This is a genomic window from Nostoc sp. (genome assembly GCF_036916735.1).
Lineage (GTDB): Bacteria > Cyanobacteriota > Cyanobacteriia > Cyanobacteriales > Nostocaceae > Nostoc.
This window is the reverse complement of the sequence record NZ_JBALFV010000002.1, coordinates 173,015-214,971: the sequence shown is the minus strand read 5'-3', so window position 1 is coordinate 214,971 and position 41,957 is coordinate 173,015. Positions and strand designations below refer to the sequence as shown.

Annotated in this window: 37 protein-coding genes, 1 pseudogene and 1 riboswitch (1 of these 39 cut by a window edge); of the genes and pseudogenes, 20 read left to right on the top strand and 18 right to left on the bottom strand. The window is 41.2% G+C overall.

Annotated elements, in window-relative coordinates:
• From V7L20_RS01880 to V7L20_RS01865, 4 genes and pseudogenes are all read left to right on the top strand, one after another.
• Positions 1–123 (top strand): annotated as a pseudogene (locus tag V7L20_RS01880) (photosystem II D2 protein (photosystem q(a) protein)); the annotation flags it as partial.
• Entirely contained in the window at positions 107–1,498 is a 1,392-nt protein-coding gene (psbC, locus tag V7L20_RS01875; protein ID WP_334742423.1) for a photosystem II reaction center protein CP43, read from the top strand. The pseudogene V7L20_RS01880 and the gene psbC, both read left to right, overlap by 17 nt.
• Before the next feature lie 128 nt (positions 1,499–1,626).
• A complete protein-coding gene (locus V7L20_RS01870; protein WP_334742422.1) occupies positions 1,627–1,809 on the top strand; it encodes a PCP reductase family protein in 183 nt (60 codons plus the stop codon).
• Between the two features lie 24 nt (positions 1,810–1,833).
• Positions 1,834–2,490, top strand: a complete 657-nt coding sequence (locus tag V7L20_RS01865) for a Uma2 family endonuclease (RefSeq protein ID WP_334742421.1) — start codon at positions 1,834–1,836, stop codon at positions 2,488–2,490.
• Positions 2,491–2,510: 20 nt separating this feature from the next.
• Here V7L20_RS01865 and V7L20_RS01860 read toward each other — a convergent pair whose 3' ends face one another.
• Complete coding sequence (locus tag V7L20_RS01860; RefSeq protein ID WP_334742420.1) at positions 2,511–3,347, bottom strand: SWIM zinc finger family protein; 837 nt, start codon at positions 3,345–3,347, stop codon at positions 2,511–2,513.
• Positions 3,348–3,749: 402 nt separating this feature from the next.
• Here V7L20_RS01860 and V7L20_RS01855 point away from each other — a divergent pair, with 402 nt between their 5' ends.
• Positions 3,750–4,937, top strand: coding sequence for an FAD-dependent oxidoreductase (locus V7L20_RS01855; protein WP_334742433.1), 1,188 nt, complete (start codon positions 3,750–3,752; stop codon positions 4,935–4,937).
• Positions 4,938–5,189: 252 nt separating this feature from the next.
• Here V7L20_RS01855 and V7L20_RS01850 read toward each other — a convergent pair whose 3' ends face one another.
• On the bottom strand, positions 5,190–8,501 hold the full coding sequence (locus tag V7L20_RS01850; RefSeq protein ID WP_334742419.1) for a DEAD/DEAH box helicase: 3,312 nt from the start codon (positions 8,499–8,501) through the stop codon (positions 5,190–5,192).
• A 128-nt stretch (positions 8,502–8,629) separates the two neighbouring features.
• Between V7L20_RS01850 and V7L20_RS01845 the strand changes: the two genes are divergently transcribed.
• From V7L20_RS01845 to V7L20_RS01830, 4 genes are all read left to right on the top strand, one after another.
• Positions 8,630–9,175: a GNAT family N-acetyltransferase gene (locus V7L20_RS01845; protein WP_334742418.1), complete on the top strand. Its 546-nt coding sequence runs from the start codon at positions 8,630–8,632 to the stop codon at positions 9,173–9,175.
• A 101-nt stretch (positions 9,176–9,276) separates the two neighbouring features.
• Complete coding sequence (locus tag V7L20_RS01840) at positions 9,277–11,433, top strand: polyribonucleotide nucleotidyltransferase (RefSeq protein WP_334742417.1); 2,157 nt, start codon at positions 9,277–9,279, stop codon at positions 11,431–11,433.
• 515 nt (positions 11,434–11,948) lie between these two features.
• Positions 11,949–13,310 (top strand): 5-histidylcysteine sulfoxide synthase, encoded by a 1,362-nt coding sequence (gene ovoA / locus V7L20_RS01835; RefSeq protein WP_334742432.1) that lies wholly within the window; start codon positions 11,949–11,951, stop codon positions 13,308–13,310.
• A gap of 2 nt (positions 13,311–13,312) precedes the next feature.
• The gene (locus V7L20_RS01830) at positions 13,313–13,807 is read left to right on the top strand and encodes a DUF427 domain-containing protein (protein ID WP_334742416.1); all 495 of its coding nucleotides are present in this window, start codon (positions 13,313–13,315) and stop codon (positions 13,805–13,807) included.
• A gap of 299 nt (positions 13,808–14,106) precedes the next feature.
• Here V7L20_RS01830 and V7L20_RS01825 read toward each other — a convergent pair whose 3' ends face one another.
• Positions 14,107–15,276 (bottom strand): choice-of-anchor tandem repeat GloVer-containing protein, encoded by a 1,170-nt coding sequence (locus V7L20_RS01825; protein WP_334742415.1) that lies wholly within the window; start codon positions 15,274–15,276, stop codon positions 14,107–14,109.
• 1,375 nt (positions 15,277–16,651) lie between these two features.
• On the opposite strand from V7L20_RS01825, the gene V7L20_RS01820 reads away from it, so the two are divergent.
• Both V7L20_RS01820 and argC read left to right on the top strand, forming a co-directional pair.
• Entirely contained in the window at positions 16,652–17,128 is a 477-nt protein-coding gene (locus V7L20_RS01820; protein ID WP_334742414.1) for a hypothetical protein, read from the top strand.
• 317 nt (positions 17,129–17,445) lie between these two features.
• Entirely contained in the window at positions 17,446–18,438 is a 993-nt protein-coding gene (argC, locus tag V7L20_RS01815; RefSeq protein ID WP_334742431.1) for an N-acetyl-gamma-glutamyl-phosphate reductase, read from the top strand.
• Between the two features lie 99 nt (positions 18,439–18,537).
• Here argC and V7L20_RS01810 read toward each other — a convergent pair whose 3' ends face one another.
• On the bottom strand, positions 18,538–19,530 hold the full coding sequence (locus V7L20_RS01810) for a DUF1350 family protein (protein ID WP_334742413.1): 993 nt from the start codon (positions 19,528–19,530) through the stop codon (positions 18,538–18,540).
• A gap of 9 nt (positions 19,531–19,539) precedes the next feature.
• Between V7L20_RS01810 and V7L20_RS01805 the strand changes: the two genes are divergently transcribed.
• The gene (locus tag V7L20_RS01805) at positions 19,540–19,755 is read left to right on the top strand and encodes a hypothetical protein (protein WP_334742412.1); all 216 of its coding nucleotides are present in this window, start codon (positions 19,540–19,542) and stop codon (positions 19,753–19,755) included.
• Between the two features lie 128 nt (positions 19,756–19,883).
• Here the strand turns inward: V7L20_RS01805 and V7L20_RS01800 are convergent, their stop codons facing one another.
• The 3 genes from V7L20_RS01800 to V7L20_RS01790 all read right to left on the bottom strand — a co-directional run bounded on the left by V7L20_RS01800 (position 19,884) and on the right by V7L20_RS01790 (position 24,086).
• A complete protein-coding gene (locus V7L20_RS01800; protein WP_334742411.1) occupies positions 19,884–21,212 on the bottom strand; it encodes an ATP-binding protein in 1,329 nt (442 codons plus the stop codon).
• A 93-nt stretch (positions 21,213–21,305) separates the two neighbouring features.
• A complete protein-coding gene (locus V7L20_RS01795; RefSeq protein WP_334742410.1) occupies positions 21,306–22,643 on the bottom strand; it encodes a tellurite resistance TerB C-terminal domain-containing protein in 1,338 nt (445 codons plus the stop codon).
• A 69-nt stretch (positions 22,644–22,712) separates the two neighbouring features.
• Positions 22,713–24,086 carry an ATP-binding protein gene (locus tag V7L20_RS01790; protein ID WP_334742409.1) on the bottom strand — a complete coding sequence of 458 codons (1,374 nt, stop codon included), beginning with the start codon at positions 24,084–24,086 and terminating at the stop codon, positions 22,713–22,715.
• A gap of 87 nt (positions 24,087–24,173) precedes the next feature.
• Between V7L20_RS01790 and V7L20_RS01785 the strand changes: the two genes are divergently transcribed.
• Positions 24,174–24,494, top strand: coding sequence for a TMEM14 family protein (locus tag V7L20_RS01785; RefSeq protein ID WP_334742408.1), 321 nt, complete (start codon positions 24,174–24,176; stop codon positions 24,492–24,494).
• A gap of 55 nt (positions 24,495–24,549) precedes the next feature.
• Here V7L20_RS01785 and V7L20_RS01780 read toward each other — a convergent pair whose 3' ends face one another.
• Together V7L20_RS01780 and V7L20_RS01775 are read right to left on the bottom strand one after the other, a co-directional pair.
• Positions 24,550–25,410 (bottom strand): fructosamine kinase family protein, encoded by an 861-nt coding sequence (locus V7L20_RS01780; protein WP_334742407.1) that lies wholly within the window; start codon positions 25,408–25,410, stop codon positions 24,550–24,552.
• 121 nt (positions 25,411–25,531) lie between these two features.
• Positions 25,532–26,809, bottom strand: coding sequence for a M16 family metallopeptidase (locus tag V7L20_RS01775; protein WP_334742406.1), 1,278 nt, complete (start codon positions 26,807–26,809; stop codon positions 25,532–25,534).
• A gap of 156 nt (positions 26,810–26,965) precedes the next feature.
• Between V7L20_RS01775 and V7L20_RS01770 the strand changes: the two genes are divergently transcribed.
• Together V7L20_RS01770 and V7L20_RS01765 are read left to right on the top strand one after the other, a co-directional pair.
• Entirely contained in the window at positions 26,966–27,163 is a 198-nt protein-coding gene (locus tag V7L20_RS01770; protein WP_334742405.1) for a hypothetical protein, read from the top strand.
• 38 nt (positions 27,164–27,201) lie between these two features.
• Positions 27,202–27,441, top strand: coding sequence for a hypothetical protein (locus V7L20_RS01765; protein WP_334742404.1), 240 nt, complete (start codon positions 27,202–27,204; stop codon positions 27,439–27,441).
• 164 nt (positions 27,442–27,605) lie between these two features.
• On the opposite strand, the gene V7L20_RS01760 is transcribed toward V7L20_RS01765, so the two are convergent.
• Positions 27,606–28,475, bottom strand: a complete 870-nt coding sequence (locus V7L20_RS01760; RefSeq protein ID WP_334742403.1) for a zinc metalloprotease HtpX — start codon at positions 28,473–28,475, stop codon at positions 27,606–27,608.
• A gap of 297 nt (positions 28,476–28,772) precedes the next feature.
• Positions 28,773–28,858: riboswitch (Fluoride riboswitch) on the top strand.
• 95 nt (positions 28,859–28,953) lie between these two features.
• Here V7L20_RS01760 and V7L20_RS01755 point away from each other — a divergent pair.
• Together V7L20_RS01755 and V7L20_RS01750 are read left to right on the top strand one after the other, a co-directional pair.
• Complete coding sequence (locus V7L20_RS01755) at positions 28,954–30,294, top strand: voltage-gated chloride channel family protein (protein WP_334742402.1); 1,341 nt, start codon at positions 28,954–28,956, stop codon at positions 30,292–30,294.
• Positions 30,295–30,618: 324 nt separating this feature from the next.
• Positions 30,619–30,915 (top strand): hypothetical protein, encoded by a 297-nt coding sequence (locus V7L20_RS01750; RefSeq protein ID WP_334742401.1) that lies wholly within the window; start codon positions 30,619–30,621, stop codon positions 30,913–30,915.
• A 150-nt stretch (positions 30,916–31,065) separates the two neighbouring features.
• On the opposite strand, the gene V7L20_RS01745 is transcribed toward V7L20_RS01750, so the two are convergent.
• From V7L20_RS01745 to V7L20_RS01720, 6 genes are all read right to left on the bottom strand, one after another.
• The gene (locus tag V7L20_RS01745; RefSeq protein ID WP_334742400.1) at positions 31,066–31,383 is read right to left on the bottom strand and encodes a hypothetical protein; all 318 of its coding nucleotides are present in this window, start codon (positions 31,381–31,383) and stop codon (positions 31,066–31,068) included.
• Positions 31,384–31,582: 199 nt separating this feature from the next.
• On the bottom strand, positions 31,583–32,221 hold the full coding sequence (locus V7L20_RS01740) for a Uma2 family endonuclease (protein WP_334742399.1): 639 nt from the start codon (positions 32,219–32,221) through the stop codon (positions 31,583–31,585).
• Positions 32,222–32,333: 112 nt separating this feature from the next.
• Positions 32,334–33,569 carry an LL-diaminopimelate aminotransferase gene (locus V7L20_RS01735; protein ID WP_334742398.1) on the bottom strand — a complete coding sequence of 412 codons (1,236 nt, stop codon included), beginning with the start codon at positions 33,567–33,569 and terminating at the stop codon, positions 32,334–32,336.
• A gap of 218 nt (positions 33,570–33,787) precedes the next feature.
• Positions 33,788–35,146, bottom strand: a complete 1,359-nt coding sequence (locus tag V7L20_RS01730) for an NAD(P)/FAD-dependent oxidoreductase (RefSeq protein WP_334742397.1) — start codon at positions 35,144–35,146, stop codon at positions 33,788–33,790.
• A 235-nt stretch (positions 35,147–35,381) separates the two neighbouring features.
• Complete coding sequence (locus V7L20_RS01725) at positions 35,382–36,308, bottom strand: DUF4349 domain-containing protein (protein ID WP_334742396.1); 927 nt, start codon at positions 36,306–36,308, stop codon at positions 35,382–35,384.
• 111 nt (positions 36,309–36,419) lie between these two features.
• Positions 36,420–37,052, bottom strand: a complete 633-nt coding sequence (locus tag V7L20_RS01720) for a DUF1003 domain-containing protein (RefSeq protein WP_334742395.1) — start codon at positions 37,050–37,052, stop codon at positions 36,420–36,422.
• 803 nt (positions 37,053–37,855) lie between these two features.
• Between V7L20_RS01720 and ilvC the strand changes: the two genes are divergently transcribed.
• Complete coding sequence (gene ilvC, locus V7L20_RS01715; protein ID WP_334742394.1) at positions 37,856–38,851, top strand: ketol-acid reductoisomerase; 996 nt, start codon at positions 37,856–37,858, stop codon at positions 38,849–38,851.
• Between the two features lie 151 nt (positions 38,852–39,002).
• On the opposite strand, the gene glpK is transcribed toward ilvC, so the two are convergent.
• Together glpK and V7L20_RS01705 are read right to left on the bottom strand one after the other, a co-directional pair.
• The gene (gene glpK, locus V7L20_RS01710; protein ID WP_334742393.1) at positions 39,003–40,517 is read right to left on the bottom strand and encodes a glycerol kinase GlpK; all 1,515 of its coding nucleotides are present in this window, start codon (positions 40,515–40,517) and stop codon (positions 39,003–39,005) included.
• A 380-nt stretch (positions 40,518–40,897) separates the two neighbouring features.
• Positions 40,898–41,020: a hypothetical protein gene (locus V7L20_RS01705; protein WP_334742392.1), complete on the bottom strand. Its 123-nt coding sequence runs from the start codon at positions 41,018–41,020 to the stop codon at positions 40,898–40,900.
• Here V7L20_RS01705 and V7L20_RS01700 point away from each other — a divergent pair.
• Together V7L20_RS01700 and V7L20_RS01695 are read left to right on the top strand one after the other, a co-directional pair.
• Positions 41,019–41,237, top strand: coding sequence for a hypothetical protein (locus V7L20_RS01700; RefSeq protein WP_334742391.1), 219 nt, complete (start codon positions 41,019–41,021; stop codon positions 41,235–41,237). The two genes, V7L20_RS01705 and V7L20_RS01700, sit on opposite strands and share 2 nt — an antisense overlap.
• A gap of 672 nt (positions 41,238–41,909) precedes the next feature.
• A protein-coding gene (locus V7L20_RS01695; protein WP_334742390.1) for a beta strand repeat-containing protein crosses the window boundary here: on the top strand, positions 41,910–41,957 show its 5' end (the start). 2,985 nt of this gene lie beyond the right edge of the window; the window shows 48 of its 3,033 coding nt (coding positions 1–48); it begins with the start codon at positions 41,910–41,912; the stop codon falls past the right edge of the window.

The window sequence follows — 41,957 nt, the reverse complement described above, 5'->3', positions numbered from 1 at the left end:
ACCTTCTATACCAAAAACATTTTGCTCAATGAGGGTATCCGCGCTTGGATGGCTCCTCAAGATCAACCCCACGAACAATTTGTATTCCCTGAGGAGGTATTACCACGTGGTAACGCTCTCTAATAGACCAAATTTATTAGGCGGCACTGGACGCGACCAAGAATCCACTGGCTTTGCCTGGTGGTCTGGTAACGCACGTTTAATCAATCTATCTGGCAAACTACTGGGCGCTCACGTTGCCCATGCTGGTTTGATTGTATTCTGGGCTGGAGCGATGACTTTGTTTGAAGTCGCTCACTTCATTCCCGAAAAACCCATGTACGAGCAGGGCTTGATCCTGTTACCTCACCTTGCTACCCAAGGTTGGGGTGTTGGCCCTGGTGGTGAAGTAATCGATACCTTCCCCTACTTTGTTGTCGGTGTACTCCACCTAATTTCCTCAGCCGTCCTTGGCTTTGGTGGTATCTATCATGCCGTCCGTGGTCCAGAAACCTTAGAAGAATACTCTTCTTTCTTTGGTTACGACTGGAAAGACAAGAACAAGATGACCAACATTATCGGATTCCACCTGATTATTTTGGGATGCGGTGCGCTGCTGTTGGTGCTAAAGGCAATGTTCTTTGGTGGTTTGTATGACACCTGGGCACCAGGCGGTGGTGACGTTCGGATTATTACTAATCCGACACTGAACCCAGCAGTCATCTTCGGTTATGTAATCAAGTCTCCCTTCGGTGGCGAAGGGTGGATTGTCAGCGTAGATAACTTGGAAGATGTGGTCGGTGGTCACATCTGGATTGCCTTTATCTGTATTGCTGGTGGTATTTTCCACATTCTTACCAAGCCTTTTGCTTGGTCACGTCGTGCATCCATTTGGTCTGGTGAGGCTTACCTCTCTTACAGCTTGGGCGCTCTCTCACTGATGGGCTTTATTGCCTCGATCTTTGTTTGGTTTAACAACACCGTTTACCCCAGCGAATTCTTTGGCCCTACCGGCCCAGAAGCTTCTCAAGCTCAGGCTTTGACCTTCTTGATTCGTGACCAACGCTTGGGTGCTAACGTCGGTTCTGCCCAAGGCCCGACAGGATTGGGTAAATACCTGATGCGCTCTCCAACTGGTGAAATCATCTTCGGTGGTGAAACCATGCGCTTCTGGGATTTCCGTGGTCCTTGGCTGGAGCCTCTACGTGGTCCCAATGGTCTTGACTTGGAAAAAATCAAGAACGATATTCAGCCTTGGCAAGCTCGTCGCGCTGCTGAGTACATGACCCATGCTCCTCTGGGTTCTCTGAACTCTGTGGGTGGTGTAGCTACCGAAATTAACTCCTTCAACTACGTATCTCCTCGCGCTTGGTTGGCGACTTCTCACTTCGTACTAGGATTCTTCTTCTTAGTTGGTCACTTGTGGCACGCTGGTCGCGCACGAGCTGCGGCTGGTGGTTTTGAGAAAGGAATTAACCGTGATACTGAGCCAGTGATGTTTATGGACGACCTAGATTAGGTTGTAAAGTTTTTTTATCACTGACAATTAAATAGTTTAGAGGCTCTTGCATAAAAGCAGGGGCTTTTTTTATAGGAAAATTAATAGTCTATTGATTAACTGAGCAACTTACCAAAATAATTAATACTATGAGCGATTCCAATTTTATTGAAACTTTGCCATGGACATCTGAAGCTAAGGAAAAATTGCAAAATATTCCCTTTTTTGTCCGCGCTCAAGCTAGAGCCAGACTTGAACAACTGGCTCGTGAGGCAAACCAAGAGATTGTGACAGCCGATTTGGTAGAACAGGCTAGGCTTGAGTTTGGATAATAAAACATTCTGGAGGTCGTAACAATGACAGTAGCCAAGAATCGAGCAGACCGAGTAATGCTTTATGACATTAGCTGGCAACAGTTTGAAAATCTTCTAAAAGACTTGGGAGAGCATCGCGCAGCACGGTTAGCTTACGATCGCACTACTTTGGAAATTATCACACCTTTACCTGAACACGAACATTACAAAGAGGTAATTAGCGATTTGGTCAAAGAAATCGCTGATATATTGGATTTGGACTATGAAAGTTATGGTTCGACTACCTGGAAGCGAGAAAGCCGAATGGCAGGGGTAGAGTCAGATAACTGCTTCTATTTCCAGAATGAAGCTACGATTCGGGGTAGATTGGATTTGGACTTGAAACAAGACCCACCGCCTGATTTGGTACTGGAAATTGATATTACCAATAAATCTCTAAATCGTTTTCCCATTTATGCCCGTCTGGGAGTACCAGAACTCTGGTGTTACGACTCCGGTGAACTCAAGATTTATCACCTGCAAAATGGCGAGTATGTCGAGTCAGAGAAGAGTCTAGTGTTTCCTACTTTAGAAATTCGATATCTGCCGAAATTGATTGAACAAAACCGGGCAGATGGCAGACGAGCAATTCGTCGGGCGGTGCAGGAATGGGTGAGGAAAGGCGGAAACGGTAAACTACCCACTAAATCTAATTCATAATTACGAATTACGAATTATTATCAACTTCCTCCCACATTCATTGCTGCTAAAAAAGCTTTCTGGCTCACATCTCTGTAAACTGTATTTAAATACTTCATTACTACATCACTGGAAGTTGAATTTACTGCATTTTCCTCTTCCTTCGCAAGGGGGATTGCTCCTAATACATCTAAAACCATCTCATTAGTGGACGGCGCAATCACTACTAATGATGACTCTAGTGGCTCACTGTATTGCCAGAAGGAGTCAATTTTTACCGAAGATTTGTTATTAGGAATTGACTGTTGAATATCGGGCTTTTCTGTGGTGTTAGGTTGAATCTTGGCGCTACGTAATTGGCGTAAATCGCTGATAATTTGCTCTTTGGTGCGTCCGCGCAATTGAAATAGTACAAAGGGGTCTTCACTGAAGCGATCGCCTAACTGATAGTACAGAGCACCAATGTGTTTACAGGGATTTGCTTTATCAGGACAAGAGCATTTACTCTGGACATCAGCAAGGGTAAAAGGAAATATCGAAAGACCATTAGCCGTAAACACTTCTTCTATATTTTGTGGCATTTCTCCTGCTAGTAATTTTGCAGCAAAAATTGCCTTTTGGGACATGCTTTCAATTACATAACCCCACTGTTCATCACTAAAAGGTTCAAGGGAAAGGGAAACCTTATAAGGTTCTACTTCACTACCTTGCACTCTAGCCAATACTTTCGCACCTTTGAATTCGATGCTTAAAACATTTCCTTGACGAGCATAGTTTCTTGCACGTTCTAAACGCTTTTTAAAACGATAGGAATCTAGTAAATCTAGCCATTGTTGTGACCACCATTCTCGACTTGCTTGTAATGTGTAATTAGTCATAAGTCAATTTAAAATTATGGAATAGATGCGCGATTTATCATTTTATGACAGCTACTTAAGACTATAGCGCTTATAGTTGGGAGCATATCAGTTTTGTAAATATGCAAATATACTTACAGACTAGAAGTCTGGGACAAAATAGGGGCATAAAACCTTAATTACGAATGCAGTTTGTGTTCGGACCTCGTCTTATTTACAAGATGCGCTCGTATTGATCACGGTCTTTGGCGGGAAATGCAGTTTTAACTTTATCAACACTTTAGTTTTTCAGCAAAACTTTATTCAGATTAATCACTGCATTGCCCCATTCGTCCTGAGTCGGAACCCACTTTTTGGTATCGTAATGATGCTCCTCAGTTTAAATTAATCTCTAAAGTCATACTTTGGAACAAGGTGAACAGGATGATTAAAGTCAATTCGACCGATAATGTCTTAGATGTCGCGATCATTGGAGCTGGCCCAGGTGGACTCTGTGCCGCTCATGCTTTAGCACGACTTGGCTTCTCTATCGGGGTTTTTGAGCAAGCCCACCTGTTGCGACCAATTGGTGCTGCCCTGGGGATGGGTGATTCCGGCTATGCTGCTCTAGCGGAGATTGATACTGAACTGGCGCAGCAGGTGCGCCAGTTGGCGGTAAATCCCAAACAGCAGATGTTGATGCGGCCAAATGGCGAGGTTCTTTTTGCTGATGAATCCCCGCTTGCCGGGACAGGCTTCACCTGGCTATGCTGGTATAATCTACAGACCTGTCTTTATAAAGCATTGCCTACGACGGTATCACTTCATCTCAACCATACCCTTATCGGTTTCACTCGGACTTCAGTCCAGGGACAAGAGCAATTGCATTTGAAATTCCGTCAACAGGAAGATGTCTGTGCCCGACTTCTAATTGGTGCTGATGGTTATAACTCTGCGGTGAGAAGCATTACCGTTGCAGATGGTACCCCTCTTTATACAGGGACCATGACCTGGAGGGGGATTGTAAAGCGGAAAAACTTGCCTCCACTTGCCGCTCCCTTCATTGAATCTGCTGGATTTCAACTTGTGGTTGGAGAAAAAAAGAACTTCTGGATAATGGATGCAGGTACAGAATTACTTGCCTGGGGTGGCACAGCCCTACGTTTGAATCACTCGAAAAGTCCATCAGCGCTAGAGACGGCACTGCAAATATTTGAGCAATGGCCCTCTGTGGTTGAAAGTGTGATTAGAGCCACTGAGCCTGCGGCCATCATCGAAACTGGTGTCTTCGACAGGGAACCAGTGCCGCAGTGGGGGGACTTGAGACGTGTGACCCTCCTGGGTGATGCAGCTCACCCAATGCGGCCATCGTTGGGATTGGGGACAACTATGGCCATACAGGATGTGGTTGCCTTGGCTAAGGTTCTAGCATGTACTGATTTAGCTGATGGGGAACAACTTGGCCTTGCTCTACGCACTTACGAACAGGAGAGGATTGCCATTTCGGCCCCGTTACAGCGCCTTGCCCGACAGGAGGGTGCTAATTCCCATGCTGAAGATCAGGCAGAGCAGCTCAAAGAAAGATTTTTATCTGCGCTGGCAGAACGTAGGCAGGCATCCCAGAAGCACTAAAGTGGTGAGTGAAAATTCTTGCTACCGGGGTTAAATGAGCAGTGATTCTGAAAGTTATAGCAAGGGACTGGGGACTGGGTAAAAAGTCTTTTTGTGTCAAAGTTTTATCATCTGTTGATGTCCTAATCACTAAGGCTTTTGCTATATACACAAGGAACTGATGAGCTACTTTCAACACTGTGTAACTTGTCAGTTTATTGTTAACTAACCATCGGAATTAGTTCAAAAAGGATTAAAGTACTTACTACGAAATTATTCAGCATCATCGTCAATTACTGCACTGCGATCAAGTATTAATAAGTTGCGAAGTTGGTCTGTATCCAGTTCTGTCAACCATTCTTCACCAGCACCTACAACTTGTTCAGCTAGTTGTTTCTTACTTTCAATCATATCATGAATTTTTTCTTCTAAAGTGCCTGTGCAAACAAATTTATGTACTTGCACATTCCGGGTTTGACCAATGCGAAATACTCTGTCTGTGGCTTGATTTTCTACGGCTGGGTTCCACCATCTATCAAAGTGGAATACATGATTTGCTCGTGTTAAATTCAGTCCTACTCCACCTGCTTTTAGAGAAAGAATCATAATCGGTGGCCCTTGAGGATCGTGTTGGAAACGGTCGATCATTTCCTCTCGTTGTTTTTTACTGGTGCTGCCATATAAAAAGAATATTTCTCGCCCAAGCTGTTTTTCTAAATAGGGTTTAAGTAATTTCCCCCACTCAGCAAATTGTGTAAAAATTAAAGCTCTATCACCTTCATCTAAAACTTCTTCTAACATTTCTTTTAGCCGCAGAAGTTTGGCTGAATTATGTTGCTCTAATGTCGCTTGTTTCAAATATTGGGCTGGGTGATTGCAGATTTGTTTGAGTTTAATTAATAAAGCTAAAATCATCCCCCGACGTTGCAATCCTTCAGCAGATTCTATCTCGACTAAAGATTGTTCTACAACTTGTTGATAAAGTGCAGCTTGTTCACTAGTTAAACCGCAAAATACGGTCATTTCTTGCTTATCTGGTAAGTCTTGAATGATGTCGCGATCGCTTTTCAATCGCCGCAGTATAAATGGTTGCACTAATGAACGTAATTGAGTCAAAGAAGCTGTATCTCCATACTTTTCAATTGGCATGGCAAACCGACGCTGAAAAAATTGCTTATTGCCTAAATACCCTGGATTGAGAAAATCCAAAATAGACCAGAGTTCTTGTAGTCTATTTTCTACTGGTGTCCCTGTCAACGCAATCCGAAATGTGGCTTCTAATTCCCGCACTGCTTTTGACTGCTTCGCCTCTGGGTTTTTTACATTTTGGGCTTCGTCTAAAACTATTATTTGCCAAGAGACACTTTGCAATGACTTGATATCTCGGTGAAGAAGTGAGTAGCTGGTAACGATTAAATCGTGTTTTTTCACTGCCTCTAAAAATGCTTTCCCTTTGGGGCGTTTGTCACCGTGATATTGCAAAATTTTCAGGCTTGGAGCAAATTTATTGACTTCCCTTTCCCAGTTGCCTAAAACAGAAGTTGGACAAACTAATAGTGTTGGATTTTCTAGTGCATCCTGTTCTTTGAGATGCAGAATAAAAGCAATAAACTGCACGGTTTTACCGAGTCCCATATCGTCGGCCAGACACGCACCTAAGCCCCAACGTTCCAAGAATGATAACCAAGCAGCACCACGTTCTTGATAAGGTCGTAACTGTCCTTTAAAGCTTGTCGGTGTGGGTAAAGGTGCGATCGCTTGATTATTTGTTAACGCTCCAATCAACTCTTGCAATGCCCCAGATGCCTCAAAGCTGACCACTGGTAATTTTTCAATTACCTGGGTATCCCCTGTACTGAAACGCAAGGCATCTTCCAAGGAAAGCGCCATTTGGTCTTTGCGAGTGGTAAAAAAAGTTTGGGCTGTCTTAATATCTTGGGGGCGCAATTCCACCCACTCACCATTAATTTCTACTAACGGACTATTTAAAGCCACAAGTTTATCAAACTCAGCTTTAGAAATAGTTTGTCCACCAATTGCTAATTGCCATTGGAAATTCAGCAAACTTTGCAATCCTAAACGTCCCTGCTTTTTCTTTGGAGTTTCAGCAGTAATTTTCAAACCCAAACGGTTCGCCCATCCTTCACGGTTCGTTAAACTGGGAGGCAAAATTACTCCCAAACCACTGTCTTCTAACCTCCAAGCTACAGCTTTGATAAACTCATAAGCTTGAATGGGGGTGATACGAGAAAATTGGGGATATTCGGTTTCAAAACTGAGTGCGTAGGCGCTTTGCGCCTTGTCACCAGACATCGCTGGATATAATCGGGAAGCTACCCCCAAACCTCGCAAAAATGTTTCCTGTGGTTGCTCAATTGTTCGATTTTTATAAACCAATCGTTCAACTGGATTGTTCCAAATAGTTGCTGCATCTACCAAGAACTCAGGATCATCAGCCGCTTGCAGGAAATACGCCAATGTCCAATCTGTTTCGCCAGACTCTGGAGAACGCAGTTGAAAACAAGTACGAAATAGAGTTTTAAGAGTTAATTGGTATTGTAGCGGCATTGTCCAAGCCTTCAGTGCCGCTTCCAGTCGTTCCATTTCAATTGCATCTGCATTGACTATATGAGATGCACTTGTTAACGCTTGCAACCACTGTCGCACCCCACTTGGTAATGCCATCGCCTTAGCTTCCATTGGAGGCTGAGAACCCACCATCCCTCGCACTTGGGTATCTATCGTACTGTTAAGAAATCCCAAAAGTAATTCTTGAGGTTCGCCTGGAAAGTCTACATAAAGTAGGGATTGGGAAAACTCCTCCCCAGTCCCTAGTCCCTCCTGATAAGTACGACAAACCAACGGCATATTCGCAGAAAATTTTTCTAGACGGGTTCCATCTACTGCACTGTCTAGAAGTACTTGCCACTTAGCAGCGAATGTACCATCTGATTGTCGCTCAATTGTTGGTAAAAACTTACACCGCGAGATTAAATCTAAACTCCACCGGGCAACCTGCGACCAAAAACGTAAATCTCCTCCTAAAAAGGCATCTTCTCCTTTAGCGGCATTTAGGGGAATAGCAGCGAGAAATTTTACTGCTTCGCTGGGGTTAAGACAAAAACCTTCAACTCGCCACGGTTGCAAATATTGCGGCGATTCTGTATCTAACCCTAAGCTGGCAGAATGTACAGGGATCGCTGTTGTTCCTTCGCTAGTGCCTTCTGGGATATAAGTTGGTAGGGCAATGATTTGCGAATGCGTTGGTAAACTGATCTCAGTGACACTGGCGGCTTTGCGTGTTAGCGTAGCTCCTCCTTTGGAGGCTCGTCCAGTAGTAGCCATGCCTTTGCCACCGCCAGGGGCGAACGCAAGTTGAGGTTGCTGGATAAAGTTGGTAATTGCCATGTTCTGCAATTGCAACCACTCATTCAATTCAACTGATGTCATCGCCAATGGATGTAGTGGTATATCTCCAGCTCCATTAGGCTCGAAATTCACTCGTGGCGATCGCCAAGTTTCTCCCCAAATAAATAAACAACCTTTTTGACTTTTTAGTAAATAATTACAGTGTAAAATCGCCATTTGCTAACTACTTATATTTCCCAAAATTACACAATTAAAAACACAATTATTCTAATTTTTACATTTTATCAACAAGATTATTTAGCTCAAAATTACATATAATTTATTTAGCATCACAATTATTAATAATGATTTTTCCCCTAATTCAAGTTTTAAAAAGCGGGATAATAGTTGAACTAGATTATATGCATCCTCAAGAACAGGAGGTTGTTAGAGCATTACTCAATGTTTTCTTGATTGAAGGTAAAACTTATCCTCAAAAGGAACCTCTATCTCAGGCAGAATTTTCAGCTTACTGGTTGAGTAAGGATGCATTTGTTGTCAGGTCATCTGTTCAGGATGCTACACACAAACCAAAAGAAATATTAGGGGCGTTTTATTTAAAACCAAACTTCCCTGGTCGGTGTTGCCATATTTGCAACGCTGGTTTTATTGTACAACCTGAGTTACGTGGTCAGGGGATCGGGCGGTTCATGGGAGAGGCGATGCTCTTAATAGCAGCAAACCTGGGCTATGAAGCAGTAATGTTTAATTTGGTCTTTGAAACTAATATACCTTCAATTACACTTTGGCAGTCGTTAGGATTTGAGATCATTGGGCGCATTCCGCGTGCGGTGAAGCTAGGGGATCAACAAATGATAGACGCGCTAGTGATGTATCGTGCTTTAGGTTGAAGTACTTATCTATCTTTGTATGTACTAGAAGTCAGTCATAGTGCATAAATGTTAGGATTGCCACAGAAAGAGAATAGCGAAAGAGAAGGGAAAAAAACTGAATGGCAGAAGTTGATAAGTCAATATCCTTCGATGGAAGGGATATTCGACTGAAAGTAGGCCTACTAGCTCCCCAGGCTGGTGGGTCGGTTTTGATAGAATCAGGGGACACATCCGTTTTAGTGACGGCTACGCGATCGCAAGCCAGAGAAGGCATTGATTTTCTTCCCCTTACAGTAGATTATGAAGAAAGGCTATATGCCGCTGGTAGGATTCCCGGGGGAATCATGCGCCGCGAAGGTCGTCCACCAGAAAAAACAATTCTTACCAGCCGCCTTATAGACCGCCCCATGCGTCCCCTTTTCCCCTCATGGTTACGGGATGACCTGCAAATTATTGCCTTAACACTGTCGATGGACGAGTTAGTGCCACCCGATGTGCTAGCAGTTACAGGTGCTTCAATTGCTACCCTGATTGCCCAAATTCCTTTTAATGGACCAATGGCAGCAGTGCGGGTTGGTTTAATGGGAGATGATTTTATTATTAACCCCACTTATGCAGAAATTGAAGCTGGAGACTTGGATCTGGTAGTAGCAGGTTCACCAGATGGCGTGATCATGGTGGAAGCGGGAGCCAATCAATTGCCAGAGCGAGATATTATTGAGGCGATTGACTTTGGTTATGAAGCAGTGCGGGACTTAATCAAAGCGCAGCAAGATTTAGTAGCAGAACTGGGTTTAGTAATAGTGCAAGAAGCACCACCACAAGGAGACCAGACGCTAGAAAATTATATCCGCGATCGCGCTAGTGGTCAGATTAAGAAAATCCTGTCTCAATTTGAATTCACCAAACCCGAACGCGATGCCGCTTTAGATGTCGTTAAAGATGAAATTGCCACAACAATCACCGAACTGCCAGAAGAAGATCCAATTCGAGTTGCCGCAACTGCAAATAGCAAGGCACTTGGTAACACTTTTAAAGATATTACCAAATACTTCATGCGGCGACAAATCGTCGAAGATAACGTTCGCGTTGATGGTCGTAAACTTGATGAAGTGCGACCTGTTTCTTGTTTAGTTGATGTTTTGCCAAAACGAGTCCACGGCAGTGGTTTATTTAACCGAGGGCTAACTCAGGTATTATCCACTTGTACTCTGGGTACACCGGGGGATGCCCAAAACCTCAACGATGACATGCAGCTAGATCAGCACAAACGTTATTTGCATCATTACAACTTCCCGCCTTTCTCTGTTGGAGAAACCAAGCCAATGCGGGCCCCAGGAAGACGCGAAATTGGTCACGGCGCATTAGCAGAACGAGCGCTATTACCTGTAATACCGTCAAAAGAACAATTTCCCTATGTGATTCGCATTGTATCGGAAGTACTTTCCTCCAACGGTTCCACCTCAATGGGTTCAGTCTGCGGTTCCACCCTAGCCCTGATGGATGCTGGTGTACCAATTATCAAACCCGTCAGTGGCGCGGCAATGGGTCTGATTAAGGAAGGGGACGAAGTGCGAGTCCTCACCGATATTCAGGGCATTGAAGACTTTTTGGGCGACATGGACTTCAAGGTTGCCGGGACGGATACCGGAATTACCGCCTTACAAATGGATATGAAAATCTCCGGTTTGTCGTTGGAGGTTATTGCCCAAGCCGTTCACCAAGCTAAATCAGCCCGGTTGCACATTCTGGAGAAAATGCTAGCCTGCATTGATACGCCACGGATTGAAACCTCAGCTTATGCCCCACGTCTATTAACAATTAAGATTGATTCAGACATGATTGGTTTGGTGATTGGGCCTGGAGGCAAGACGATTAAGGGGATTACAGAAGAAACTGGTGCGAAAATTGACATCGAAGATGATGGCACTGTGACAATTTCTGCTGTGGATGAAAACAAGGCCAAGAGAGCCAGAAACATCATCCAAGGCATGACCCGCAAGTTGCACGAAGGGGATGTCTATGCAGGACGCATTACTCGGATTATACCAATAGGTGCATTTGTGGAATTTCTGCCTGGAAAAGAAGGGATGATCCACATCTCACAACTAGCTGACTACCGCGTTGGCAAAGTTGAGGATGAAGTAGCGGTGGGCGATGAAGTGATTATCAAAGTGCGCGAAATTGATAACAAAGGTCGGATTAATCTCACCCGCTTGGGTATCCACCCAGATCAAGCAGCAGCAGCACGGGAAGCTGCGGCGGTGAATCGGTAACTCGATTTGGGATTTTAGATTTTATCTAATCTAAAATCCGCGATGCCTACTGTGAAGGCATCGCCGTATGCTTCTCTAAATTAGTTGCAAAAATATTAAATTGATGGCAATAAGACAGTAATAAATTTTTTAATCGCGCTTATAGTTGTTCAACGACGTTTTTACATTATTTATATTATTTTGGCAAGTCGTAATTAAAGTAATTTAAACTACACTTTTTATCTATTTACAAATTGAGCAGATTGCCCGATTATAACTACACAAGACAAAATGTGATGAACAACACTTTGTTTTATAGAATCTATTTGGGATCTTTTCTAGACATATAAGGGTTGCGAGAAGGCCGTTTTAAACAACCTACTAACTGGAGGGTGGGAAATCATAAAGCAATTGCTGTAAAAGTATGAAATCAGGTTTTGTACAAGACTTGTAGACAGAAAAATAGATATCAAATGGGTTCTATAAGAAGTCGTAGTTTATATAATATGTCTAATGAATATTCTGTCAAAAATATCATGGCTTTAGTTCCAACGATAAATAAACTGACATCAACTCAAGTCCCTACACTCAATGATTGCAGTTCACAAAGCCTGCTCAACTACTTTGAGAATTCTTGGGAACTTGAAGAAACACTCATGAAAAGTTTGGTCGGGGAAGAAACTTTTTATCTTAACCCCGATCCTTTAAGAAACCGTCTAATTTTTTATCTCGGTCACTCAGCTGTTTTTTTCATCAATAAGTTAATTGGCGTTGGTTTAATTAGAGCTGGAATTAATTCACAATACGAAACCCTATTTGAAATCGGAGTTGATCCACAAACACCGACAGAACTCGATGCAGCTATGCAAGGGATTAGCTGGCCTGATGTAGAAAAAGTTTGGCAATATCGAGACAAAGCACGAGAAGCGATCGCAAAAGTTATTCAAAATACCTCCCTGGATCTCCCGATTCATCAACAACATCCCTTCTGGGCTTTGCTGATGGGAATCGAACATAGTCGTATTCACTTTGAAACCTCTTCGATGCTGGTGCGTCAATTGCCTACTGATCGCCTAAAACGTCCCCAAGGTTGGAATTACGCACCTAGTAATGCAAAGATTCTCAACAATGAAATGCGCCAGGTTCCAAGTGGTGTAGTGAAATTAGGAAAACCCAAGGATGATCTTACCTATGGTTGGGATAGCGAATACGGCGATCGCACTGTTGAAGTGAAACCATTTTTAGCTAGTCAATATCTAATCACTAACGGAGAATATCTGAAATTTGTTCAAGCTGGTGGTTACAAAAATCCAGATTACTGGGATAGTGAATCTTGGAATTGGAAGCAACTCTACAACGTCCAACATCCCAAATTCTGGATACCCTTCCAGGATGGTTATCGCTATCGAGCCACATTCGACGAAATAGACTTACCCTTAGACTGGCCTGTAGAAGTAAATTACTACGAAGCGATCGCATTTTGTCGTTCTCAAGGCTTAGAAATTCGCTTGATGACTGAAGCCGAATGGAATCAAGCCTTACTTACCTCTGAGGATAAGCACTTATTAAGTAATTATAATCTCAACTTACAATTCATTTCCCCCAGCCCAGTGGGAATGTTCAAACCAGCTAATAGTGCTTCTGGACTTTACGATCTTAGAGGAAACGTCTGGGAATGGTTAGGGGACACATTTAACGCCCTACCAGGATTTGAACCTCATCCGCTTTACAAAGATCAAGCAGCACCCTTTTTTGATGATAAACATCAGATGATGCTTGGCGGTTCTTGGGCTACTAATGGTTCAATGGCATTACCAACCTATCGTAACTGGTTTCGTCCCTACTTTTATCAACACGCTGGTTTTAGAATTGCTCAAGATTTCAAAGGAGATTATTGAAAATGCGACCAAATCCAATTCCACCAAAACCCGGTCAAGAATCAGTTTGGGATTATCCCCGTCCGGCTCGTTTAGAAGATAGTAACAAATCAATTCGGATAATTTGTAATGGTATTGTTTTAGCAGAAACAACTCAAGCTAAAAGAGTTTTAGAAACTAGCCATCCTCCGGTTTATTACCTTCCTTCTGAAAACATTAAACTAGAATATCTGATTGAAACACCTAAAAAAACTTGGTGTGAATGGAAAGGTAAGTGTCAATATTATGATGTAAGCATCGGTGATAAGTATATAAATAACGCTGCTTGGCGATATATTGAACCTACACCTGATTTTGTCACGATTCAAAAATACTATGCTTTCTACCCTAGTTTAATGGACGCTTGCTATGTAAATGATGAGCTAGTTATGTCTCAACCTGGCGATTTTTATGGTGGATGGATTACTGCTGATATTGTCGGACCATTTAAAGGTAGTCCAGGAACAATGGGGTGGTAATTCATGAGCTAACAATTCATGAACTACAGTGCGTATTGTCAATCTATCCCTTATTTTTTCAGTGGCTATACAACGACTTGTGAACTGCTTTTTTAAGGGGGTAAAAGAGGCTTAGAAGCCCCACTTTTTAAGGGGGGTTGGGGGGATCTTCAAAATAAGAAAACGTTAACCGAACCGTATTGGGAGTAGCCCTAGTTGTGAATATCTTTTTCACTTTCAGATAGTCAGTAAGCGTAACTATCTGAAAGTGGAAAAATCTACGTTCTACTATTTATCTGCCAGGTAGATTGTATTTGAAGCTATGGTGTAAATTTAAACACGGTTCCTTGTCCAGAAGCACCACCAGTAGAGGTGGTACCGTAAAATGCACCACTAGCAAGTTGAATTAAGGTAGACTCTGGCGTTGCCCCATTCGTGCCATTAAAACTAAATAACAAAGTGAGGGTTCCTTCAGGTGTCAACCGATAGATGGCTCCTTTATTATTTGCACCACCTGTAGAAGTCGTACCGTAGAAGTTACCGTCGCTTCCTTTTGTGAGTGCAGCTGTGGGGTTAGCCCCATTGGTGCCATTAAAACTGGCAACTAAAACCGGTGTACCACCACCAAGCGCAACCTTGAATATAGCTCCTTTATTACTGGCTCCACCCAGATAAGTTGTGCCATAGAGAAATCCACCAGATTCAGTTAATCCAGACCGGGGACTTTGCCCATTAGCACCACTAAAGCTATATGAAGTTATTGCTCCTGCGGGAGTTAATTTGTATGCCACACCCTTATTACTTGCTCCACCTGCTGAGGCGGTGCCATAGTAGTTTTTGTCACTAGCTAATTGCAACCTTGCTAATGGAGTTGCTCCATTAGTACCGTTGAAGTTAACTACCGTAGTGGGGACACCACCAGTCAGAGGAATCTTGAATACAGTTCCTTTATTGTTGACCCCACCGGCAGAAGTTGTCCCCACCAAATTCTTGCCATCGCTATCTGAAATCAATCGACCTGCTGGGTTGGCTCCATTAGTGCCATTGAAATTTAAAAGAGTTGTCAGGGTTGTAAAAGTTGTTTTTCCCAACTTAAACACCGTACCGAGGTTATTTGTACTACCTGTAAAGTTTACACCATATAGATTGTCATCACTTGCCTGGAATAATCTAGCAATTGGGTTAGTTCCATTGGTTCCAGTGAAGTTAACTAGTGTGGTCAGAGTACTTAAAGTAGAACCAGTTAATTTGAATGCTGTTCCTTTATCTTGCGAACCACCTGCGGAAGTGGTTCCATAAAGATTGCCATCCTTGCCTGCAAACACACCTGCTCTTGGGTTCGCTCCATTAGTACCGTTGAAATTTACAACAGTCGTTAATGTTTGTGCAGAGGCTTGTTGCAAGGGCAATACTAATGGAGACGCCAACACAGCCAGAGAAGTTAAAATCAATACGCTATTTTTGCTTTGACGTTGTTTGCAAAGTTTCATCTTGTTCACTTAACTCCTACAAAAATTTGCTCAGACACGAACCCAAAATAAATCTTCAGCCTACTCTTCAAGAACTGCTCTGCCGAACATAATTTCAGTGTAGGCGTAGTCGATTATTCTTTTTAATCAGGCTGGAGATTTATTTTTATGGATCTCTTTCAGACTGGGTATAGCGATTCTTGTATGGATGCAATCCAGTATGGAGCGCAAAATTTTGCACACCTCAACAGATATCTATTCCATACAATTGAAAAAAGCTTGAATGACTTGGAATAACAAATTTTGTAGTACTTTATTTCATAAATTAGTTGTGAAATCAAGTACTAGAAATTCGTTATTCATAACTAGCTTTTAGTGAGAAACTACCAGGAATTTGGGTATAGTCTTGGGCAGGAAAAATTTTGAAATCCTCTAGCTGGCTATACCGCAATGGCTGTATTCACACTTAAGTTAATTGCTGAAAATGAGATAATTAATGATGTCGTTAAGTAACATAACATACTCATTATTTTTTAGATGTCGTGAGCAACACAAAAAATTTAACTTTTACCTCTGCTATAGCAATTCGATTTTATTTTGAAAAAACTAAGGCAGAATGCCAGGGGAAACGTACGTATTTTGTAAAACCTTTGCGGCATAAAGATATTAATGAAAAATATCTCAATTATCAAACGCTAAAACCCTTGCCATTAAACCAATTTGCAATGGGCTACGTCCCGCTACGTTCGCAAAGTGTCTCGTAGAGAAGAGAACAATTACGTTTTATAACGGAGATTTTAATTAGGTGTCAAGATATGCTGCCAGGTAAGCACATTTAAATTACTCTTGGCAAAAACCTTGATTAATGTATTAACGGAATCAGATTATCGCTTGGTTTAGTTAAGCTGTCGCGCCTAAAAGTTGCACTATTTTCATTGTCAAAAAAAGCTGCAAACCCTCTCTCTTGCTCCCAGCAAGAACTGCCCCCCTGTTCCCCTCCGGCCTCAATCTACAAATTAAACGCTTAACAGCTTATTAGGGGTCAAGCCGATGTCTACGATGGGCTACGCCTACGCCTACGCTTAAAATATTCTCAATAAATAAGTATTAATGCGATGATTTTAAGATTTATTGATATAGAGGTTTTATTCTTGACAAGATGCGCTTAATCTGCTATTTCATTTGTTATTGCTACTCCAATTCACATAAGCAGTAAAACACAATCTCTAATCATTTCATATTAATTTGACGCACTTATGACAAAGTTATAACAAAAGTATGACCAGAGTTTTTAATAAACAGCCTGTTAAAATCAAGAAATGAAAGAAACTTATCTAGATGAATATTGGTCATAAAATTTTGACAATCAAGACTCATAAATGAGGATATTTGTAATATGAATCTGGTTTTTTCTAAGAGCTTACTGGGGCTAGCAGGTATATCATTTTTACTTTGTTCGTCTCAATTAGCTATGGCGCTTGTACCCAATGACGTTGCCATTATCGTTAATAGTGGCTCTACAAATACGATTGGGTATCGCATTTACGTATCACCATCTGGAGAAGTTAATTATGTTGATGGCAAAGGTTCTAATCAAGGTAAATTGACCGAAAAATTAACGAAAAAGTTTTTCCATGACCTGAAAGTTGCTGAACCTTTATCTAACTTGCCAAAACAAGGTTGCGTCAAATCTGTTTCTTTTGGTACAACTACTACCATTAGATTAGCTGGTGAAGAGTCGCCAGACATTAGCTGTCCTGGCAATGTTAAAGCTCAACGATTGGATAATGATGTTATTGCAATTGCCAAAGCTTTAAATGTAGTTAATATTCCTAAGAGCCAAGGACAACCACTCCCACCTCAGAACTTTTAGTTGATTCACAGATTTGACTGTTGTTAGTTGGGGTTAGAGAGCCTGTACAAGATAAAACTGCTCTGGATTTACACCAGAGCAGTTTTATCTTAATCTATACTTCTTTTTCCAATCCAATGTAGTAAGCGGCTCCAGCCATCATTTGAGGATTAAAGTCTTCTTTACAAGACACTACGCGTAGTAATATCCCCAAAGGGGTACACCACAAACCTTGAATTATTTATGCTGCTCTACTTATATAATTCATTTACCAGAAGTAAAGTAAGTATTAATCGGTCAAAATAATATTGCTCACAGGTCAGGATGCTGGACAGATGATTACTAAACCTAAAATTTTTATTGATGGGGAATCGGGAACCACAGGCTTACATATTTACTCACGCCTTACTCAACGGGATGATATCGAGTTAGTGAGCATTGAGGCATCTAAACGTAAGGATGCAACTGAGCGAGCTAAATTAATTAATGCTGTCGATGTTGTCATTCTCTGCCTACCTGATGATGCAGCCCGCGAAGCTGTTAGCTTAGTAAGTAATACTACGGTTAAGATTCTTGATGCTAGTAGTGCCCATCGCACAGCTAATAACTGGGTATATGGTTTTCCTGAACTCAATCTAGGACAGCGAGAGAAAATCGCCAGCGCCCAGTTTGTTAGCAATCCAGGATGTTATCCCACAGGATTTTTAGCCTGTATCCGTCCGTTGATTGCCAAGGGACTACTGAAGAGTAATTTTCCTATCACCGTCAATGCAGTGTCAGGTTACTCTGGTGGCGGAAAGAATCTGATTAAACAATATCATACCTTCCATGAACAGGAGGCTGGAGGAGAGTCGCTTTATCCTTATGGTATCTACGGTTTGCAGTTTGGACATAAGCATGTCAAGGAAATGCATCATTACTCAGAGTTAGCATCGCCGCCGCTATTTGTACCAGCAGTAGGAGATTTTGAGCAAGGGATGCTGGTTCAGGTGCCTTTGCCGTTAGGAACTTTGGATAATCCACCATCAGGTGAGGTTATTCATCAAACGATCGCTAACTACTACCAAAGTGAAAAATTTGTGCAGGTTGCTCCATACCAAGATTCTACTCTGCTGCGAGACGGAATATTTCTGGATGCGATGTCTACGACGGGCTACGCCTACGCAATGAACGACACCAATATTGTTCAAGTATTTGTATTTGCCAATGACACTACCAAAGAAGCATTGCTAGTTGCTCGTCTTGATAACTTGGGCAAAGGCGCATCGGGAGCCGCAATCCAAAACTTAAACATCATGCTAGGCTTTCCAGAAGAGTTAGGATTGCTATGAAAGAGCGTTAGGCAATAGAGAAAAAGCAGGAATTTACTTTATGCTCAATGACTAATGGTTTGTACATAATGATTTAGGAACTTTCAGTACTTTTTATATTTATTCTTTTTTTAGTTCCTCAAGTAATTGAATTAGATGAGATTCAAAGTCTCTATTTCGCTCTTGCACTGATTCAATCAAAGGTCGATCAAAAAGATTAATCACAAACTTGCCTAGTTGAATACCTAAAGGTTTTAAATGTCCACCCTTTACAGGTTGTATAAATTTTTTGGGTGGTTTTTTAAAAATATTAGTAAACCACTCACAGGTTAATTTAGCAATATTATCAGATTGAAAACAAACTAAACCCATTATATTAAATAAACCACTATCCTTGATTAAGTTATGGGTTTCTTCAACGGTTGGTTTCACACCCCAACCCAGATTATCAATGATATTCGCTAAAAACTGAGGACGAATTGCGCTCCCTGTGTCAGCAATAGCAGGTGCTAATAGAACAGAAGCCTGCCCTTTAATGAAGACACTGTTAATTTTGATTTCCCGATTTACGTAACTGTAAATTAGTTTCCGATCTTCTACAATTTTTCGTTTAAGTTCCTCAAAGAGAATGTTAATCTCTGCAATAACACTTTTTATCTGTGACTCATCCGAAGTATAAGATAGCAGATTCCGAATAAACTTTTCTCTATCTTGACGCTCTGGAGGTAAACCAGTAAATCCTTCTAGCAGGGAGATATATTTACAGCCAAGGCTATGTCCAATCCAAGAAAAGTTTTTATCATCTAGATAGGCTTCGTAATCATATCCTTCAAAACTTGCCATCCTCACAAGCTCTGGTAGAATCTCATACTGCTCTCTCATGATAAAACCAGCTTCTACATAATGGTTAAAAGTGAAATTAAACGGCAAAAGAATAATTGTATATCCCTGTTCATATAGGCATTGAAGTAGATATCGATAAAAAATCATGGGGCCAAATGTACCAAAGAAAGCCCCTGCAATAAATTGAATTACTCCTTTAGGTTGTGGATGCAGAGCAACCCAACTGTGACAAACAGGTTTAAATCTCAGTTTTAAATTTGCATTTACCATGACTTAGCAATGAGTCTATCTCATTTTGGTAGGTGTATACTTAACCTCCAAACTGAAGTTGCTGCTTTTCGGATTCTTTTAGAACTTACGCAAAATATCTCTCAAACTCTGAAAACTCCGTGTCGCGCCAGTTGCTTCTCCCAAGGGGAGACGCTGCGCGAACAAGTCGGAGAACCGCAAGGGCGCACTGGCTTCTCTGCGCCTCTACGGTTCATTATTCCATAACTCGTACGTAAGTCCTATTTTAAAAGATTTTTTTGCAAAACTGAGATGCTTGCGGGGAGTTGATTCTTTGCTTTACTAAAATGCGAGGTGGGGTTGTTTATTTTTGATTTATCCAAGAGGTCTATTAATCACAAACTAAATTCGGCTGCGCCATCCTCATCTACATCTGCATCTTTACCCATAGCAGTAGGTTTAAATTTAGAGCCATGAATTAATTCAGCAAATGCAATTCCTGGATTTTGATGAAGAATATTCAGTACACTCATAAAATCTCGCACAATTTCCCCTGGTGTCAGTAATGCTTCTGCACCCAAGCGATTAATAATTTCTTGGACAAACTCCTTCAATTCACGATTTGTCAAAGTCTGTTCATACCCAAAATTGAGTGCATGAATCTCAGCTAAACGTTGCAAAAGCATCAGTATTTCTGCTTCACTCAAAGGATTTAGCCGAATCACTGGCCCTAAATGTTCCTGAACATTAACTTGTGCAACAAAACGACTTTCTTTTGTGCGTCTTTGCCAAGCTTGGTCTGCAAAAAGTCCTCGTTTGGGGTCTTCTAAAAATTTAGTTGTTCCACCAACGACAATGCCAAGATGTTCTGCTTTGCACTGCATGGTGTCATTAAACATTGCTAAGAGCCGATTATAATTCTTTTCCCGCGTGACTGTAGTAGATATTTGATACAAGTGTACGGCTTCATCAACTAAAATTAACAGTCCTTTATAACCAATTTCAGCCACAAATTTTGCAAACAGTTTTATATAGTCATACCAACTATCATCATCAATAATAACGCGCACTCCTAAAGCTGCTTTGGCCTCAACTTTAGTAGTAAATTCGCCGCGCAACCAGCGCATTGCCGAATTTTTTAAATTATCATCATCCAATCGGTAGCCACGCCAATAAGCAATAATCACGCTACCAAAATCGAAGCCGTGAACTAAGTCTTCAATATACTGAACTACTTCCCTAATTTTCGATTCAACTTGGTCATCAAAACCATCGTCATTTGGACGCATTCCAGTTTCTTTAACCACTTCTTGTTGAATTTTATTAATCCATCCTTCTAAAATCGAGACTAAAGCACCACCATCAGGACGAGTTTTTGTAGCTAGGTGACTCATTAATTCTCGATAGGTGGCTACACCTTCATTGTTGCTTCCAGCTAATCGACGTTCAGGGGATAAATCAGCATCAGCTACTACAAAACCTTGCTCCATAGCACGGTTGCGAATTAGTTGCAATAAAAAACTTTTCCCAGAACCGTAGTTACCAATTATGAAGCGAAATGCTGCTACACCTTCTGCAATATCATCGAGATTTTGTAATAGGCTTTTTAGTTCTTTTTCTCGCCCTACTGCTATATATTCAACTCCTACTCTTGGTACTACCCCCGCACCAAGGGAATTAATTAAAGCAGTGGAGATTTTTTTTGAGATTTTGAGCTTTGCCATGTATTACACTTTATTTTATTCTAAACGCAGAAGCACGCAGTAAGTTAGGTAGGATATTCACCTTATTATTAATCTTACGATGGCAATAATAATTTAATTTGAAGAAGCATGTTTAGTCATGAGGTCTTCATACATTGCAATCATTTTTTTGATATGCGTCATATATTCTTGATAAAATTTTGGTATTTCTGAATTTGAATCAATTATTAATTCACCAATAATATCATTTGCTCGTTCATTTATAGAATCTATTAATAGATTTGGCATAGTAATGTTTGCTTCAGCAATTTTTTTAATCGCAGCATTAGGATTATCTTGTTCTACTATAGCTTTTAATACTTGTAGTTCGTATACTGGAAGATTTTCTAAAAAATTAGTCCATTCTTCAGGTAAATTATCTGATGTATCAGCTTCCGAAGTGTTTATAATGGCTGTAGTTTCTATTATCTCAGAAAAAGGAAACAATTCATTATCATCTTCTTTGTAATTTTCAGATAATTGTTCTGAATTGAATGTTTCTATTTGTTGGAGTAATTCCCATACTTGATTTTGTAATGAATCTCGTTCCTCTTGCAGTAGTGAAACTTGCTCTTGCAACTGCTGTAATTCGGCTTTGTGTTCTGCGAGTTGGGTTTGGGAAGAATTTAGGATAGCTTGGATATTTTCTGTTTCGGCTTTTGTCGCTACTAATAATTGATTTTTTTGGGTTGTTTCAACTTCTAGTTCTTGAATTGTAATTCGCAGTTCGTATAACTTTTCTTCTAATTGGGGTTTGAGTCTGCCTAAAAGAGTTAAATTGCTTTCAATTTCTTGTTTCTCCTGCTGGAGTTCAGAAATTTGATTTTGCAAGTGGGTGATTTCACTACGAGATACATTACAATTCGACTCTAGACGGCGCTTCTCTGCTGTCAAGACTGAAAAAGCATTGTTCAATTCTGTTAAATTTTTCTGCAAGTTATTAATTTCAGTTTGCAGATTATTGATTTCAGCTTCTAACTGCTTTTTATGTCCGGCAAATGTTCTTAATTCTCGATGTAAACTATCTCTTTGGTTACGGCTTTCTATTACTTGATTTTGCAGCTTTTGTGATTCTGTATATAATAAATTATGGTGTTCTTCAATTTGATTTATTTCTTTGACGACACGAGCCTTTAACCCCTCCATCTCTTTAATTCGCTTGTGGATAGAACCTAAAATAAACATTTCGTAATTTCTGCGTCGCTTATCTACGAATAATGCTGCTGCGTAAATAGTAACGGCAGTAATTAAACCTGTGAGAAAGGCTTTATTAAAATCCCAGTTTGGGACAAGGCTAAGACCAAAACTCACACTAAAGGCAACTATCCCTAGTATAAATCGATTGCTGATCATTACTGATTGCATATTGCTGGTTTTTAGCGTAGTTAAATTATCAAAAAAAGTAGCTCTCATACTAATTCGTAGTTTGTAATTCGTAATTGTTAATTCGTAATTAAAATACACATATAAAACTGCTTAATGCTAGGTGTTGGATGTATTGTTATTTGTAGCAAAAAGTCTTAAGTCTGCTTTTAAAAAATCAACAAATTGCCGTGCTGTGCGTCCAGAACGACCGTTGTGGCGAGTTGCCCATTGTAATGCTTGAAATTCTAAATCTTCTTGGGTAATATTAATTTCAGCTTGTGCCGCTAGATGCTGTACAATTTTTAAATAAGTTTTTTGATCGGCTGGTTCAAACGTCAAGGTTAAACCAAAGCGATCGCTAAACGAAAGCTTTTCCTGCATCGTATCCCAAGCATGGATTTCCTCGTTATCCTTGGGAGCAGGTCTATCCACAAAAAACTCCCGAATTAGGTGGCGGCGATTGGAAGTAGCATACACAACTACATTTTGCGGCCGCGCTGTTAGATTACCTTCTAAAACTACCTTGAGTGCTTTAAAGGCATCATCATCTTCTTCAAAGGAAAGATCATCGACAAAGATGATAAATTTTTGTGACACTCCTCGTAAATGTTCCACAATTTTTGGTAAGTCTTTTAAATCAGATTTTGCCACTTCCAACAAGCGGAGGCTGCCTTGGGCTTTGCCCTTGCTGGAAACATCGCTATATTCATTTAACAAAGATTTTACTAAAGAAGATTTGCCAGAACCCCGACTACCATAAAGTAATACATGGAGTGCCATCTCTCCTGATAATAAAAACTCTGTATTTTTTAGCAAAGCTTCTTTTTGAGACTCATAACTTACAAGCGTACTCAGCTTAATAGGATCGGAATACCGAATACCGACAAACTGCCCAGCTTGCCAACGTAAAGCGCGGTATTCTGCAAATAAACCAGAGCCACATTGCTGATAATAAGCCGCTAATTCTTCTACAGCATCACCCCAATTATCTAACTCTTGTAGATATGTAGGGAACTTTGTCTCTCCTCCTACGAATTCTTGCTCTTTATACCACACTACTGGCGAAATGGGCATGTGAGCTACGCTTTGTATCCACTCACTTAAAGAAGCGCTACTACATTGATAAAGACTTTGCAATACTTGTAAATCATGCCGAACTGCTGCTACTAAAGCTGGGGGAAAATCCTCAAATTCTCGCACTTGAGCAAGCTTTGTAAAAGGATTCTCACAGAATAGAAGTTGAGTAATTAAATAGTCTTCCCAATTTTGATTTTTAGCAGCCAAAGCGTGGAAGTAACTACCATAGGCTTGCAGACAACCCCGGCCATCGGCATCAGTGTAACGTATAGCTTGCAACAGTTCCAGAAATGCTATCCCCACTTCGCCTTGCAGAACAGACTGGTACAGTAAAAGTGAGGCTGCTTGGCGCTGGAGATATTGAACCTTTGTATATAAGGAAGTATTTGCCATTGGCATCGCTTGATTATCCATCTATTAACTGTGTGGAATAGCTAAATAGCTATGGTAAATTGTCTGCTGACACTGGCAGTAAAGTCAAAGTCTACATAGGTTTTAACAATGAATTTAAGTATAATTGCTGCTTTTGCCTACGGCATATTAGCGATCGCTGGTGGCATTATTGGCTACATTCAGGCTAGAAGTAAGATTTCACTTTTAAGTGGTAGCATTAGCGGTTTATTACTACTACTTGCAGCTTACTTTCAACTTCAAGGGCAAACTTGGGGTTCGATTTTAGCAGTGATAGTTACTACTGTTTTGGTAATCGTCTTTGCAGTTCGACTGGTTAAAACACGCAAGTTTATGCCGGCGGGATTAATGACGATTTTGGGTATATTGGTCTTGGCGGTGATGGTGAGTCAAATGGTGGCTTTAAGGTAGCATCAGCCTCTAAGCAATAACCACCCTTCCGCTATGAATTAATGAAATGCTCTACTTAGCGTAAAATTTGGTCAATCATTCGGTTCGCTTGGGAAGCATAACTGCCCCCAAATAAATTGAAGTGATTCAAAATGTGATACAGGTTATAGAGCGTTTTTCTCTGCTCATAGCCTGCATCTAAAGGAAAGACTTCGTTATAACCTTTGTAAAACGCTGCAGGGAATCCACCAAATAATTCTGTCATGGCAATATCAACTTCGCGATCGCCAAAATAAGTTGCCGGATCAAATATTACGGGTTCTCCTAAGTTAGTACACCCAGCATTTCCACCCCATAAATCGCCATGTACTAAAGAAGGTTGCACCTGATGCGCCAACAGTTCAGGAATTGCTGCTAGTAATTTTTCTGAAGAGGGGAAATTTCCTCCCTTTCGCTTTGCCAACTGAAATTGATAACCCAAGCGATATTTAATATAAAATTTTGTCCACTCTGCTGTCCAAGTATTGATTTGGGGTGTCGAACCAATCGTATTGTTAATTTTCCAACCAAAACCTTCGCTACTGCTAGCTTTATGCATCGCTGCTAACTTGCGCCCCATCTCTTCCCACGAATTGCTGTTACCGCTACCAAGTTCTAACCATTCCAGCACGATGTAGCTAGAATTATCAGCTACACCCCAGCAAATAGGTTTGGGGATACGAATACTAGCTGTGGCTAACATTTCCTTTAAACCCATTGCCTCAGCTTCAAACATCGCAACTTGAGATGGTTGGTTAAGTTTGACGAAGTAGGTTATCTCACCATTAGAGATAGCATAACCTTGGTTAATGCATCTGCCACCAACTGATCGCCGTTGCTGACTCTGAAATTTTTCGCCAGTCACCTGGCTAATTTGAGCATCGATTTGAGTCCACATTATGCAATTTTGGATTTGAGATTTGAGATTTTGGATTTTGGATTAGTAACTGGGCATTGGGTATTGGTTATTCTTCTCTTCCCCATGCCCAATGCCCAATGCCCAATGCCCAATTTATAATTTACGGCTTGACGACAACTACACCATAAGCATCTGGGGAAAGATACTCTTTGGCTGCTTGCATCAAGTCGGTTGCATCTTGGCTTTGAATATAATCTAGGTAGTTAAAGGCGGGTTCTAAATCTCCCACCAAGGAATGATAATAACCATACAACCCTGTGCGATCACTTGGTGTTTCATTGGCAAAAATAAATTTGTTCGCTACTCGCCGTCGCACACGGGCAATTTCTGATTCTGTGACTAATTCGGCTTGGACTGTGCGAATATGTTGAGCGATCGCATTCTCTACTTCAGCTAAATTTTCTACTGCACATTTAGCTGAAATATAAAATGTCCCTTGTAGCTGATTGCTCATGTTGCTCACAGAAATTGAAGAAACTAATCCCCGTTCTTCTCGTAAATCCCTCACCAGCCTTGATGTCCGTCCATGTCCCAAAATTCCTGCTAAAACATCCAGTCCATAAGTACGATCTAACTGAACCATTCCTGGAACCCGCCAAACCATCACTAGCCTTGCTTGCTGGAGACTTTCATCTACAAATTCTCGACGAACAATTTCTGTAAATGGTGGCTCAGTGGGGAATGGAGAGGGGGGAGAGACGCGATTAATCGCGTCTGTACTGAGTTTTGTAAATCCTTCAGCAATGATTGCAATTAATTCTTCCACAGGCAAATTGCCCACAGCTACAGCAGTAATTGACTGGGGTTGATACCAATTAGCATGAAAATCTCGCATTTGTTGGGGTTTAAGTTCGGCAATTACTGATTCTGGCCCCAATACTGGACGGCGATAGGGTAGTTGATAAAAAGCTGTTTCCATCGCCCGCCGAAATGTCCGCCGTTGGGGATTATCTTCTGAACGCCTAATTTCTTCTAAAACTACTAATCGCTCCCGTTCAAAAGCATCATCAGGAATACTCGCATTTGATACTACATCTATCTGTAGTGGAGCAAGCTCGGCAAAATCTTTGGGAGCAGTGGTTATATAGTAATGAGTATAGTCTTGGCTAGTAGCGGCATTTGTAACAGCACCTCGTTCTTCAATTCGACGTTCAAACTCGCCGCTAGCCAGTCGTTCTGTTCCCTTAAAAATCATGTGCTCTAAAAAGTGAGCCATGCCATTAATGCTATCAGATTCTACTGCTGAACCAACTTTAATCCATAAGTTGAGGTTTACAGCTTCAACTGGCATCTGCTCCGCTATGATTGTCAAACCATTGGGCAACTGATGCAGGGTTGGGGTATTAAGACGAGGAAGTTTCCGCAAGGTTGAAGTCATTGCTACTTGTGTGAGGAGCTACGTTACCTCTTTATCTTATCCGTGACTGAAGAGAGAGGGGAGCAGGCTTGCCGTGAGCGTAGCCGAACGGGGGCAGGGAGAAAGATACGTAGAATACAAGATGCAAAAAGAGTTTCAGAGCAAATAAATTTATTTATGCCCAAAAGCAAAAATATTTATTTCGAGTGGAGAGTGCCACAATCAAAAATAATGCGTCTAAAAGGTAATCTGTCGCTCTCCCAATCAGGTGCAATCCAATACGGTTCGGTTAAGGCAAGAGACGCGATAAATCGCCGTCTCTACAAAGGACTGATTATTGTAAAGACGGCGATTTATCGCGTCTTTGGGATCTAGGGCGTGTTATCAAAAAACCTTATCCGAACCGTATTGAGGTGCAATCAACAAATGCGAACCCCGAATCAACAAATGCGAACTCCGAATCAACAAATGCCAACGCCGAATTAACAAATGCCAACGCCGAATCAACAAATGCGAACTCCGAATCAACAAATGCGATCGCCGAATTAACAAATGCGAACTCCGAATCAACAAATGCGAACTCCGAATCAACAAATGCGAACCCCCAATCAACAAATGCCAACGCCGAATCAACATTAGAAAGGGGAAACTAAAACATCTAATTCCCTCCCCTTTACAAGGGGAGGACTAGGGAGGGGTAATTAATAACCTGCCTCTACACCGTAGCCGACTCAGAGAAGGACAGACTTGAAAATAGCAAACCTTAACCCAAGTGTATTGGGACAAACTTCAACTTTAATCTAAGACAGGGAGATAATTAATAAGCTGTTGTTGGCAGTTGTTGTTCTAGTTTCAGTAATGCTGCAACTCGCTCCTCTGTAGCAGGGTGACTAGAGAATAAGTTACCCATAAACTGTCCAGAGATAGAATTGATAATTAATAACGGCTCATAAGCTGGATTGGCATTTAAAGGCATCTGTTTTGACGAAGCTTCTAAACGTTGCAGTGCCCTAGCTAAGGCGCGGGGGTTACCAGTTAATCTAGCTGAACCTGCATCAGCAGAGAATTCTCGTGTGCGCGAAATTGCTAGCTGAATAATTGTCGCAGCCAATGGCGCAAGTATTACTGTTAATAAGACACCCAAAGGATTTGCACCTCTGTTGTCATCTCGTGAGCCACCGCCAAACCATAAGCTATAACTAACCATTTGCGCTAGGAATGAGATAGCACCAGCAACGGTAGCAGCAACAGCTTGTGTGAGAGTGTCACGATTAATAATGTGGGTGAGTTCGTGGGCAATAACGCCTTCGAGTTCATCCTCTGGCAATATATTCAAAATGCCTTCGGTGACAGCAACAGCAGCGTGTTCTGGATCGCGCCCTGTAGCAAAGGCGTTTGCACCTTGACTTGGGACAATGTAAACTCTGGGCATGGGAATGTTAGCGCGATCGCTCAATCTCTGCACCATCCGATAAAGCCCTGGTGCTTCCCTTTCACTCACAGGCTGGGCTTGATATACTGCCAGCGCAATCTTATCTGATTGATACCAGGAAAACAGGTTTGTTACTGCTGCTAAACCTATCCCTATTATCAAGCCACTACTACCGCCAATTACCCAGTAACTAATTGCGATCAAAAGACCACTTAGCGCAGCTAGCAAAACAGCCGTTTTCAATTGATTTGTCATATTTTCGCTCTCCTGTTAATGCTGTGTAAATTTTCTAGAAAACAGCATTAATTAAGCTACACTTTGATTGTATGCAGGTAAACTTAGCTATATGGTACAGAAAACCTATCAGATAAGTACGGTTTTCCCACTTAACTTTTATAAATACTAATTATAGTTGTTTTGGATACTTGCTTTATTGTTACGAACATTCGTGTTTATAGTTATCAGAAACACATCTATCTATAGGCATAAATTGTTTAGTTAATCGAAAAAGCAATACAAAAGTAAAAAGTGGTATTGTTGAATTAATTAAATAGTATTTATGGCGATGGAGCTCGCCAAAACCGCCTTTGCAGTACAGATTAAGTTATCACTGGAAGGCTGATGGCTCCTACTTTCTTCGCTGACTGCGGGAGAGTAGGGCTTGGCTAAATGCATTACCTGACTCCCCTGTAGAAAGTGTAAGTCTACAGATTGCACCTCAAGGAGTCATGGTATGAAACAACTACGTCAATTTGAACCGTTTATTGCATTACCCCACTTAATTAAATGGTTGCCTATTTCCATTGTAGTTGGCATTCTTGCTGGAACGGCTTCTGCGGCTCTTTTGGCATCATTAGAATGGGCAACTGATTGGCGAGAATCGCATCGGTGGATCATCACCTTGCTGCCTTTTGGTGGCTTCTTGAGCGGTTGGATTTATCATCAGTTTGGGCGAACTGTAGAAGCCGGAAATAACCTTTTACTTGAAGAAATCCATAAGCCGAAAAGTGTTATTCCCTTTCGCATGGCTCCTCTTGTTTTGCTAGGAACAGACCTTACCCATTTATTTGGAGGTTCAGCCGGTCGTGAAGGTACAGCATTACAAATGGGTGCTTCTTTAGCAGACCAGCTAACTAAAATATTACATTTTCAAGGGGTCAATCGGCGAATTTTATTAACCGCAGGTATTAGTGGGGGATTTGCTTCAGTTTTCGGTACTCCCTTAGCGGGAACCGTATTTGGTCTAGAAGTTTTAGCGATTGGTAAAATTCATTACGATGCTCTTTTCGCTTCTTTAATCGCTGCGATCGTTGGGAATCAAGTAACCTTACTATTGGGTTTGCATCATACTGCATACCGACACGCTCCCTTGATACCAAAGCTTACAATTTTGGGGCTGATTTCTGCAATTATTGCAGGTGTAATATTTGGAATTGTCGCGAGGTTTTTTGCTAAAGTAACTCACCAAATTAGTCACTTCTTTAAAGCAAAGATATCTTATCCTCCAATACGTCCTTTAATAGGCGGTGCAATAATAGCAGCAATTGTTGGGTTAAGTGGTACAACTAAGTATATTGGGCTTGGTATCCCTACTATTGTTGATTCTTTCTATACTCAGCTACCTCCTTGGGATTTTGCAGCAAAATTTGGTTTGACTGCTTTAACTTTAGGAGCAGGTTTTAAGGGAGGAGAAGTAACACCTTTGTTTTTTATTGGTGCAACTTTAGGTAATGCTTTGTCGTTGTTTTTAGCATTACCTGCACCACTGTTAGCAGGAATGGGATTTGTAGGTGTGTTTGCAGGTGCAGCAAATACACCTTTAGCATCCACATTAATGGGAATCGAACTATTTGGTCTAGAATCAGGGGTATTTGTTGCTATTGCCTGTGTTGTAAGCTACTTATTTTCGGGTCATTCTGGAATTTATACTTCACAACGTATTGGGTTGAGCAAATACTCTGCTGTATATCTGGAAGAAGGAGTAACTTTGGGTACTTATGGACAAAAAAAAGTTAGGCCAAAAATTGATTTAGGTGATGATAGTAAAGAAGAAGGAAATAATTCTCAGGAATAATTTTTTGATACAATTTATGGATAAATAAGAAGTACAATCGCATAGTTAAAGTAGTGATATATGCGCGATCGCTATTGTATCAAGTCAAGTAGCCACTCAATCAAAAAGAGAGGGGAAAATCGTACATAAATTTGCTGGGCAAAAGGTGTTTGAAATCCTAAAGTACAAGAAGGGTAGTATAAAACAGGCTCCACTCCCGGAAGAATCGCCCAGTTGGGATGAGTTTTGTAAAATATTATGGGAGGAGATTGAAGCGGGAGCAGAAGTAAATCAACCGGGTTTTAAAGTTGTTCGCAAGTTATTAAGCGATAAGAGGTTCGACAAATGAATAATCATGGATTTGGCAAACTAGTTACCTTTCTAAATCAATTAGAACAAGATAAAATTAGTTATACTTTAGCTCATCATCGGGATGAAACGATTATGGTGAATGTGGCTATGCCTGGTGAACGATGGGAAGTGGAATTTTTTGAGGATGGTTCTGTTGAGGTAGAACGATTTGTTAGTAGTGGAGAGATTAATGGGGAGGAGATTTTTAGTGAGTTATTTGCTATGTATTCAGAGCCAGAAAGTCATTCTGCTAAAATTGCCCAAAATGCTAAGTTGACAACCACGATGTGAAGGCGATCGCGCTTTATCTCCCCTAGAAAATTCCAAAATTGCTAAGTGTCTTCTTATTGAAATTTTTGAATGCGTTGCCTTCTATCTTATTTGTCTGTGTTTCTGAATTTTTTTCGTTTTGGATGTTGAAGTTATCTTCAGCCGATTCAATCAGTTCGACTGCATCATTAATAATCTGCATTGCCTGAGTGAGTTTTTTAAAGCTTCGGCATATTCTGGATAAATCCGGATCAGTTGCGCCGCAGGGATGGATAACCTGGTGATAGTTCTACCAAGAGGGTTCTGAATTTTGCTGAGGTTCGATACGCATAAACTAGCTAATTGTTGCATGTTGTCAAATCTATCTGTATCGCAGAAGAAATTCTCGATTGCTTCCAACTCATCAAGGAATAGCTGGTTTTCATCGTTTATACGTTGATAGCGTTGGAATAATTCAAATGACGTTTCGTCTTTGGGGTAGTCACTCATCTTTTATGGTAGCTCCTAGACATTTTTCTTAGTTTATCAAATTAAGGTAACTATCAGGCTTAAATTGCTTAAACTATCTTCAGACATTGCAGTATATAACAATCCTAGATAATTTTTAAAAAACATTTTTTTTAAAGAAACCGCTTATTTATAACTTAATTATAATTAGGCAGATTATCAGTGGCTATTTAATTATTTATTAAATTATCGCTTCCAATTCTTCCAAAGCTTGAAAACTTCCTACTTGCCAACTACGTTCTACGGCAGCAGGAATAATTTGAGTAATAGCTATATCCTCAAAATTAGGGCTGGTGTTAGATTTTATATATTTCCCATCTCTGAGCAAATAAATAGAAAGGTTTCCACTGTCGTAAACCCATAATTCTGGGACGCCAATGGCTTCATAAGCATCGAGAGTAGTTTTTGATGTTACATCAGTTTCAATTGCTAAATCTGGCGGCGGATCATCAGGTTGTAAGCGGCGATGACCAATCATTTGCTGATAATTCTGAATATAAAAGCAAGCATCAGGTTCAATTCCTGCTACACCTTGCTTTTTAAAGGTGGTGGAACCAAAAGGTTGGTATTTGATATCTTTAGCCTTCAGCAATATTTTGACAATATCAGAAATTAAATCTTTAGGTATTTCATGTTCTGGTAAAGGAGCCATAATTTCTAAATTACCCTGGCTGTAGGCAATTCGTGTAGTTCTTTTTTCTCCCAATTCTTGTAAAATAGATTCAAATTCTTCCCAGCTAACATCTGGAATAGTCACCGTGCTACCAGGTGCTAACTGCATTTGGCTAACAGGTTTAAAAACGGGGATAGCAGCAGTCATAACCAAAATATCAATAAGCTGAATCTCAATAATTATTTATCAGGTTGCGGTGGATAATACAGCCCACCGTAACCTTTAGACTAATAGAATGAGTTTAACAAAAGCGATCGCTCTACACTTTAAACTTCTCAGTAATCCGTTTCATCGCCTCTTCGACATTCTCTCGGCTGTTAAACGCCGAAATGCGGAAGTAACCTTCACCCGCAGCACCAAACCCAGAACCAGGTGTGCCTACAACGTTGACAGTTTGTAGTAACTTATCAAAGAATTCCCAACTGGATAAACCATTAGGAGTTTTCACCCAAACGTAAGGTGCATTCACGCCACCATAAACTGATAATCCGGCGGCTGTAAGTTTTTCGCGGATAATTTTGGCGTTTTCTAGATAGAAACTTACCAATCCCTTGATTTGTGCTTGTCCTTCTTCAGAGTAAACCGCTTCGGCTCCCCGTTGGACAATGTAAGAAACACCGTTGAATTTGGTAGACTGGCGGCGATTCCAGAGTTTCCACAGTTCTACATCGGAACCATCGGCGGCTTTTGCTGTGAGTGTCTTCGGTACTACAGTTAACGCGCAACGGGTTCCTGTAAAACCTGCGTTTTTGGAAAAAGACCGAAATTCGATCGCAACTTCTCTTGCACCTTCAATTTCATAAATTGAGTGAGGAAGCAACGGATCGGTAATATAAGCTTCGTAGGCTGCATCAAAGAAAATAATCGAGTTATTAGCTTTGGCATAGTCCACCCATGTCTTGAGATATTCTTTGGTAGCAGTTGCGCCTGTGGGGTTATTGGGAAAGCAGAGATAAATTAAATCGACTTTCTTTGAGGGAATCTCGGCGGTGAAGTTGTTATCAGCCGTAATCGGTAGATAAACTAATCCTTCAAACTCGCCTTTATCGTTGGCATCTCCCGTATTTCCCACCATAACGTTAGTGTCTACATATACGGGATAAACGGGGTCAGTAACGGCGATGATGTTATTATGACCAAAGATTTCTAAAATATTGCCCGTATCGCACTTGGAACCATCGGAGATAAATATTTCGGAAGCATCTATCTCAGCTCCCCGTGCTTGGAAATCTTGAGTGGCAATTTTTTCCCGCAACCAAGCGTAGCCTTGCTCTGGCCCGTAGCCTTTGAAAGTATTGCGATCGCCCATTTCTTCCACAGCTTTAATCATCGCTGTGCGGCAAGCTTCCGGCAGAGGTTCAGTAACATCACCAATGCCCAACCGGATGATTTTAGCATCACTGTTCGCTTCTGCAAAGGCATTCACCCGCCGAGCAATTTCTGGAAACAGATAACCCGCTTTCAGTTTCAAGTAGTTGTCGTTAATAGTTGCCATTATGTAGATTATGAAAAAACGCCCTCAAACAGCTTACTGCTAATTTATGAGGGCGGGGAGAAATCAATTCAAAATTCAAAATTCAAAACTGTTCGCGTGGTCACTGAGCTTTGCCGAAGTGCAGCGTCTCGTAGAGAAGAAAAAGATTGGAGTAGATGTAGCTTCAGCTTCCGCCAAGGAAATAAATAACTCCTAACTCTTAACTTAACAAAGCCCAACTAGACATTTACTGGTTGTTTATTATCGGCTGATGTGTAAATGTTGCGATCGCTAATTCCAAACTGCGTGATTGATTCTTGTCCTGTAATCAATCTTGCTCCACGATTACGGGTGAAATAGTTCCATGCCCACTGAATCATTACTACTAATTTGTTGTTAAATTCAATTAAGAAGTAGATGTGAATCAATAGCCAAAACAGCCATGCAACGAAACCTTTCAGCTTGATAAAGCCGAAATCGACCACAGCAGAACTGTGTCCAATCATTGCCAAACTACCATAATCGGTATAAGCAAAGGGTGGCAAATTGTTACCTACAAGCCGCTTTTGGACTAATTCTGCTACATATTCACCTTCTTGCTTCGCTACAGGTGCAACACCAGGTAGCGGTTTACCATTTTGATGAGAAAAATTTGCTAAATCGCCAATTACAAAAATATTCGGATGTCCTTTAATACTCAAGTCAGGTTCAACGATAATTCGTCCAGCGCGATCACATTCTGCACCTGTGCGTTCTGCTAGGACTTTTCCCATTGCGGAAGCTTTCACACCTGCTGCCCATAATACCGTTTTTGAGGCAATTTCTTTAATTTCATCGCCTTGTTTGAGGGTAACAATATTATTTTCTATATTTGTTACCAATGTTTTCGTCTGCACAACCACACCCAAGCGCCTTAAAGATGCTTCCGCTTCTTGTGATAACTCTGGTGCAAAAGGTGGCAAAATCCGCTCCAAACCTTCTAATAGCAAAATCTTGGCTTCTGAGGTGTCGATATTGCGGAAATCTTCTTTGAGAGTTTGATTTGCCAATTCTGCGATCGCACCAGCTAATTCTACACCAGTAGGGCCACCACCCACAATTACAAAGGTTAACCAAGCACGGCGTTTTTCGGGATCGGTTTCTTTTTCTGCGGCTTCAAACGCCGAAAAAATCCGCCTACGCATTTCTATAGCATCTTCTACAGTTTTCAAGCCGGGAGCAAATTCTTCCCAGTTGTCTTTACCAAAATAGGAATGCTTCGCACCTGTGGCAACAATTAACGTATCGTAAACTATTGCTTCGTTGCCCACAATCACTTGTTTTGCTTCTGGATCAATATTATTCACCTCACCCAGCAGCACTTTCGTATTCTTGCTCTTGCTGAGGACAGAACGCAATGGTGAGGAAATATCCGCAGGAGATAGCGCACCTGTGGCAACTTGATATAAAAGGGGTTGAAATAGATGAAAGTTACGTTTATCAATTAGAGTAACGTTTACTGCTGCCTTAGCGAGTGTTTTTGCTGCATAAAGTCCACCAAAGCCACCGCCTACAATAACTACTTGATGGGGCGGATTATTGTCAAGTGAATTGACCATAAGAAATATTACCGTATTTGCCGACTATTGTAACTATTCTTAACAGATTTGTATCAAAATTGTCATCAGATATTTTGTATCGCTCTTTACATTTGAAAAAGTTTTAAAGTAATTAAAACTACAGGATAAACAGAACTTTTCAAGACGAAGGCGCAGACAATAAGAGTTGGCAATATTTGGATCACTCTTTGCCTGTGTAGATTTATTAACGGTAGATGTAGGATTTATGGCAAGCTCACTCAGAACTAGTTGATTCTGGTGCTTGTGTTAAACGTGGTGAATGAGTTCGTCGCCAACGGTTGAAGCCATAGACAAGGGCAGCAAAAATTAACAAATAGGGACTGTAAACAATTAACCAAATACCCAGCTTGAGTAAGCCAACGGAAAATGAACTAAGGGAGTGAGTAGATTTATTCCAAGTCTCCTGAACTTGCAAGCCAAAGGCAGGTTGTGAACTGGTGCTAGAAACTGCTGCTTCTAGATTCAGCGTAATAGTGGAATAAGCTACTTGATTTTGTAGACTTTTGAGTTGGGCATTAATTTGTTCTATAGTTTCTCGGACATTACTCAGTTCTTGGGCAACACTAAGCACATCTCTGACAGAAGCTGCCCGATCCATAATTTTTTGCAAATTGGCTTCAGTTTTCTGCAAATTGGTTAATCTAGCTTGGAAATCTACCAAGCGATCGCTCACATCTTCGGCAGTGATATTACGACTTTCAACAGTGCCCAATTTAGCAAGTTGTTCCAGGGTAGGTTCCAGCAGGTTCTCTGGTATCCGCAATTGTATAGTTGCTGTGTAGCGCGGGTTGTCATTATTGGGTTGTTGTTGTTTCAACCCGATTAAATCCCCTTGCTGTTGATTGATGATTTGTGAAACAGCATCAATAGTCCCGTCTACAGAGTTGACAGTCAAAGACATTGCTGCTTTTTTAATAAGTTGGGGACGAGAACGGGCTATTGGTGTAGCTTCCATCTTTTGGGAAATACTGTTTTCACGAGCAGGTGCAGATGCTGGATTTCCCGCACTATCGGCTCCCATTGGAGGTAAAGCCTTATTTGCTGACTGATGGGAAGAGGCGCAACTAGTGAAAATCACCCCTCCCAATAACACACTTATAAATAAAGCAGATGTGCGCGGTAATTTACTCGAAGCGTACATAATCTACCCCCAGACGGATGAAGTTAACCCCAGTATTACTGAAGTAAAACTCAAAGCCTGGATTGTTGCGATTTATGTAACAGGAATAAAGTTTTGTCCAAAGTCTAATTATTATTCTTCAATTGATGTTTTTTGCTGAGAAAAACTTGCTAACTCTGATGCTAAAGTCTCTTCTAATACATCTATAATTGCGTGCGGGTCAGTAGGGGACTTCATCATTTCAGCCTCCGGATCAGAGCGATTTTTGACATTAGGAATATCCTGGCGTAATTCCTCAAGCAAATCGATGAGTTTAGCGATTTTCTGCTCAGAGAGTAGGTTAAGTTGAAGACTAAGCTGCGCCCGTTGCTCTGCTAACTTTTCTTGTCGCTCTTGTTTAATCAATACACCTGCTGTCACCAATAATGAACCCGCAGTCAGTGAAAATTGTAACCAAGGAAATGGAAGAGGATCAAATCTTGGTATGCCCAAACGTCGTGGTAAGACATTAGGTGTTACCCACAGAATAATCCCAAGCAGGATGCTATACAGGAATGCAGGACGACCAAAAAAGTTAGTTACCGTTTCTAAAACCCGCTGGTGTTGTGGTACGTCTTTTTCAGAACGTCTGTGCAATGCGATGATAGTCTCGATATTTTTACTAATAGATTCCGGTAATGGGGCAGTGGGCAGAAGGTTTTGACGACGTGTTTCGCACGATCCTTGCGGTGAATCTTTTGGATTTGATTTATCTTGGGAGAGCATTGGTAGTCTGACTTGATTAATGATTACTTCAATTTACTAACTCAATTTAAACCGCAATTCAACTGTTATATGCTTGATTAATCAATCGAGTTTGAACTCAAATTGGAAGTAATAACGTTATAGTGTCTACTGGAACCGTTACCGCAGTTAAGTTTCAAGGTGACATGGCAACCAGGCTCGTACTCTCGCTAGGCCCAACATCTTAGAATGCCTTTCGTCTCAAAGAATCACTAGTGTTACTAACCCTATATCAGTGACATTATACTAGGTAAAACTTCCGAATACTAGTCCTTAATAACGAAGCTTCCTTGATGAGAAACACTATTATGACAGTGGCGGACAGTGCTGATGATTTGGGGTAACTTAAGTAAATTCTTTATGCTATATGTAAAATTAACTACTAAATTACCGCGTTGCCGTATACGTCCAGTTTTTTGAATATTATATTCCCGATTTGAGAATTAGCGATCGCATTAGGGATTTCCAATAAATAAATTATTCAATCTTGTGGGGTGGGCAACATGAGCGCCCATAGCCAAAGGCCAGTGTCCACCTCACAAGAAGTAGTTGAGTATTTTTTTATTTGTCAGTTCCTTATTCAGAACCTTTACCCAGAGAATTTTTTGGACATTTATGACGGCTAAAAATTTTAATGCAGTGTGAAACTTATGAATCTGGGTTTTATAAGGCTTTGAGCAATATTGTGAGAAATCCGGGTAACAGTTCATCTGTGGTTACTCAATTTAAGGTACAATCTTAAGCCTGCAAATAAATGACGATGCTTGCTGACAGGAGATGCTTCTATGGCCCGGATGTACTATGACGAAGATGCCAATTTAGACCTTTTGGCTGGAAAAACTATTGCTATCATCGGCTACGGTTCTCAAGGTCATGCCCACGCTCTCAATCTCAAAGATAGTGGTTTGAATGTGATTGTGGGGCTATATCCGGGTAGTAAGTCAGTCGCAAAAGCCCAAGCTGCTGGGTTAACTGTGAAAGATGTTGCAGATGCTGCCAATGCTGCTGATTTCATCATGATTTTGTTACCTGATGAAGTCCAAAAAACGATTTACAAAAACGAGATTGAACCCAATTTAGAAGAAGGGAATGTGTTAGCCTTTGCCCACGGCTTCAATATTCACTTTGGGCAAGTTGTACCACCAGCTAACGTAGATGTGGTGATGATAGCACCCAAAGGGCCGGGGCATATAGTACGGCGGACTTATGAAAATGGGGAAGGTGTACCAGCGCTGTTTGCAGTTTATCAAGATGCCAGTGGTCAGGCACGCGATCGCGCCATGTCTTATGCTAAAGGTATTGGTGGTAGTCGCGCTGGTATTCTCGAAACGACTTTCCGTGAAGAAACAGAAACCGATTTATTTGGTGAACAAGCAGTATTGTGCGGTGGTTTGAGTGCTTTAATCAAAGCTGGATTTGAAACTTTGGTAGAAGCTGGTTATCAACCAGAATTGGCTTATTTTGAATGTCTGCATGAAGTCAAGCTGATTGTTGACTTGGTTGTAGAAGGTGGTTTAGCTAAAATGCGGGATAGCATTTCTAACACAGCCGAATATGGTGATTATACCCGTGGCCCGCGGATTGTGACTGAACAAACCAAAGCTGAAATGCAGAAGATTCTCAGCGAAATTCAATCTGGACAATTTGCACGGGAATTTGTTCTAGAAAACCAATCTGGTAAACCAGGATTTACCGCCTTGCGTCGTAAAGAAGCTGAACACAAAATTGAGGAAGTCGGCAAAGATTTACGCGCTATGTTTAGCTGGTTGAAAAAAGCTTAAGCAAAAGAAGCAGCTAAAGGATTAATATACTTTCACACTCACTGCAAGCGGTGAGTGTAGGCTTCTCAAGATAATGTCTATTTGATGTTCCAATACGGTTCGGATAAGATCCCCCCGCCTGCGGCGACCCCCTTAAAAACCGTATTGGGGGCTACTCCTCCCAAGCGAGAGTGCGTTTCACTGCCTTTTGCCAAGTAGGAAAATTTAACAATGGGGCATCGCTCCCCGGCTCAAACACACTTTCAATTTGTTGTTGTTCCACCAGTGCTTTATAGCTGTGCCAAAATCCTACAGCTAAACCTGCTGCCAATGCTGCACCTTGAACTGTTGTATCGCGCATTACCTTTCGTTCAACTGGAATACCTAATACATCAGCTTGGAACTGCATCAGAAAATTATTTTCGCAAGCACCGCCATCTACGGTTAATCGCCCAACTGGAGTACTGCTAGATGCATTAATTGCTTGCACTACTTCCAGAACTTGGTAAGCGATCGCTTCTAGGACGGCGCGAACTAAATGCTCTGGTTGTACACTAGCGGTAATACCGAAAAAGGCTCCCCTCGCGCTCATATCCCAGTAAGGTGCGCCTAGCCCACTAAATGCAGGCACAAAGTAGACTCCGCCATTATCTGTTACCTGATTTGCCATCGCTTCACTTTCAGCAGCAGTTTTAATCAGCTTCAGGCGATCGCGTAACCATTGAATACAAGCTCCACTAGTAAACATACTACCTTCTAAGGCATAGTTTACATCTAAACTTCCCCTCGGATTTGCCTGTGTCCATGCCACCGTGGAAATAAGTTGGTGGTGCGAGCGCACAATCTTATCACCTGTATGAGCTATCAAAAAGCTACCAGTTCCGTAAGTACATTTAATTAAACCGGGGCGATCACAGCCATGACCAAATAGAGCAGCTTGTTGATCCCCCAAAATGGCAGTAATGGGAATTTCAGCGCCCAACAAAGTAGCATCAGTGACTCCAAATACTCCTAAACTAGGCTGAATCTGGGGCAAAATATGCACCGGAATCTGAAATAGTTCAAGTAAATTTTCATCCCACTTAAAGGTTTTGAGATTCATCAACATTGTCCGGCTGGCGTTGCTATGGTCAGTAGCATGGACTTTGCCACCTGTGAGGTTCCACAGCACCCAGGTATCAATAGTGCCTGCTAAGATATTGTTCAGGTCAATATCCGTGAACTTATCTAATAGCCACCTGAACTTAGTCGCAGAAAAGTAGGCATCGATAATTAATCCGGTGCGATCATAAATTTCTTGAGCGTAGCCTTGCTGTTGTAATTGGTGGCAAAGGGGAGCAGTGCGGCGATCTTGCCAGACAATCGCTTTATGTAGTGGTCTACCAGTAGTTTTGTCCCAAATCAAACAGGTTTCGCGCTGTACAGTCAGTCCCAAGGCTGCGATCGCAGATGGAGCAATCTGAGCATTGCTAATTGCGGTTTGCATCACCCAACACGTATCATGCCAGATTTGTTGAGGGTCATGTTCTAACCATCCGGGCTGAGGATAATACTGTGTTAGTTCTTTGTATGCCTGACCAACAATCTTGCCGTTTGTGTTAAAAACAAAGGCGCGGTTGCCTGTTGTACCTAAGTCCAGTGCTAAGATGTAGCCCAATGATTGAGTTGTGTTGCCAAGTGTGTGCATAACTGCTAGGACATGCTGCGTAGGCGATTTTAACAATGCACGTCAAATTAGATATACATTATTTTGGATACATTTTGAGTTCCCTATAGGGATAGCATTGCGCTTACTTTGCTGTGTGCACCTCAAATCCCAGATCATTCACAACGTTGCAAGACGCTGTGCATTATAATTAAGTGTAACTAGACGACATAAAAAATCATTATATAAATGCTGTGAACGAGCGAATATAGCTGTTCCCGTATAAGTAAGTACAGAAAAAATAATTAACCACAGATACTCGTAGAGACACGGCAATGCTGTGTCCCTCATTCAAATGAAAATCACTATACTACACACAACTTCATACTAGATGTGGAAAATTGATGTGTTTCATCAAAGGTTTATGTTTGACTTTTCAAGAGATACTTTATCAGCAAAGGCTCAATATATGCTTCTAGAGTATCTTTAACTTTAGAAGGTTGACGAATTGGAGCGATCGCGTTGTCGCAATTCGTAATTGACATGGGTTCTACCCAGACAAAAATGGCAATGGCGATCGCAATTACGCCTGTTAACTTCACTAACTCCCGCCATTTTACCTCCCGGCGAATTCAGTTCCCACCAGAGGAAGCCTTGAAGGCGCTTGTCAAAGAAGCGATTACCTACGAAGTTGCTTATCCGCACAGAGGGATGCTTTGGTTTCAAGAAGTAAACCAAAATCAAAGAAAGTATTTCAAGTAAGGAAATTGGCAAGAAAATTTTGGGTATCTAATCAAGATTTTAGAGACTTCCAGAGAATAAATTACTTAATTTGTTCAGATGATATTTTTATTTTCCCCCTGCTCCCCTGCCTACACAGCGATTGATTATTTATTTTAATTGGAAGTCCCTTAGAGCGAGGGATGGCAGAAGGTTGTTTGCGTCAACTTGATCCATTTCTCACTACCCTTGATATTATTGGAGTTTGTAATTTATACTTCAACGCTTACAAAAACATCAAGCATACTAGAAGACCCGAATGGCACTAAGTTAAGCCGTATAGTAGGCGGCGTAAAGGTTGCAGAGGACAGGTATTTTTGGGCTTTCTGCATAGATTCGCCTAATTATAACTAGACTAATGAACTGGACTTAATATTATATCAAAAAAGAGCAACGCCAACAGCAGCGTCTAGCAAAAATTTAGGTAGTCGGTCAAATTAACTCACTCCAGCGACTATCAAGCGATGCCTACGGCGGGCTACGCCTACGCATCAGCGTAATCCATTTGGAACACCAAACTTCCAAAAGAGAGCATTAAACTTCGAGTTTTAAACACCAAACTTTGAGTTCCAAACACCGAACTTCAAGCTCAGAACACCAAACTTCGAGTTCCAAACATCAAAATTTGAGTTTTCAAAACAAAAGGACGAATTCATGGCAAATTCAGCTTTCAACTTATCTAACCTCAACGGCACAAATGGC

Bases quoted from the DNA above. Each gene is read 5' to 3' on its own strand.
- V7L20_RS01870 (WP_334742422.1), top strand. From the start codon at position 1,627: ATGAGCGATTCCAATTTTATTGAAACTTTGCCATGGACATCTGAAGCT.
- V7L20_RS01865 (WP_334742421.1), top strand. From the start codon at position 1,834: ATGACAGTAGCCAAGAATCGAGCAGACCGAGTAATGCTTTATGACATT.
- V7L20_RS01860 (WP_334742420.1), bottom strand. From the start codon at position 3,347: ATGACTAATTACACATTACAAGCAAGTCGAGAATGGTGGTCACAACAA.
- V7L20_RS01855 (WP_334742433.1), top strand. From the start codon at position 3,750: ATGATTAAAGTCAATTCGACCGATAATGTCTTAGATGTCGCGATCATT.
- V7L20_RS01850 (WP_334742419.1), bottom strand. From the start codon at position 8,501: ATGGCGATTTTACACTGTAATTATTTACTAAAAAGTCAAAAAGGTTGT.
- V7L20_RS01845 (WP_334742418.1), top strand. From the start codon at position 8,630: ATGATTTTTCCCCTAATTCAAGTTTTAAAAAGCGGGATAATAGTTGAA.
- V7L20_RS01840 (WP_334742417.1), top strand. From the start codon at position 9,277: ATGGCAGAAGTTGATAAGTCAATATCCTTCGATGGAAGGGATATTCGA.
- ovoA (WP_334742432.1), top strand. From the start codon at position 11,949: ATGGCTTTAGTTCCAACGATAAATAAACTGACATCAACTCAAGTCCCT.
- V7L20_RS01830 (WP_334742416.1), top strand. From the start codon at position 13,313: ATGCGACCAAATCCAATTCCACCAAAACCCGGTCAAGAATCAGTTTGG.
- V7L20_RS01825 (WP_334742415.1), bottom strand. From the start codon at position 15,276: ATGAAACTTTGCAAACAACGTCAAAGCAAAAATAGCGTATTGATTTTA.
- V7L20_RS01820 (WP_334742414.1), top strand. From the start codon at position 16,652: ATGAATCTGGTTTTTTCTAAGAGCTTACTGGGGCTAGCAGGTATATCA.
- V7L20_RS01810 (WP_334742413.1), bottom strand. From the start codon at position 19,530: ATGGTAAATGCAAATTTAAAACTGAGATTTAAACCTGTTTGTCACAGT.
- V7L20_RS01805 (WP_334742412.1), top strand. From the start codon at position 19,540: ATGAGTCTATCTCATTTTGGTAGGTGTATACTTAACCTCCAAACTGAA.
- V7L20_RS01800 (WP_334742411.1), bottom strand. From the start codon at position 21,212: ATGGCAAAGCTCAAAATCTCAAAAAAAATCTCCACTGCTTTAATTAAT.
- V7L20_RS01795 (WP_334742410.1), bottom strand. From the start codon at position 22,643: ATGAGAGCTACTTTTTTTGATAATTTAACTACGCTAAAAACCAGCAAT.
- V7L20_RS01790 (WP_334742409.1), bottom strand. From the start codon at position 24,086: ATGGATAATCAAGCGATGCCAATGGCAAATACTTCCTTATATACAAAG.
- V7L20_RS01785 (WP_334742408.1), top strand. From the start codon at position 24,174: ATGAATTTAAGTATAATTGCTGCTTTTGCCTACGGCATATTAGCGATC.
- V7L20_RS01780 (WP_334742407.1), bottom strand. From the start codon at position 25,410: ATGTGGACTCAAATCGATGCTCAAATTAGCCAGGTGACTGGCGAAAAA.
- V7L20_RS01775 (WP_334742406.1), bottom strand. From the start codon at position 26,809: ATGACTTCAACCTTGCGGAAACTTCCTCGTCTTAATACCCCAACCCTG.
- V7L20_RS01770 (WP_334742405.1), top strand. From the start codon at position 26,966: ATGCCCAAAAGCAAAAATATTTATTTCGAGTGGAGAGTGCCACAATCA.
- V7L20_RS01760 (WP_334742403.1), bottom strand. From the start codon at position 28,475: ATGACAAATCAATTGAAAACGGCTGTTTTGCTAGCTGCGCTAAGTGGT.
- V7L20_RS01755 (WP_334742402.1), top strand. From the start codon at position 28,954: ATGAAACAACTACGTCAATTTGAACCGTTTATTGCATTACCCCACTTA.
- V7L20_RS01750 (WP_334742401.1), top strand. From the start codon at position 30,619: ATGAATAATCATGGATTTGGCAAACTAGTTACCTTTCTAAATCAATTA.
- V7L20_RS01745 (WP_334742400.1), bottom strand. From the start codon at position 31,383: ATGAGTGACTACCCCAAAGACGAAACGTCATTTGAATTATTCCAACGC.
- V7L20_RS01740 (WP_334742399.1), bottom strand. From the start codon at position 32,221: ATGACTGCTGCTATCCCCGTTTTTAAACCTGTTAGCCAAATGCAGTTA.
- V7L20_RS01735 (WP_334742398.1), bottom strand. From the start codon at position 33,569: ATGGCAACTATTAACGACAACTACTTGAAACTGAAAGCGGGTTATCTG.
- V7L20_RS01730 (WP_334742397.1), bottom strand. From the start codon at position 35,146: ATGGTCAATTCACTTGACAATAATCCGCCCCATCAAGTAGTTATTGTA.
- V7L20_RS01725 (WP_334742396.1), bottom strand. From the start codon at position 36,308: ATGTACGCTTCGAGTAAATTACCGCGCACATCTGCTTTATTTATAAGT.
- V7L20_RS01720 (WP_334742395.1), bottom strand. From the start codon at position 37,052: ATGCTCTCCCAAGATAAATCAAATCCAAAAGATTCACCGCAAGGATCG.
- ilvC (WP_334742394.1), top strand. From the start codon at position 37,856: ATGGCCCGGATGTACTATGACGAAGATGCCAATTTAGACCTTTTGGCT.
- glpK (WP_334742393.1), bottom strand. From the start codon at position 40,517: ATGCACACACTTGGCAACACAACTCAATCATTGGGCTACATCTTAGCA.
- V7L20_RS01700 (WP_334742391.1), top strand. From the start codon at position 41,019: ATGGGTTCTACCCAGACAAAAATGGCAATGGCGATCGCAATTACGCCT.
- V7L20_RS01705 (WP_334742392.1), bottom strand. From the start codon at position 41,020: ATGTCAATTACGAATTGCGACAACGCGATCGCTCCAATTCGTCAACCT.